Annotated in this window: 44 protein-coding genes and 1 tRNA gene; 17 read left to right on the forward strand and 28 right to left on the reverse strand. The window is 59.7% G+C overall.

Annotated elements, in window-relative coordinates:
- Positions 1 to 55 precede the first annotated feature (55 nt).
- From IAE58_RS08690 to IAE58_RS08705, 4 genes are all read right to left on the reverse strand, one after another.
- Entirely contained in the window at positions 56 to 838 is a 783-nt protein-coding gene (locus tag IAE58_RS08690; RefSeq protein ID WP_199932593.1) for a serine/threonine protein phosphatase, read from the reverse strand.
- 73 nt (positions 839 to 911) lie between these two features.
- Positions 912 to 1889: a beta-ketoacyl-ACP synthase III gene (locus IAE58_RS08695; protein WP_108748746.1), complete on the reverse strand. Its 978-nt coding sequence runs from the start codon at positions 1887 to 1889 to the stop codon at positions 912 to 914.
- A 91-nt stretch (positions 1890 to 1980) separates the two neighbouring features.
- Positions 1981 to 2175 carry a 50S ribosomal protein L32 gene (rpmF, locus tag IAE58_RS08700; protein ID WP_004154640.1) on the reverse strand — a complete coding sequence of 65 codons (195 nt, stop codon included), beginning with the start codon at positions 2173 to 2175 and terminating at the stop codon, positions 1981 to 1983.
- A 117-nt stretch (positions 2176 to 2292) separates the two neighbouring features.
- Positions 2293 to 2802 (reverse strand): YceD family protein, encoded by a 510-nt coding sequence (locus IAE58_RS08705; RefSeq protein WP_108755547.1) that lies wholly within the window; start codon positions 2800 to 2802, stop codon positions 2293 to 2295.
- 114 nt (positions 2803 to 2916) lie between these two features.
- Here IAE58_RS08705 and IAE58_RS08710 point away from each other — a divergent pair, with 114 nt between their 5' ends.
- Positions 2917 to 3489: a Maf family nucleotide pyrophosphatase gene (locus tag IAE58_RS08710; RefSeq protein WP_199932592.1), complete on the forward strand. Its 573-nt coding sequence runs from the start codon at positions 2917 to 2919 to the stop codon at positions 3487 to 3489.
- 111 nt (positions 3490 to 3600) lie between these two features.
- On the opposite strand, the gene IAE58_RS08715 is transcribed toward IAE58_RS08710, so the two are convergent.
- Positions 3601 to 5439: a glycosyltransferase family 39 protein gene (locus IAE58_RS08715; RefSeq protein WP_199932591.1), complete on the reverse strand. Its 1839-nt coding sequence runs from the start codon at positions 5437 to 5439 to the stop codon at positions 3601 to 3603.
- Positions 5440 to 5483: 44 nt separating this feature from the next.
- Here IAE58_RS08715 and IAE58_RS08720 point away from each other — a divergent pair, with 44 nt between their 5' ends.
- Genes IAE58_RS08720 through IAE58_RS08735 form a run of 4 tightly spaced genes read left to right on the forward strand, consistent with a single transcriptional unit; the run spans position 5484 to position 9847 of the window.
- Positions 5484 to 6437: a MoxR family ATPase gene (locus IAE58_RS08720; protein WP_108748742.1), complete on the forward strand. Its 954-nt coding sequence runs from the start codon at positions 5484 to 5486 to the stop codon at positions 6435 to 6437.
- Positions 6434 to 7384 carry a DUF58 domain-containing protein gene (locus IAE58_RS08725; RefSeq protein ID WP_199911414.1) on the forward strand — a complete coding sequence of 317 codons (951 nt, stop codon included), beginning with the start codon at positions 6434 to 6436 and terminating at the stop codon, positions 7382 to 7384. Before IAE58_RS08720 ends, IAE58_RS08725 begins: the two co-directional genes overlap by 4 nt.
- Positions 7377 to 9326: a DUF3488 and transglutaminase-like domain-containing protein gene (locus tag IAE58_RS08730; RefSeq protein ID WP_199932590.1), complete on the forward strand. Its 1950-nt coding sequence runs from the start codon at positions 7377 to 7379 to the stop codon at positions 9324 to 9326. The genes IAE58_RS08725 and IAE58_RS08730 overlap by 8 nt, the downstream gene beginning before the upstream one ends.
- Positions 9323 to 9847, forward strand: a complete 525-nt coding sequence (locus tag IAE58_RS08735) for a Slp family lipoprotein (protein ID WP_108748740.1) — start codon at positions 9323 to 9325, stop codon at positions 9845 to 9847. The genes IAE58_RS08730 and IAE58_RS08735 overlap by 4 nt, the downstream gene beginning before the upstream one ends.
- Positions 9848 to 9920: 73 nt before the next feature.
- On the opposite strand, the gene IAE58_RS08740 is transcribed toward IAE58_RS08735, so the two are convergent.
- From IAE58_RS08740 to dnaX, 4 genes are all read right to left on the reverse strand, one after another.
- On the reverse strand, positions 9921 to 10280 hold the full coding sequence (locus tag IAE58_RS08740; protein WP_108748739.1) for a histidine triad nucleotide-binding protein: 360 nt from the start codon (positions 10278 to 10280) through the stop codon (positions 9921 to 9923).
- A 66-nt stretch (positions 10281 to 10346) separates the two neighbouring features.
- Entirely contained in the window at positions 10347 to 10946 is a 600-nt protein-coding gene (recR, locus tag IAE58_RS08745; protein ID WP_199932589.1) for a recombination mediator RecR, read from the reverse strand.
- Positions 10947 to 11148: 202 nt separating this feature from the next.
- Positions 11149 to 11469: a YbaB/EbfC family nucleoid-associated protein gene (locus tag IAE58_RS08750; protein WP_019659509.1), complete on the reverse strand. Its 321-nt coding sequence runs from the start codon at positions 11467 to 11469 to the stop codon at positions 11149 to 11151.
- Between the two features lie 6 nt (positions 11470 to 11475).
- Positions 11476 to 13506, reverse strand: coding sequence for a DNA polymerase III subunit gamma/tau (gene dnaX, locus IAE58_RS08755; RefSeq protein ID WP_199932620.1), 2031 nt, complete (start codon positions 13504 to 13506; stop codon positions 11476 to 11478).
- 141 nt (positions 13507 to 13647) lie between these two features.
- On the opposite strand from dnaX, the gene IAE58_RS08760 reads away from it, so the two are divergent.
- Positions 13648 to 13740: transfer RNA gene (locus IAE58_RS08760), tRNA-Ser, on the forward strand.
- 82 nt (positions 13741 to 13822) lie between these two features.
- Positions 13823 to 15244, forward strand: coding sequence for a DUF6538 domain-containing protein (locus tag IAE58_RS08765; protein WP_199932588.1), 1422 nt, complete (start codon positions 13823 to 13825; stop codon positions 15242 to 15244).
- A 493-nt stretch (positions 15245 to 15737) separates the two neighbouring features.
- Here the strand turns inward: IAE58_RS08765 and IAE58_RS08770 are convergent, their stop codons facing one another.
- The 3 genes from IAE58_RS08770 to IAE58_RS08780 all read right to left on the reverse strand — a co-directional run bounded on the left by IAE58_RS08770 (position 15738) and on the right by IAE58_RS08780 (position 19125).
- Entirely contained in the window at positions 15738 to 17306 is a 1569-nt protein-coding gene (locus IAE58_RS08770) for a MobA/MobL family protein (RefSeq protein WP_199932587.1), read from the reverse strand.
- A gap of 194 nt (positions 17307 to 17500) precedes the next feature.
- Positions 17501 to 18202 (reverse strand): adenylate/guanylate cyclase domain-containing protein, encoded by a 702-nt coding sequence (locus IAE58_RS08775; protein WP_125899061.1) that lies wholly within the window; start codon positions 18200 to 18202, stop codon positions 17501 to 17503.
- A 2-nt stretch (positions 18203 to 18204) separates the two neighbouring features.
- Entirely contained in the window at positions 18205 to 19125 is a 921-nt protein-coding gene (locus IAE58_RS08780) for a TIR domain-containing protein (protein WP_199932586.1), read from the reverse strand.
- A 138-nt stretch (positions 19126 to 19263) separates the two neighbouring features.
- Between IAE58_RS08780 and IAE58_RS08785 the strand changes: the two genes are divergently transcribed.
- Positions 19264 to 20811, forward strand: coding sequence for an adenylate/guanylate cyclase domain-containing protein (locus IAE58_RS08785; protein ID WP_199932585.1), 1548 nt, complete (start codon positions 19264 to 19266; stop codon positions 20809 to 20811).
- A gap of 1367 nt (positions 20812 to 22178) precedes the next feature.
- On the opposite strand, the gene IAE58_RS08790 is transcribed toward IAE58_RS08785, so the two are convergent.
- The 3 genes from IAE58_RS08790 to IAE58_RS08800 are packed head-to-tail and all read right to left on the reverse strand — an operon-like array spanning position 22179 to position 23506.
- Positions 22179 to 22703 carry a hypothetical protein gene (locus IAE58_RS08790; RefSeq protein ID WP_199932584.1) on the reverse strand — a complete coding sequence of 175 codons (525 nt, stop codon included), beginning with the start codon at positions 22701 to 22703 and terminating at the stop codon, positions 22179 to 22181.
- Between the two features lie 34 nt (positions 22704 to 22737).
- The gene (locus tag IAE58_RS08795) at positions 22738 to 23037 is read right to left on the reverse strand and encodes a hypothetical protein (protein ID WP_199932583.1); all 300 of its coding nucleotides are present in this window, start codon (positions 23035 to 23037) and stop codon (positions 22738 to 22740) included.
- A 10-nt stretch (positions 23038 to 23047) separates the two neighbouring features.
- Positions 23048 to 23506, reverse strand: a complete 459-nt coding sequence (locus IAE58_RS08800) for a hypothetical protein (RefSeq protein ID WP_325166846.1) — start codon at positions 23504 to 23506, stop codon at positions 23048 to 23050.
- Positions 23507 to 23623: 117 nt separating this feature from the next.
- On the opposite strand from IAE58_RS08800, the gene IAE58_RS08805 reads away from it, so the two are divergent.
- Together IAE58_RS08805 and IAE58_RS08810 are read left to right on the forward strand one after the other, a co-directional pair.
- Positions 23624 to 23959 (forward strand): helix-turn-helix transcriptional regulator, encoded by a 336-nt coding sequence (locus tag IAE58_RS08805; RefSeq protein ID WP_199932619.1) that lies wholly within the window; start codon positions 23624 to 23626, stop codon positions 23957 to 23959.
- A 101-nt stretch (positions 23960 to 24060) separates the two neighbouring features.
- A complete protein-coding gene (locus IAE58_RS08810) occupies positions 24061 to 25158 on the forward strand; it encodes a hypothetical protein (protein WP_199932581.1) in 1098 nt (365 codons plus the stop codon).
- On the opposite strand, the gene IAE58_RS08815 is transcribed toward IAE58_RS08810, so the two are convergent.
- From IAE58_RS08815 to IAE58_RS08825, 3 genes are read right to left on the reverse strand one after another with little or no spacing between them, the layout of a single operon-like run.
- On the reverse strand, positions 25132 to 25650 hold the full coding sequence (locus IAE58_RS08815) for a hypothetical protein (protein ID WP_143565610.1): 519 nt from the start codon (positions 25648 to 25650) through the stop codon (positions 25132 to 25134). The two genes, IAE58_RS08810 and IAE58_RS08815, sit on opposite strands and share 27 nt — an antisense overlap.
- 10 nt (positions 25651 to 25660) lie before the next feature.
- Positions 25661 to 26788, reverse strand: a complete 1128-nt coding sequence (locus IAE58_RS08820) for an ImmA/IrrE family metallo-endopeptidase (protein ID WP_199932580.1) — start codon at positions 26786 to 26788, stop codon at positions 25661 to 25663.
- Positions 26788 to 27378 carry a hypothetical protein gene (locus IAE58_RS08825; RefSeq protein ID WP_154213997.1) on the reverse strand — a complete coding sequence of 197 codons (591 nt, stop codon included), beginning with the start codon at positions 27376 to 27378 and terminating at the stop codon, positions 26788 to 26790. The genes IAE58_RS08820 and IAE58_RS08825 overlap by 1 nt, the downstream gene beginning before the upstream one ends.
- Before the next feature lie 333 nt (positions 27379 to 27711).
- On the opposite strand from IAE58_RS08825, the gene IAE58_RS08830 reads away from it, so the two are divergent.
- Both IAE58_RS08830 and IAE58_RS08835 read left to right on the forward strand, forming a co-directional pair.
- A complete protein-coding gene (locus IAE58_RS08830; protein ID WP_199932579.1) occupies positions 27712 to 28452 on the forward strand; it encodes a hypothetical protein in 741 nt (246 codons plus the stop codon).
- Positions 28453 to 28467: 15 nt separating this feature from the next.
- Complete coding sequence (locus IAE58_RS08835; protein ID WP_154213995.1) at positions 28468 to 28881, forward strand: hypothetical protein; 414 nt, start codon at positions 28468 to 28470, stop codon at positions 28879 to 28881.
- Between the two features lie 15 nt (positions 28882 to 28896).
- Here the strand turns inward: IAE58_RS08835 and IAE58_RS08840 are convergent, their stop codons facing one another.
- The 5 genes from IAE58_RS08840 to IAE58_RS08860 all read right to left on the reverse strand — a co-directional run bounded on the left by IAE58_RS08840 (position 28897) and on the right by IAE58_RS08860 (position 32618).
- Positions 28897 to 29139, reverse strand: coding sequence for a hypothetical protein (locus IAE58_RS08840; protein ID WP_164160953.1), 243 nt, complete (start codon positions 29137 to 29139; stop codon positions 28897 to 28899).
- A 313-nt stretch (positions 29140 to 29452) separates the two neighbouring features.
- Positions 29453 to 29758, reverse strand: coding sequence for a DUF3892 domain-containing protein (locus tag IAE58_RS08845; RefSeq protein WP_164160951.1), 306 nt, complete (start codon positions 29756 to 29758; stop codon positions 29453 to 29455).
- Positions 29759 to 30222: 464 nt separating this feature from the next.
- The gene (locus tag IAE58_RS08850) at positions 30223 to 30597 is read right to left on the reverse strand and encodes a hypothetical protein (protein ID WP_199932578.1); all 375 of its coding nucleotides are present in this window, start codon (positions 30595 to 30597) and stop codon (positions 30223 to 30225) included.
- Between the two features lie 383 nt (positions 30598 to 30980).
- Positions 30981 to 32099, reverse strand: coding sequence for a DUF4062 domain-containing protein (locus tag IAE58_RS08855; protein WP_199932577.1), 1119 nt, complete (start codon positions 32097 to 32099; stop codon positions 30981 to 30983).
- A gap of 129 nt (positions 32100 to 32228) precedes the next feature.
- Positions 32229 to 32618 (reverse strand): H-NS family nucleoid-associated regulatory protein, encoded by a 390-nt coding sequence (locus IAE58_RS08860; protein ID WP_197613389.1) that lies wholly within the window; start codon positions 32616 to 32618, stop codon positions 32229 to 32231.
- 216 nt (positions 32619 to 32834) lie between these two features.
- Here IAE58_RS08860 and IAE58_RS08865 point away from each other — a divergent pair, with 216 nt between their 5' ends.
- The gene (locus IAE58_RS08865; protein WP_199932576.1) at positions 32835 to 33875 is read left to right on the forward strand and encodes an ankyrin repeat domain-containing protein; all 1041 of its coding nucleotides are present in this window, start codon (positions 32835 to 32837) and stop codon (positions 33873 to 33875) included.
- A gap of 379 nt (positions 33876 to 34254) precedes the next feature.
- Complete coding sequence (locus IAE58_RS08870) at positions 34255 to 35652, forward strand: site-specific integrase (protein WP_199932575.1); 1398 nt, start codon at positions 34255 to 34257, stop codon at positions 35650 to 35652.
- A gap of 112 nt (positions 35653 to 35764) precedes the next feature.
- On the opposite strand, the gene IAE58_RS08875 is transcribed toward IAE58_RS08870, so the two are convergent.
- The 3 genes from IAE58_RS08875 to IAE58_RS08885 form a co-directional block, all read right to left on the reverse strand.
- Entirely contained in the window at positions 35765 to 36562 is a 798-nt protein-coding gene (locus tag IAE58_RS08875; protein WP_199932574.1) for a hypothetical protein, read from the reverse strand.
- Positions 36559 to 37896, reverse strand: a complete 1338-nt coding sequence (locus IAE58_RS08880) for a hypothetical protein (RefSeq protein WP_199932573.1) — start codon at positions 37894 to 37896, stop codon at positions 36559 to 36561. Before IAE58_RS08880 ends, IAE58_RS08875 begins: the two co-directional genes overlap by 4 nt.
- 250 nt (positions 37897 to 38146) lie before the next feature.
- On the reverse strand, positions 38147 to 38446 hold the full coding sequence (locus IAE58_RS08885) for a hypothetical protein (RefSeq protein ID WP_199932572.1): 300 nt from the start codon (positions 38444 to 38446) through the stop codon (positions 38147 to 38149).
- A gap of 553 nt (positions 38447 to 38999) precedes the next feature.
- Here IAE58_RS08885 and IAE58_RS08890 point away from each other — a divergent pair.
- Entirely contained in the window at positions 39000 to 39827 is an 828-nt protein-coding gene (locus IAE58_RS08890) for an HNH endonuclease (protein WP_267908063.1), read from the forward strand.
- A gap of 257 nt (positions 39828 to 40084) precedes the next feature.
- Here IAE58_RS08890 and IAE58_RS08895 read toward each other — a convergent pair whose 3' ends face one another.
- Positions 40085 to 40687, reverse strand: coding sequence for a TetR/AcrR family transcriptional regulator (locus IAE58_RS08895; RefSeq protein WP_199932570.1), 603 nt, complete (start codon positions 40685 to 40687; stop codon positions 40085 to 40087).
- Positions 40688 to 40780: 93 nt separating this feature from the next.
- Between IAE58_RS08895 and IAE58_RS08900 the strand changes: the two genes are divergently transcribed.
- The gene (locus IAE58_RS08900) at positions 40781 to 41182 is read left to right on the forward strand and encodes a nuclear transport factor 2 family protein (RefSeq protein ID WP_199932569.1); all 402 of its coding nucleotides are present in this window, start codon (positions 40781 to 40783) and stop codon (positions 41180 to 41182) included.
- 306 nt (positions 41183 to 41488) lie between these two features.
- Here IAE58_RS08900 and IAE58_RS08905 read toward each other — a convergent pair whose 3' ends face one another.
- On the reverse strand, positions 41489 to 42778 hold the full coding sequence (locus IAE58_RS08905) for a PAS domain-containing sensor histidine kinase (protein WP_233614596.1): 1290 nt from the start codon (positions 42776 to 42778) through the stop codon (positions 41489 to 41491).
- Positions 42779 to 44207: 1429 nt separating this feature from the next.
- Here IAE58_RS08905 and IAE58_RS08910 point away from each other — a divergent pair.
- Entirely contained in the window at positions 44208 to 45236 is a 1029-nt protein-coding gene (locus IAE58_RS08910; RefSeq protein WP_199932568.1) for a hypothetical protein, read from the forward strand.
- Positions 45237 to 45602: the final 366 nt, after the last annotated feature.

Raw genomic sequence — 45602 nt, forward strand, 5'->3', positions numbered from 1 at the left:
GGGGCCGCCCCCCCCCCCCCGCGGCCCGCCGGCCCCCCCCCCGGCGGAGAGCGGATCAGCAGAACAGCTGCAGGATATCCAGTTCGCCGTCGGCGAAGAAGTCCATGCACAGCCCCACCACCATGATCAGGCCCAGCGTGGTGGCGCCATGGGTGATGAAGATCGAATGCGCCAACGCGCGCGCCGAGCGCCCCATCTTCATGCAGACCCGGGCCAGCCCCTGCAGGCGCCCGCTGACCGAATGCACATGGGCGCGCACCGGCTCCTGCACGCTGTTCATGGCCTCGGCCATCATCGCCTGCAGGCGTTCGGGCCGCTCGCCGTAGTACTTGGCCACGCCGTAGCCGAACATCAGCCAGTCGCGGGCCTGTGCCTCGGCCAGGTCCATCACTTCCAGCGGGTCTTCTTCGAAATCGATGAAGCCCACCTTCTGCCCGTCCCAGGTGAGATTGCGCGGCAGCGGTTGGCCGAAATAGGCCCCGCGCGCATGTGCCTCGGCCAGCGCCTGCATGGCCGCGGCCACCAGGCGGTCGCGACCGGCCGCGTCGGCCTCGCGCAGGCAGGTATTGAAGGAGCTGCCGTTGTCGCCGATCACCAGCGCGGCGTGGCCGCTGCCGATCACTTCGGGCACGTTGACGCCCTGCGCATGCAGTTCGCCCAGTCGGCGCGCTTCGGTTTCGCGGGCGGCATCACCACCACGGTGCGGCGGCGGACGCAGCGCGTCCAACTGGAAACGATGGGCGACGAAGTTCAGCAGGCCCAGGGCCAGTGCGCGGCTTCCCTTGCCGTACTGCTTCAGCCAGGCGCGCTGCCCTTCAATGACGATGGGCTCAACCATGACGGTTCTCCTAAACGCGTTACGGCCCCAGAGGGGCCGTAACGACAGATTCACGTTGTCGTAACTGACGCTATCAATAGCGCAGCAGAGCCGAACCCCACGTGAAGCCGCCACCGAACGCTTCCAGCAGCAGCAGCTGGCCGCGCTCGACCTTGCCCGAACGCACGGCGGCGTCCAGCGCCAGCGGCACCGAGGCCGAGGAGGTGTTGCCGTGGCGATCGACGGTGACCACCACCTGGTCCATCGACATGTCCAGGCGCTTGGCCGTGGCTTCGATGATGCGCAGGTTGGCCTGGTGCGGGATCAGCCAATCCAGGTCGGACTTGTCCAGGCCATTGGCCTCCAGGGTTTCGTCCACGACCGAGTCCAGCGCCTTCACGGCGTACTTGAACACGTCGTTGCCCTTCATGTTGATGGTGCCGCCGCCATTGGCGCCGCCCTTGAAACCGACCGACACGCCCACCGGGTTCCACAGCAGCTCTTTCTTGCTGCCATCGGAATGCAGGTGGGTGCTGAGGATGCCGGTCTCTTCGTCGGCCTTGAGCACGACCGCGCCGGCGCCATCGCCGAACAGCACGCAGGTGGTGCGGTCTTCCCAGTCAACGATGCGGGTCAGGGTTTCCGTACCGATCACCAGCACGTGGCGGGCATCACCGGAACGGATGAATTTGTCGGCCACGCTGAGCGCGAACACGAAGCCCGAGCAGGCGGCGTTCACGTCGAAAGCGGGGCAACCCGACGCACCGAGCTTGGCCTGGATCAGGCACGCGGTGGACGGGAAAATAAGGTCAGGCGTGGTGGTACCCACCACGATCATGTCGAGCTGGCTGGCATCGATGCCGGCCGCTTCGAGCGCACGCAGCGCGGCCTGGTAGCCGAGATCGCTGGTGGTTTCGCCTTCGGCAGCAATGTGCCGTTCGCGGATACCGGTGCGCGTCTGGATCCACTCGTCCGAGGTTTCGACCATTTTTTCCAGGTCGGCGTTGGTCAGGACTTTTTCCGGCAAATAGCTACCGGTGCCCGCGATCCTCGAGTAGATCCGCTTGCTCATCATGTTTCCTGTTGCGCGGGCCGCCGATCACCGGCACACCCGGGAAGAAAGGCGAAGGCCGCTGCCCGCAGGCAGCGGCCTTCCCGGCACATCAATCTTCTTCGACGGCCGAGGTCTTGGTCTGGATGACCTTCTTGCCGCGGTAGAAACCGTCAGCAGTGATGTGGTGACGCAGGTGCACTTCGCCGGTGGTCGGGTCGGTCGACAGCTGCTTGGCGCTCAGGGCGTCATGCGCACGGCGCATACCGCGGCGGGACGGGGTGACACGGGATTTCTGGACAGCCATGGGATTGCTCCAAACTCGGTTCGTTTTTGCTTCGTCGTATCGTCGCGCAGGACGCCAGCGCCCAGCACACTTTCGCTTTCGCCGCAGCCGCCGACGACAATCCGGCTGCTAATGCTTCTATTCTTTCTTCAGGGCCGCCAACGCCGCAAACGGATTGGCTTTCTTCGTTTCTTCTTCGCTTGGTGCCCAGTCCTGGTCGACGGCTTCACCGTCGGGTGACAACGGCACCACCGGCACCGCCAGCACCAACTCGTCTTCGACCAGGTCCAGCGGCCGCAGCTGGCCATCTTCCGGCACCAGCAACGCTTCGTACTCTTCCGGCAGGGACGATTCCTCGTCCTCGTCGCGGATCAGGCCAAGCCTCTGGGTCATCTTCACCGGCAACAGGAATCGCTGCATGCTGCGCTGACAGGTCAGCGGCAACGCGGTATCGATGGTCAGTTCCACATAGGATACCCGCAAGACCTCGTCGCGACCGAATTCAAGCGAGTAACTGCACTCACCGTCGGTATCGGCGACCAAGCCCTGCAGGCGGGTCAATTCAGCCAAAGAGACCTGGCCGTCGAAGCGCCTGCGCGCTACAACCATCCGCCAAGCATCCAGCGTTTCGGGCACGTTCGCGGACATAAGCCGCTGAATACTAAGGATCAGCCCGCCCGCTGTCAAATACCCCGCCGGGCGGGGCTTGCTGCGGGCCTTCACGCCGGGCCAGACTGCCCCGCCCTGCCCCGGAATTATCGCATGTCCGCCCTGCTGCTGGCCTCCACCTCCCGCTACCGCCGTGACCTGCTGCAACGGCTGGACCTGCCCTTCGACTGCGCACGCCCGGACGTGGACGAGACCCCGGGCGCCGGCGAGGCACCGGCCGCGCTGGCGGTACGCCTGGCCGCCGCCAAGGCCGCCGAGGTGGCCGCGCGCCACCCGGGCGCCTGGGCGATCGGTTCGGACCAGGTGGCCGATCTGGACGGCCTGCCGCTGGGCAAGCCGGGCACGGTGGACGCCGCCTGCGCGCAGTTGGCCGCCATGTCCGGGAGGACCGTGCGCTTCCATACCGCCATCAGTCTCACTCGTGATGGAGACGAGCTGGCAGCCGTGGATGTGACCGAGGTCCGCTTCCGCGTTCTCAGCCAGGACGAGATCGCCCGTTACGTGGCGGCCGAACAGCCACTGGACTGCGCCGGCAGCTTCAAGTGCGAAGGACTGGGCATCAGCCTGTTCGAGGCGATCGACAACCGCGATCCCACCGCGCTGGTCGGCCTGCCCCTGATCGCCCTGTGCGGGCTGCTACGGAAGGCCGGCTTCGCCGTGCCATGACCCCGCATTGGTAGCGTCGAGCTTGCTCGACTGAATGTACCCGGCAGTACAAAGCAGTCGAGCAAGCTCGACTCTACGCACCAGGCGGTCGAGCACGCTCGACATTGCGCGTTACGGGGCAACCTCGAACGGTTGTTCCTGCCACTGCTCCACGCTGCCGTCGCGGCCATGCAGGCGCAGGCCCAGCCAATGCCGGCCGGGCGCCAGCGCGCGCGTATCCACGCTGGCATCGAAGCCTACGTGCGGGTGGCTGGGATCGGTGGTGCCCGGCCAGGCCGCGCGGATGTCGAATTCGCGGCCATAGCGGGCATCACCCAGCGATTGACCATCCAGCAGCACTTCCACCCGCGACAGGCCGACACCGTCCTTGAAGGCCCAGCCCTTCACCGCAAGCGTGCCGGAAACGACATCACCATTGGACGGCGCATCCAGCCACGCCATCGCCGGGGTCACGCATGGCGCGTCCACGCGCTGCGCCGGCAGGCGGAACAACAGGAAGCGCTGGAAGCCGTGATCGCTGCTGACCACCCGTGGCGGCGGCAACGGCCCCACCTGTTCGCACACCGCGTGGTAACGCTGCAGCAGATCGCGGTAGCGCTGGTCACTGGGCGACAGCACCAGCAGCATCGGCTGCTGCCGCGTGCCATCGTGCAGCAACTGCCACTGCGCCAGCTGCGCGCTGCGCCCATGCTTGTCGTTGAGCGGGTGCGGCAGCACCGCGATATCCCCATCGCCAAGCTGGAACCCCAGCTCGGCGCCGACCTTGAAGTTACCGGCGAGCACCCGGGTGCCTTCCGGCATCTGTGCCAGCTCTTCGCGTACCGCCGCCGCCAGCGGCTGCCAGCCGGCGAAGTTGCGCGGGTAATACTTGTTGCCCGCCAACTGTTCGCGCAGGCCCGGCGAGGACGCCATCAGGTAATAGGAAAACGCCAGCACCATGCCTGCGCCCGCCAGCCACCAGCCGGTGCGGCGCAGGCCGCGCGGCCAGCCGTTGAGCACCACCGGCACCGCCACCAGCAGGGCCAGGTAGCCCGGCAGCGGCCAGTGGAAGCTGATGCGCTCCACATCGGTGAAGAAGCCGAGCACGAAGATGCCCAGCGTGGATACGCCGCCCACCAGGCCGAAGTAGCGCCACTGCACGCGCGCACCGCCACCGCTGCGGGTACCGGCCAGCGCCACCTTCCACATAGCAATGCACAGGATGGGCGTGACCAGCATCGGCTGGATCACCAGGAACCACAGCCCGCGCCACTCGAATGCCCACGGATGGCGCTCCACCACCTGGAATTTCAGGCCGGCATCGTGGTTGTCGGCATTCCAGGCCAGCAGCGGCAGCCAGGCCAATACGCCAACCGCCAGCGCCACCCACACGCGCGGGTCGGCCAGCATGCGCCGCCCCTGCGGCAGCGCCAGCAGGGCAATGAAGCCCACGCCGATGACACCAATAAAGCGGTAGTGGCTGAGCGCGCCGATCAGCAGGCCCAGGCCCAGCTTCACCGCCGAAGAGGCATCGACGTTGCGCAGCAGGCGCGCACCGGCGTCCAGGCACAGCACTGCCGCCAGCGCCATCGGCACATCGGGCACGGCCAGCAGGCCCAGCGTGGCCGACAACGGCATCAACAAGGTCAGGCTGCCGGCCTGCCAACCGGCCACCGCGCCGAACCAGCGGGTGGCCACGCGCGAAACCAGCAACGGCAACAACGCGCCGATGGCCAGGAACGGCAGGCGCAGCGCCAGCACATGATGGCCACCGATTTCCACGCCCAGCCGCGCCAGCCACGCGGTCAGGCCGGGCAGATCGGAATAGGCGGCCGCAAGGTGCTGGCCCTCCTGCCAATAGAACGCCTCATCGACGAACAGGGGCAGCCGTGCGGCCACGACCAGCTTGGCCGCTGTGACGAGCGTCCATAACCAGACAAATATCGTGCGTGCGCGCTGTTCGCCCTGCATTGCTCTATGGATAGAATCGATGGGTTCCCGAACGTGAGACGATCATGACAGCTTCGTCCCCCATGCCCAGCATGCTAACCGATCAACTGCGACAGTCCCTGCGCAATGCGCAGGACCAGGTCAACGCGCTGGTGCTGGGCAAGGTGCAGGAGGTGCGCCTGGCCTTCGTTGCCCTGCTTTCCGGCGGCCATCTGCTGATCGAGGATCTGCCCGGCCTGGGCAAGACCACGCTGGCGCACGCATTGGCCAGCAGCCTGGGGCTGGGCTTCCAGCGCGTGCAGTTCACCTCCGACCTGCTGCCCGCCGACGTGCTGGGCGTGTCGGTGTACGACGCCGGCAGCCGCCAGTTCCAGTTTCATCCCGGCCCGGTGTTCACCCATGTGCTGCTGGCCGATGAGATCAACCGCGCGCCGCCGCGCACGCAGAGCGCCCTGCTGGAAGCCATGGCCGAACAGCAGGTCACGCTGGACGGGCAGACGCATACCCTGCCGGACCCGTTCTTCGTGATCGCCACGCAGAACCCGGTGGATCTGTCGGGCACGTTCCCGCTGCCCGATTCGCAGCTGGACCGCTTCCTGCTGCGCCTGGCCATGGGGTATCCCAGCCCGCAGGCCGAGCGCGAGCTGCTGCGCGGCACCGACCGCCGCGACCTGATTGCGCGCGCGGTGCCGCAGCTGGATGACAACCAGGTGCGGCAATTGCGCGAAGCGGTCGGCCAGATCCATGTGAGCGATGCGCTGGTGGATTACGTGCAGGCGCTGCTGACCCGCAGCCGCCAGCATGCAGGCGTGCGCGTGGGCCTGTCACCGCGCGCCGGCCTGGCCCTGCTGCGCGCGGCCAAGGCGCATGCCTTGCTGCTGGGCCGCGGCCATGTGGTGCCCGAAGACGTGCAGACCCTGTTCGTCGCGGTCGCCGGCCACCGCCTGGTGGGCGAAGCCGAATCCAGCGCCGGTCCGGCCCTGGCACGGGCGATCCTGCAGACGGTGGCGGTCGATTGAACGTCTCCTCGCGCTGGGCACGGCTGCAGTTGCTGGCGCGCCCACGCACGCCGGAGGCATTGCCGCAGCGGCTGGACCGCCGCCGCATCTACGTGCTGCCCACGCGTTTCGGCCTGTTCGTGGCCACCCTGCTGGCGGCCATGCTGCTGGGCGCACTGAACTACAACAACAACCCGGCGCTGCTGTTGGCCCTGCTGCTGGCAGCGGCCGCGGTGGCCAGCGCGATTGCCGCGCACCTGCAGCTGTCCGGCGTGCAGGTCGATGCGATCGCCGCCGAGCCGGTCGCAGCCGGGCAACCACTGCGGCTGCGCATCGATCTTTCCGTGCGCGACCCGCGTGCGCGCCACGGGTTGCACCTGCAACTGGGCGACAGCCAGGCCTGGACCGACCTGCCGGCGCAGGGCCGCGGCGAAGTGGAACTGGATGTACCCACGCAGCGGCGCGGCTGGCTGGACCTGCCGCGCGTGCGCCTGTCCAGTACCCAGCCGCTGGGCCTGGTGCGGGCCTGGTCGTGGGTCTGGCCCGAACAACCGCTGCTGGTCTACCCCCACGCCGAAGCACAGGGCCCGGCCCTGCCCGAGCGCGGCAGCGACCCGCTGCACACCCGCGCCCATGCCAGCGGCGAGGAACTGCACCAGCTGCGCCCGTACCGCGCCGGTGACCCACCGCGCAGCATCGCCTGGAAACATTCAGCGCGGCGCGACAGCCTGCTGGTACGCGAATACGAGAAGCCGGTCGGCATCGAGGTGATGCTGGACTGGCGCGCCCTGGCACCGATGGCCGGCGAAGCGCGCATTGCGCGGCTGGCGCGCTGGGTCGACCTGGCCGAACGCGAAGGCCGCCGCTATACCCTGCTGCTGCCCGGCCAGCCCGCGCTCGGCCCCGGCCAGGGCGCCAGCCACCACCATCTGTGCCTGCGCGCACTGGCCCTGTTGCCGCATGACTGACACCGCGCCCCTGATCGATCGCAACGCGCGCTACTGGACGCTGGCCAGTGCGGCGCTGGCCCTGCTGCCGCTGCTGCTGCAGTTGCCCACGCTGTTGGCCGCGCTGTTTGCCGGCGCCGCCGTGCTGACCGCCCTGCTGTCGCAGCGGCGCGTGCTGCCGATGCCGGTGCGCGTGCTGCTGGTGCTGGCCATGCTGGGCGCCATCGTCTGGCAGATGGGCGCCATGCGCCCCGGCCGCGACACCGGCTGCGCGCTGCTGGCGGCGATGCTGGCGATCAAGTCCAGCGAGCTGCGCAGCCTGCGTGATGCGCGCAGCCTGATCGGCTTCGCCCTGTTCGCACCGTTTGCCGCCTTCCTGCTCGACCAGGGGCCGCTGACCACTGCGCTGGCAGCACTGGCCGGCATCACCGGCCTGCTGGCGCTGCAGCGCCTGGCCCAGGGCGAAGGCCATAGCGCGCCGGTGCCGCTGCGCGGTCAGCTGCACGGCGTTGGCCGACTGCTGCTGATCGGCCTGCCGCTGGCGCTGGCCTGCTTCTGGCTGTTCCCGCGCCTGGCCACGCCGTTGTGGGGCATTCCCGATCGCGCCGTCGGCACGCCGGGGCTGTCCGACACGATGGAGCCGGACCAGTGGCTGGACCTGATGGCCGACGATACGCCCGCCCTGCGCGTACAGTTCTTCGGTGCAGCGCCGGCGGCGGAACAGCGCTACTGGCGCGGCCCGGTGATGACCCGCTTCGATGGCCACGTGTGGCGGCGCGATCCCGCCACACAGTTCCGCACCCCGGCGGTCGTAGAACAGACAGGATCTGGCTGGGATTACCAGATCGATTACGAGCCCACCGACCGCCGCCAGCTGGTGGCGCTGGACCTGCCGCGCAGCGCACCGGCCGGGGCCCGCCTGGATGCGGACATGAGCCTGTCCAGCGACCGCCGCCTGACCGCACTGACCCGCTGGCGCCTGCAATCGGCACCAGCACGCCGCTTCGATGCCACGCTGTCGGCCGAACAGCGCCGTGCGGCATTGCAGTTGCCGGCAGGCTTCAACCCGCGCACCGCTACGCTGGCCCGGCAGTGGCGCCAGGAAGCGGGCAATGACGATGCCGCCGTGGTACGCCGGGCGCTGGCCTGGATCACCACTGACTTCTCCTACACGCTGGAAACTCCGGTGGCCGGGCGCGATCCGGTCGATGCCTTCCTGTTCGACTACAAGGCCGGCTTCTGCCAGCACTTCAGTTCGTCCTTCGTGGTGCTGATGCGCAACGCCGGCATTCCCACGCGGGTGGTGACCGGCTTCGCCGGCGGCACCCGCAACCGCATCGGCAATTACTGGGTGGTGCGCCGCATGGACGCCCACGCCTGGGCCGAAGTGTGGCTGCCGCAGCAGGGCTGGGTGCGGGTGGACCCGACCGCCGCGGTGGCACCGGAACGGATCCTGGACACGCTGGATGACCGCCTGCAGGCCGGCGCCGACACCGACCTGCAACAGCGCTGGCTACAGATCGGCCAGGTGGGCGATTGGCTGCGCCGCGGCTGGAACGATCTGGTGCTGTCCTTCGACGCACGCCGCCAGCAGCAGATGCTGCAGCCGCTGGGGCTGGACGATCTGGGGCCAGGACAGCTGCTGGCTGGGTTCGTGACGGCCGCGTTGCTGGCACTGGCCTGGATGGCCTGGCTGCTGGCACGTGGCGAGCGCGAGCGCGATCCCCTGCTGCGCGCCTGGCACCGCCTGGGCCGGCGCTACGCGCGGCGCGGCCTGGGCCGCGAACCGCATGAGCCGCCCATGGTGTGGGCCCGCCGCGTGCATGCCCAGCAGCCTGATCCTGCCCTGCTGGCACTCAGCCAGCGTTTCGCTGACGCGCGTTACGCTGGCACTCGCACCGACCTCGCCGCATTATTGCGGGACCTGCGCAGGCATCGCCCGTCTTCCGGAGCTTCCCAATGAAAACCAAGTTCCTTCTTACTGCCGTGGCCACGCTGGCCCTGTCGGCCTGCGCAACGGCACCCAAGCCGCTGCAGGGACAGTTCAGCCTGGTGTCCCCGCGCGATTCGGTCGCCACCCAGCAGGTCGGCACGCCGGTCCGTTGGGGCGGTCGCATCATTGAAACCCTGCCCGGCCAGGGCGAGACCTGCTTCCAGATGATCTCGCGCCCGCTCAATGGCAGTGGCCGTCCGAACACCACCTCCTCCGACGCCAGCGACGGCCGCTTCATTGCCTGCCGCGCCGGCTTCTACGACCCGGCCGTGTTCGAAGCCGGGCGCGATGTGACCTTCATCGGCAAGATCGACGGCTATTCCAATACGCGCATCGGTGACTACGATTACCGCCTGCCGAAGCTGGCCGCCGATGTGATCTACCTGTGGCCGGAACAGCGCCAGGTGGATGTGGTGCCCTACCCGTACGGTCCGTATGGCCCGTGGGGCCCGGGCCCGTACTGGGGCTACGGCCGCTGGGGCTGGTGGTAAGTACGGAAAGGCCGCCCCAGGGCGGCCTTTTTTACGGGTGCCATCACCCTGGCCATGCGTGGATGCGGTGGCCTCAACGCCCCGGCGTACCGAAATGCCCCAGCGGCGCGCCGGCCAGCAGATGCATGTGGATATGGAACACGGTCTGCCCGGCATGCTCGCGGCAGTTCATCACGATGCGGTAGCCGTCTTCGGCCAAACCCTCGCTGCGCGCGTAGGCCGCGGCGGCCAGCGCCAACTTGCCGATCAGGTGCGCCTGCGACGGCTGCAGATCATCCAGCGTGGGGATGATCTCGTTCTTCGGAATGAACAGCACGTGCACCGGCGCCTGCGGTGCGATGTCCTTGAAGCCCAGCACCTCGTCGTCTTCGTAGACGATGGTGGCCGGGATCTCGCGGCGGATGATCTTGCTGAAGAGGGTTTCGCTGCTCATGGTCGGCCTCGGCGGGATATGCCCAGCATTGTAGGCCGGCGATAGCAGGCATTGCCCGGCCGCGCGTCAGTCGCGGAATTCGCTGCGGGTGCCGAAGGCGTGCGACAGCGTGCCGCGATCGACGTATTCCAGTTCGCCCCCCAGCGGCAGGCCCTGGGCCAGGCGGCTGGGCCGCACCTGGCGGGCGCGCGCCAACTGCGCCAGGTAGTGCGCGGTCGCTTCGCCTTCCACAGTGGCACTGGTGGCGATGATCAGCTCCTGCACCTCGCCCTGGGCCAGGCGCTGCTCCAGCTGTTCCAGGCCCAGCTCGCGCGGGCCCACGCCATCGAGCGGTGACAAGCGCCCCTGCAGCACGAAGTAGACACCGCGGAAGCCGGTGGCGCTTTCAATGGCCAGGCGGTCGGCCGGCGATTCCACCACGCATAGCTGGCTGCGCTCGCGGCTGCCGTTGGCGCAGGTGGGGCACACCTCGCTCTCGCTGAAATCGCGGCATTGCGCGCAGTGGCCGATGCGCTCCACCGCCAACGCCAGGGTTTCGGCCAGGCGCTGGCCGCCCTCGCGCTCGCGTTCCAGCAGGTGGTAGGCCATGCGCTGGGCCGTCTTCTGGCCCACGCCCGGCAGCACCCGCAGCGCATCGATCAGTTGTTCAAGCAGAGGTGCGGACACGGCGGCAGGCTTTGTAGAGTCGAGCTCGCTCGACTGAAGGGCTTCGTAGAGTCGAGCTTGCTCGACTGAAGGGCTTTGTAGAGTCGAGCCATGCTCGACTGATTCATGCATGCAGTCGAGCAAGCTCGACGCTACGGAACGACCAGTCGAGCAAGCTCGACTCTACGGGAGAAGCCGTCGAGCACGCTCGACGCTACGGGCATCAGAACGGCAGCTTCATGCCCGGCGGCAGCTGCATGCCGGCCGTGGCCGAGCCCATCTTCGACTTCGATTCGGCGTCGATCTTGTTGGACGCGTCGTTGAAGGCAGCAGCGATCAGGTCTTCCAGCATTTCCGGATCGCTGGTCAGCGACGGGTCGATGCGCACCTTGCGGCATTCCTTCGCACCGGTAAGGGTGACGCTGACCATGCCGCCACCGGCGCTGCCGGTCACTTCGATCCTGGCGATTTCTTCCTGGGCCTTCTGCAGGTTTTCCTGCATCTTCTGGGCCTGCTGCATCAGTTGGGCGATATTCCCGCGCATGTCGTCTTACTCGTCAAAAGTACGGATGGAATCGGAAACGACCCGGGCGCCGTGCTGCTGGATCAGCAGCTGGACTTCCGGATCGTCCATGAAGGTGGCCTCGGCGGCCTGCTGGCGCTCGCCACGCTGGCGGTCGGCACGCTGGTGCAGGGTCTCGGCCGGCACGTGTTCGGTTTCCACGGTCTCGACCACGATCCGCAGCGCCTGGCCCAGGGCCTTTTCCAGCACCTCGCCCAGCGCCGCCAGCGCGCGCTCGGAGCGCAGGTATTCAAATCCGGGCGAAAGCCCCAGTTTCAAGGTGCCCTGCTGGCAACTGATGAAGGCGGCGTTGGCGGCCAACTGGCGCGAAGGGCCGTTCAGGCCGCTGCCGGCCACCAGGTCCAGCCAGTCCTCGGCACTGGCCAGTTCGCTCACCGCTTCCTGCGGGCCACGGTCGGCAGCCGCCGGTGCGGGCGCAATGGCAATGCCTTCCGGCTGGAACGAGCGCTCTTCGGCAACCTCGGCGGGCTGTGCCGGCGACGGCGGTTCGTGCCAAGGGGCGACCATGGCCGCCTCCGGGGTGGCATGCGCGGCGGCCAACGACGCATCACGGGCGTGGGCGGCCTCGGCCTCCTCGGTGGCCCACGGCGGCAGATCGTCGCTCGCTTCGGCCGGCGGCGCGGCAATCTCGGCCCTCACCGGCGTGGGGGTTTCGGGTTCTTCCACCGGCACCGGTTCAGGTTCCGGGGTGGGTTCCGGTTCCGGTTCAGGCTCCGGTTCGCGCGGCGGCGGCTCGGGCTGCGGCGACGGGGTATGCGCTGCGGCGCTCACCTGCTCTGGCGCCGCCGGGGCCTGGGCCGAGGCAGCGGCGGCCGGAGCGGCCTCCTGGCTGCCACCGGCACCACCGCCACTGGGTGCATTGCCGGCCGGGGCAGCGCCTGCGGCCGGGTCCACCGCACGCGGGACCGGCGGCACCGCGGCGGCCGGGCGGAAGGCCAGCATGCGCAGCACGGCCATTTCAAAGCCTGCGCGCGGGCTCGGCGCCAGCGGCAGGTCGCGGCGGCCATTGAGCGCCATCTGGTACCACAGCTGCACCACTTCCGGGCGCAGGCGGGCAGCGAAGGCGGCCACGTCCAGACCTTCGGCGGCGGCAGCCGCACCCGGAACCAGCTGCTGCACCTGGATACGGTGCAGGCCCTCGGCCAGCGCTTCCAGCACGCCGCTCCAGTCGGGCGAAAACTCGGCCAGCGCCGCCACTACCTGCAGCAGGCGCGCGCCCTCGCCGTCGGCCAGGGCATCCAGCATGGCCGCCACCTGGGTGCGGTCCACGGTGCCCAGCATGGTGCGCACCACGTCGTCGCGCAGGGCACCACCGGCATAGGCAATGGCCTGGTCGAGCAGCGACAGGCCATCACGCAGGCTGCCATCGGCGGCCTTGGACAGCTGCACGATGGCGCTGGGGTCGGACTCGATCTCCTCGGCGGCCAGGATGCGGGTCATCTGGCCCTGGATCTGGTCCTCGTCCAGCCGCTTCAGGTTGAACTGCAGGCAGCGGCTGAGCACGGTAACCGGCAGCTTCTGCGGGTCGGTGGTGGCCAGCAGGAACTTCACATGCTCCGGCGGCTCTTCCAGCGTCTTCAGCAGCGCGTTGAACGCCGCCTTGGACAGCATGTGCACTTCGTCGATCAGGTAGACCTTGTACTTGCCGCGCGAGGGCATGTACTGGGCGTTTTCGATCACCTCGCGCACGTCATCCACGCCGGTGTTGGACGCGGCGTCGATTTCCAGCAGGTCGATGTAGCGGCCGGCGTCGATGTCCAGGCAGGCTGCGCACTGGCCACAGGGGTCGGCGCTGGTGCCCTGCTCGCAGTTCAGCGACTTGGCGAAGATACGCGCGATGGTGGTCTTGCCCACGCCGCGGGTACCGGTGAACAGGAACGCATGGTGGACCCGGCCACTGTCCAGCGCATTGCTGAGCGCACGGACCACGTGTTCCTGGCCCACCAGCTCGGCAAAACGCTTCGGACGCCACTTGCGGGCAAGCACGAGATAGGACATCAGGCCACCGTCTTCCATCGGATGTTCCATTGTGCCATGCCTGTCCAGCCCCCTCCCCCTGAAACACGGTGCTTGTGTCCGGGCGCGGCGCCCGCTAGAATCTGCGCCCCTGCTGAGGCGTTTGCCGATGGCAGGGAATCCGGAGAGGTGTCCGAGTGGTTGAAGGAGCACGCCTGGAAAGTGTGTAAGCGTCTAAACCGCGCTTCGGGGGTTCGAATCCCCCTCTCTCCGCCAGACTCTGCAAACCCCTGAGAAATCAGGGGTTTTGCTTTTCTGGGCCTACCTAGGGGCAGGACACAAATCGGGACACATCCCGATGAGAGTTCCCCATCACTTGATCAAGACACCTGCGGGCTTTTCGTTCCGCCAGCGCGTGCCCGTCGATCTCCAGACCCTTCTGGGCTGCCGAATTCTCAAGCGAAGCCTTCGAACGCGCGAAATGCGTAGCGCCCAGGCTTGCGCCCTAGTCCTGGCCGCCCGCTATGCTGAGGTCTTCAGCGCCATCAGGAAGAACGGCATGGGCGAGAAGACGGCAGAGCAATGGCTCCAGGAACTTCGGGGACAACAGCTCCACGACTACACTCTGGAACGAGATGCAAATGGCACCCTGCGTATCCAAGCGGAGCCAGGCGAAGACACCGAGGCACTGACTCGCGCCATTGAGAGCATTGGCCGGGTCAACCCTGCGTTCTTCGGCGCGGCAGCCGCCCCAGCAGTTCCCTCCAAGCCCCAGCCCAGCAAGATCCTGTCGCTGATGGAAGCGCGCGATCTTTGGCTCAAAGCCATTGCCCCAGACACCATCCCCAAGACCTACAGCATCAAGAAGTCGGCCATTGACGGGTTCGTGCGCACCACCGGCCCTGACTATCCCTTGCCGAGCATCAACCGGATTGACCTGTCGAACTTCTATCAGTCGCTCGCCGATGCTGGCATCTCAACTCCAACCCGGGTGAACAAGCAGTCCTACCTGGGGGGCTTCTTCGATTGGTTGATTGCCGCTGGCTATTACACGGACAGCAATCCGGCCCGAAGCCATGTCTCCTACGGCAATAGCGCCAAGCGAAAGCGGCGCAAGCTGGGCTTCAAGGCGTTCGACCTGAAGCAGATCAGCCTCCTCTTTGCTCCCTCGGCCTTTGCCACCTTGTCACCTGCCGCCCGCTGGGCAGCCTTGTTGGGCCTGTATACGGGTGCCCGGGCCTCCGAAGTTGGGCAGCTGCTGGTGAGCGATGTGCAAACAGAGGGAGGCGTGGCCTACATCCATATTAATGACGACGGCGAGCACCAGCGCCTCAAGAGCGAGGCCAGTATTCGTACTGTCCCGATCCACGCTGACCTAATGGCCCTGGGCTTCGGCGACTATGTTGCCAGCCTGCCTACCTCAAGCCGTCTCTTCCCCCAAGCGAAGGCCAATGCCGTCAATGGCGCGGGGAACTGGATCTCCAAGGCATTTACCCGCCACCTCGCAGAGCACGGGAAGACCTGGCCCAAGGCAAAGCGAGGTTTCCATTCTCTGCGCAAGACCGTCATTCAGCAGATGCAGGGCTTCGGTGTCGCGTCAGAAATGCGCGCACAGATCGTCGGCCACGAGCTTGATGATGAGCACCATCCCGTCTACAGCCGGGAGTTCACCCCTGCAGAAAAGCTCAATGGACTGGTCACCCCTGAATTCAAGACAGCAGGACTCTCATCCTTGAGCTTCAATCTTGAGCTCGCTGCACTGAAGGAGCTGCTGGGATAGCGGATCTCCGCGCGGGGCAAATTACATGGAACGTCTAGGAGTATCTCTAACGGGCCAACATTAGCACTGACAAACGTCGCTACTATTGCGATCAACGCAAATGATGGTTTTATGAAAGCTCCCCCACGTTAGGAGCTTCATATGCCATTAGAAAGAAAGCTGGCTATCGCTAGTCGAGTGCTGTGCCCTTTGATTGCCCAAGACCGGACACGAGACACACAAGAGCGGATCGAGGACATCATCCATGCCCTCGAAATCGCCGACGAATTGATCAACCGATGCATGCACCCTAAGCCTCCTGCTGACGACCACACTTTGAAACCTACAGTGAGAGTTAAGGAGAGCCTAGTAGAGCGCGATCAGGTGCAGCTCAGCGACATGATCTCAGAGCGTCGTGGCGCGGTGTCCAAGCCCACTCGCGGACCTACCTACCACTGAGTTTTCGAAACGAGGCTGGCTAAAGCCCCGGCTCGCCGGGGCCTTCGCTTGTCTATCAGTGCAACCGTGCTCCAGGATCTCTGACAGGATTCATTACGATCAAGGGGTCCGCTGGTATGGAGGCTTCAGGAGCGTCAATGAGCGCATCCTCCACCGGATATCTACGCAGCAGCACTTCACTCCAATTCTCCAGCTGCGACAACGACTCGCCTGTTCGACGGTTGTAGCCTTCCTGGGCCTTAGGTCCGGTGGCTTCGTGAGCGCGTTGGTACTCCTCGCGTCCCAACTCAACAGCCCTGACACGGCGCGCCCGACGCCGCGACCAGTCTGAGCGATTCAGGATCCCTGGACGTGGGTTCTGGCTTTCGAAGCTCTCCAGAGCAAACTCCGCCTGTGCTAGCCCGTGCTGAGCACGATCTTCAGCTTTCAGCCTACGCTTGAAGCGCAGTGCGTCCCGCTTCAACTTCTTCATTCTTACGAGCAGCTCTTCCAAGTCGCCACGGAGCCTGGGCGCTGCGACATGAGCGGATATCAAGGTGGCACTGTTGCGCAGCAACCTGCGCGTAAATCTAAGTCGATCTCTCAACGCTTCTATCCACGCCTCGGCCCAAATTTCTAACACAGCCTTCAACGCCTGCTTGGATGCGGTGGCCTGCGGCTGCCGCGTCCCGTCATCGGCCACCGCCCCAACCGGAATGACTTCCTTGGCCCCGTTAACCAAAGGAGTCGCTCCCCCAGGAGACAGCATTAGTTGGATAGCGGGATGCGAAGCAACTTCACGCGGGCCGACCGGCATGGCTTGATCGAATGCGGGCTCCATCAACCTGCCCTGCTCTGCCAGGTCAGCGACGGCGCGATCCCAAGCAGCGCTGTTGGCCTGGTAGATCCCGTCATTGCCCTGCTTAAGGACTGTATCGGCGCCTCGGCGATGCAGCGCCGTCGCGTCTTTGCCCATGTGAAGTCCTGGAGCACGGGAAAGCTCCGCTGCTGTGAGCTCATCTCCTTGCTCTGCGGCTTCAGCCGCCTGCTCTTTCAAGCTTCGGTGATCGACACGGGCCGAGATACCTGCAGCAGCAAGGTGGGCATTTATGGCCCCCCCTACCATCTGGCGAATCCATTCCACTTCGCCTCGACCTGAAGGACCACCATCCAGCTCCCTGGTCTTGTCCTTCAGGCCCTCTGCGTCCACCCGCCGAGTCGTGGCTAGGATGTGCACGTGGTAGTTGAGCCCGTCAGCGGTCTGAGGCTCATGGATGCTTGCCTGGACTGCGAATCTGTAACGCTGGACTAGACAGCGGGAAATCTCAGCCGCCAGGTCGGAACGCTGCTCGTTGCTCAGTTCGTGTGGCAGAGCAACCTCGAACTCCCTGGCGACCGTGGCGTCTTTGCGCCGCTCTGAAGCCTCTGCTGCTGGCCAGAGCTGCCGAGGATCGAAAGCCCAGTCAGGCGCTTCATCCGGCGCCAGACACCGGGTTTCGACAACGCCTCCTCGCCTTCGGTAATCGTGCCGGAGTCCGGTGCGTTCATCGATGATGAGCAGCCCGGCCCTGTAAGCGGCGGCGGCGGTAGATGCGTGCCCCTGGGCACGGCTGAAGGTCTTTACTCTGGTGTGATAAATGGCCATTGATGCTCCCTATTCTTGGCCCCCGCCCTTGCCTTTATGCCTACGATTTAAGCTTTGGCAAGCGCTTTTTTAGGGGGTCAAGGGGCACAGCCTCTTGCGCACGCATTGCCCGCAGGGCAATGCCTAAGTGCGCTCTTGCTTGGCTTATTGATCTCGCTAAGCGACGGATTTTTTCACCACAGAGACGGCGGCCACTAGACCTTCCATTGCCACGTCGAACCATGGATGGCGATGCCCCCCTGCTCGGTCCAGCTGAACTCCTTCCACATCAACTGCTTGGGTTGGCCACCGAACTTCGCCTCATCAAGCAAATACAGGAACGCATCAGCGGTTATCCAGGTCTTGGGTTCGAGATCCAACTCAGTCAGCTTTGCCGCATAGTTCGCGGCCCGCCCCACCCAAACAATGTCATTTCCACCTCGAACTCCAGTGCGGGCAGCACGAAGAGCGCTAGAGTCAATGCCGACACTCTGCTTGATGGTACGGTTCAATGCCGGGTATTGCTTCTTAAGGGCAGGATTGATGATTTCGTTCACAGCGTAATTGATCTTCAGACCTGCAATCGCTGCCGGTGTCGTTTGACGATCCCCTACCCAGATTCCCATCACACGGTCACCGTCGTAAGAAGTGATCGCGCCACCCTCAGCCCTGATGATGCTGGCAGCACAATGCAGAAATGCCTTGTAGACCTCCGCACTAAACCACCATTCCTCAGTGTCGACCATGTTTGTAGAGCCGTGGAGATCCGCATACAGCACAGTAGCCCGCGAAAATTCAACAGCGTCATTGCCGAGTCGCAGATCCTCCGGATCCGGAACCACGCGTCCCTCTCGCTTGTCCCAGGCACTGCTGAAGATCGTCGCAACAGCACCCTCCATGTCTTCGAGCAAAGCCATGATTAGTCTCTTGGTCCCATAGCAAGAATGATGTCGCGAATTTGGTTGCAAGCCGGAGCTAGCCTCGCTCTGGCATCCTCCCCAGGCACATAACGGTAGGAAACCGTAGTCAGACCCGCAAGATCACTCGGAAGCTTCAACTTATCTTCCCTAGGCTCCATCAAGAAAGCGCGCTTCCTACCCAAGAACCCAATAAACATACCCAACTCGAACACGACGTTGTCTCGCATCGCAGGCCATTCGTCTCCACGACTAATCACAAGATCATCTGCGTGCGCGATTGCGATTGCAAAGTCAGCCAGTTCGAGCTGCTTTTCCAACTCATCTAACGTGTAGTTTGACGCGCGAAACACGCCATGGTCCCAGACCACAGTCAAGAAGGGATCATGTTCAAAGTGTTGGACCAATAGACGGGTGACTGGAAGCGCCTCCACCGAAGACATGACGAACACCCGAACTTGGTTGCGAGGCTTGGCCAGAAGGCTATTCCTCTGCAGAAGTCTCCTCGAAAGTGTGGCGGCCAGTCGCCTCCAGATGATCGGGTGACCATCTGCCATTTCAATGAAATCGCTTTCAGCGACCTTCAGCAGAACACTGAGCTCCCGTGCTACCAGCGTAGCTGCGCGCCTCTGAGCTGGCTCAATCGCAGCCATCTCGCCGACATGATCTCCTGTATGGCGGATGTTGACGGTCTTTCCATTGATCACTACATCAACAGATCCAGCAATGATAAAGAACACTTCGGTGTCCATCCCGTCCTGCTCGACAAAGGACTCGCCCGCCTGGACTTCTAGCAGCTCCCCCCGGTCAATGAGCCACTCTGGCAAGCCGCCGATCCCGCCAAGCAGTCGAGCCTCAGATAATGCAGCGAGCAGCCTCCGCCCTCCGTCTGAGCGGAACCGATCAATAAGTCCAGTGGCCACTTCGCCCCCTTGAAAGTGTGAACCAAGACACAATATACAGGTTCAACGAGCCGCCGCCAGTGCATGGGGCGACACCTGGGCCTCAGCGAAGCGCCCCCCCGCCTTGGCTTTACCTTTACTGGACGAGAGGATATTGAGATGGGCCACAGCTGGAAGGAAGACCGCGCGAAGAAGCGAATCAAGTCTCGCTACGAGGAAGTGCGGGATGTGGAAATTTACGACTACAAGCGCGATACCTCACTGGAAAGCATCCCAGCAAAGCGGGCTTATCGCATTCATGCGACCCACGTCTACATCGATATCGTCAACATTGACGAAATCCTGGCCTGTACGAAGGACGAGGGCACTACCTGCCACAAGCGCACCCTAAAATTCCTCAACCAGCACTATCGCGCAGTCCATCGCATTCTTGAAGAGAGCAATGCCAAGCGCGTCGACTTCCATAACCAGCGCCTGCATGCCTTGGTCGCTAAGCCTTACGGGGAAGATGAAGAGCGCCAACGCGTGGCCAAAGCCGTCGCCATCGCAAAACTAGTTGATGAAGTCCTGGCAGAAACAGGAGATACCGACGAGCACATTCCAAATGCACGTGTCCGCGTAGGTATTGATACCGGCTTGGCTCTGGCGGTCAACAACGGTCGGCGCGGAGGCCGCGAGCCCCTTTTCCTGGGAAGTCCTGCCAATCACGCTGCCAAGTGCGCTGGACATGCCAGCACAGAAGGCATCTACCTCACAAACTCAGCGCGATCCGTCATGGGCTTCCCCGCACTGGACGGTGACAAGGACCGCTCTACCCGTCTTACTGACGAGCAGATAGCCACCTGCGTTGATGAAGCCAAGCTCGAAACGTCGAAAGACAAGATCATCAAGCTTTGGAAGGAAGAGCAGGAAGAGACCCCCATTGGCAGCATTGAGTTCAGCAGGCCAACGCCACCTTTGTCAGACCTGGACTTTGATGCTCTCACCCCAGGGAATTCAAAGAACTTCGAGGGCGTTTCTGTATATGCTGATATCGATGGCTTCTCTGCGTTTGTGGACCAACACCTTGAAGAGAATCCAGAGAATTTGGTCCGCACGTTACACGTCGTTCGCTCCGAACTGGACTCGGTCACGCACAGCGACTTTGGCGGACGCCGCGTAAGGTTCATCGGCGACTGCCTTCATGGAATGATGATTGAGGGGACGGCCTATACAACGGATGCAGAGGCGACTGTAAGCACCGCCGTCCAATGCGTCGGCGCCCTCCGCAGCAGTTTTCTGTCCGCTATTGAACATCTGAAGTCTGAAGGTGGAGACACTGGGGAGTTGGGTCTCGCGATTGGCTTTGAGTACGGCCCGCTTAGTTTGAGCAGACTGGGCATGAAGGGGGAGCGCGTCCGATGCGCAACGGGGCGGGCCGTAATTGCCTCCGAGGCAGAGCAGCGCATATGCAAGGGAACCGAGAGCAGGATCGGCCCTGCTGCATACAAGGCTGGATCGGACGCAGTTCGCACTCTCTTTGGCAACTCCAGGACGGCTGACAACCTTGACTATGACGCGGCTGTAGAAGAACTTTCGGCCTCTGGCGATAAGGTGGCAAAGGCGGCTCTTGAAGATGCATATGCCTCTTCGCGTCCTGCGGTGGTCCCGTCCTTGTCGCAACCACTTCGCCCACATTCGAAGCTCGCCCACGATGAGCGAAGTTGAGTCATTGCTAAGGAGCGCGGCCCCCGAGTTCGGGGCTACGCTCTCCAATGGAGCCGGTGCAGTAGATGCCACGATTGAGATCTCTCTCCCCAGCGGGAAGACTCGATCTTTTGCTCTATTGCTAACTATCCATGGCTATTACGTCTTTGTCCAAGAGCAAAAAGCCTCACCCCAACTACCCCAGTGCTGCCCGGATCGCCACATCAATCCGGGCGGAACATTCTGCTTGGGCTGGAAAGATGACAGCCCGAGCGAAGTCCGCGACGAAGCGGCCGCACGCAGATGGTGGTCTGCTGTTGTGCGATTTCTTTCTCGCCAGATCAACGCAAGCTACCGACGCAAATGGGCAGGTCAAGAATACGACAGGGCCCATGGTGATGCAGCTGTCCATCAGGCCGCCGCTGAGGCTGCAGCAGAGAAGTTGGGGCCTGATTTCTCGGGTCGCGCGAGGCGGGGAAACTTTACCGTACGCCTCGATGAGCACCTCAGAGGGCCACGCATTGAACTATGGGGAGATGGCAGACGCCTCGCACGGATCACGAAGCGTGGCGGATCATTGGTGGGAGGGCACACCTACTGCCCATGCGATCCGTCAGGAAAGATCGAGATTTCGAGATGCCAGGATCACGCCGAGCATCTGGAAAACTACATATCCAGCTACTACCTTTGGCGCGTTTCCGAAGACAAGTTCATGGATGATCTTGCAAATCAGGGCGTTGCTTGCTGCGGAACGCTGATCTCCTGTGGGCTGAGGGATGCGCATTCGCGCGTAAACCATCTAACCAAACCTACTGCTAAGCCATATGTCCGACGATCAAAATTCTACCAACCTCCCAAGCCCTCCAAACGCCCAAGGCGGGCGCGTTAGCACTGGTTGGCAACAGCTGAACCTTGTTCTTGGGTTCTTCTCACGAATCGATACGAAGCTATCGGTGGTGCTGGGCATTGATCTGGGCATGCTGGCACTGGTTGCTACTCGGCTTCCTACGCCGAGCGAGATGACCGCCGCAGCTGCGGTCTTCACGACTCTATTTTTTACCGCGCTGGGGTTCAGCTTCCGACACCTCTGGAACGGCTCGTTCCCACATCTAGAGGGCGGCACGGCATCCTTGCTCTACTTTCGAAGCATCGCTCAGATGCGAGAGAGTGAATTTCGGCAGGCATGCAAGAGTCGGAGTCCTGAGGAGCTAGCAGATGATCTTTTTAATCAATGCTGGCGAAATTCGAAGATTCTCACCTGTAAATTTCACTCTCTCCGGCAGGCCTACATAGCAACACTACTCGCTGTTGTGCCATGGGTCGCTTTAATAATTCTCCTGCCATCCCCGCAGCGACCGGGATGAACACTTGGTAGAACGTCGAGCAGCTCACTGCTCAATCCATGCCTTCATCCTAACGAACCACTCATCCCGCTCTGATTCATTGACTGCTGTGCTCTTAAGCCAACGATCAGAGTGGCGCACGAACGGAACAAGCCAGAGGGGGTGAACAACGTCACGCACCTGGACTTCCAGGCGATGGGTGATCACTCCCTTGTAGTTGTATTCCCCAGTGCGGATTGCGAGCACTTCAGATCGCCGCAGATAGCGCTCGCCCTTCCCAGGGTCCCGGACCCAGATAGCATCCCTGCCCAGGTCCAAGGCAATGTGATCATGGGATACCGTGGGCTCAAACTCTTCAGGGCTATGCTTCTTCAGTTGGGGCGCTCGGCGCCGGAACAGCCACGGCAAGCCCCAAAGCAGAGCTAGGGGCCAGAAGACCAGCTGGCCGAACAGCATCAGTCCGAAGACTGCCCCATCAGCCGTCGTGCCGTCTTCGAACACGACACCGCACAGCCACCAAAGCGCAAGACCTGTGATGATCCAGCGGATTACCTTGAACAAGGTCCACATACGAGCTTCCTAGCTTTGGTTGGCGGGCTTCAATTCAGCGACGGTCTACGACGGTCCAAGTGCCGCCAACTTTGTCGATGACGAACGTGCCGACAAGCTGTTGTTGCTCGGTGCGGGTGCCGATCTGGTAGCGGGCGGTTCCAGTGACACTGCAGGCGTAGCCCGGACTGTCACCACGCACGCACTCGCCCACTTTCAACCTCTCGAAGGTCATCGTCGTTCCCGTTGCTTCTTTGAAATATGCCGTCAGCGCTTTCTCAACATCGCCACTACCAGGCCCGCCCGAGCAAGCAACCAGCAGCGCAGCGACGGAGACCATCCAGAGCTTCTTCATGTGTGTTCCTTCAGTCGATGAGTAGGCAGTGACTGCCCGGATTGGTTGCAGTGCCAGGCAGTACTTCGCTATCGATCACTGACCCGGCCTTGTTGATGACGATGACGATCTGGCTAGGCCGGGCGGACGAGTCTTCTTCGCGCTCTCCCAGATAGGCCAAGGCAACGGTTCCCCCGAAGTCGTAGACCTTGCCGAAGCCGACCACGCTATGCGCTTCGGCAGGCAGCAGCACCGGCTTGCCATCGAGCTTGATAGCGCGCTTGTAGTCCCTGCCTTCTACGGGATCGATGCGGCCGATCCTGGTTCGGATGGGCCCAGTGGGCGTTGCGGAGCCATGACCCGAGGCCCAGATAAACTCGGAGACTTTAGGACGCCCTTCGCCATCCACCCGAAACTGGCCGCTCTGCAGTTGGCACGACAGGCTGTTCTCTGCCTCGGCAGAAGCGGCGAACGCCAGGAGACCCACCACTGCCCAGCACCTCATATCCATACAACAGCCTCCAGGTTCACTTTTGCGTTGAACGCAAATGACCAGCTAAGCTTATGCGGTCAAACTCTGGAGAGTCAACGTGTTTGTTTCTGCCGGATGCCCGCTCCTCAGCCCACGCCCACAGCCCTTGGTCATCGCCTACGCGCAGCACGCGTCGCCAAAGGCTGGACCCAGGCCCAGCTAGGCGAAATGCTCATGGGCGTGGATGACTCAAATACGACGGCCCCTCGGATCAGCCGATATGAACGCGGGATGCACAAGCCGGATTTGGAGACAATCGAGAAGCTAGCAGAGCTTCTAGACCTACCTGCGGCCTACTTCCTGGCGGCATCGGATGTTGTGGCTGAGGCCATCCTGGTGCTTTCCCAGCTTGACGCCAAAAAGCAGAAGCAAGCACTTGGGCTGATCAAGAGCCTGATGGACGCCTCATAGCAGCCGCAACCTACTTATGAAATAGCTTCAACGATTACTAAGCTACAGATGCACCGTTAGACCTTCACCTGCGATGGGCATGAAGCCCAAGGAGTGATCGTATGACCTGCGAGATAGTGAACGTCGGAAAGAGGCGAGACGGGGGAAGCCGGTACTGGTGCCTATCCCATCATGCGAACGCCACCGCAAAGTATGGCGTGGCGGCAGAAGAATGCGTGGCCGCACATGACGAACCCATTTCGGAGAGTGAGTCTCTCGATCTAGGGGTTGACCGTTACAAGGGAGGGATAGCTCTTTGGGGGTCAGTGCCCGCGTCATACGACACCACCACCCTACCCACCGACAGAGGCATACATGTCCACGCCAGGCGCTTGGACCGAGACTCAGTCAAGGACATCGACAAGACATATCGAAGGCTGAGGATCCCATTCACCACAGACCTGCTGTCCTCGGAATGGTTCGTAGTGGATGAGATCGACGCAATCAATTACATGGTGTCTGGCGTCTTCGGCTTCGGAACCATCAGTGTCAAATGCAGCCACTGTGGCTTCCCCCATCTCGACCGCGACTGGTTCGCAGTCCATCCTCACAAGAAGCATCAGTGCCATGGATGCGGGAGACAGTTCTCCGACTCGGAAATCGCAATAGGAAACCCTCTCTCGCAGTTGAGGAACCACCTTGAGCCAGGCAATCGATCCCAGATAGCTGCGCCAAGAAGCATAGAGATACGCCAACAGGACTACCCAGGAGGGATACAGATCTGGGGATCAAATCCTGCCATCCTCTGGACCTCCACAGCGCCTGAAGAAACCGGAATCCATCTGCACGCTCTGAGCGAGGAAGGCCAAGAGTGGCCCAAGATAGACGACACGTATGAGTCCGTCGTGATAGATGGCATCAAACTTGATGCCGAACAAGTACGCTACTACATGGCGCAAACAGCACTGCCTCACATCGAAGGACGCGTCGTGGCTCTGTCATGTCCGCGCTGCAAAGAGCCTCACTTCGATAAGGGACAGTGGGCATATACGCCCCACATTGACCACGAATGCCACTTCTGCGGAGCGATCTTCCAGAATCCATCGCAGATCAAGAAGACGATATCGAACCCGTTTGTCGAGACGAGAGCACGCCTTTCCAAGCATACGAATCGAATTCTTCGTGAAGACAAGCTAGGGTTGCGCCCCGAAACCATCTAGCAGGGTCACTTCTTTGGCGAAGAAGTCCACATCGATCTGTGGAAGATAGCCACCGAGCTTGCGCATCTCTTGATAGGCGAGCTGCGCAGCTTCAGTTGTGATCAGTCCATGGCTACAGGCTCGTTGCATCAACCCCAAAGAGCCGGTCACCAGCGACTCATGCCCGAGCCGCTTGATAGCCGCCTTCCGGGCCCGGCCGTCATCACAAGCAATCTGGCACTGGAGAGCGGATGCAATGAGAATGCACTCGGTCTCGCCATCACCGAGCCCCATATCATTCTTCGCGGCCAGAAATGCCGAATATGGGACCAATCCTTCGTCAGCAAGGGTCAAAGATCCCTTGGCAAGCTCCAAGTCCAACACTTCGGAGGCGGATGAAGCCTCATCTCTCACCAAGCTTCCGACTTGGAACTGTACACCCTCGATACCCAAGACCGCATCAAAGACCCCGCCATTCACGAGGTTGATGACTGTCGAAGCGTCTAGAAGCACTATCACGCTGCTACTTCGAGTTAGCGGCGAAGACATGGGAGATGGGAACGTTCAGAAGCTCAGCGGCTTTACCGGCAGAGAGTTCCTCACGTTCCACAAGCTTCGCAGCAGTCTCAAGTAGCCTGGGCGAAGTTGAAATCTGTATCTCCTCTCGCTCTCGAAGCCCCAGCTCTCTCGCTCTCCTCTCAGGATTTCCATGTTCGTCTGAGATCTTCTGATACAGCGCCCTAGCGCCTCTAGGCTCCAGCAACCCCAAGCCTTCGCAACGGCGCGCGGCAACCTCAAAGCTCACCCCGAAGAAGATTGCAGCAGTCAGTATCTCCACGTCCCCGAGCGGCCCCTTTGCTCGGTAGTGAGTGCGAACGGCATCAAGCACCTTCAAGAACCCTTTTCGGGGCATTAGCAAAGAAGCCGCGAAAGCATCCGCAAAACGCTCTTCGTTCCGATGTTCAGCCGAGCCAGCCGTCTCTCTGTCTCCACCCACCTCTTCGTCCAATCTTGCGAAGTCAATCTTTAGCAAGTCATGGCGGGCTACGAGGTGTCCCACTTCATGAGCAAGAGTGAACAGCATCCGTGCCTTGAAGGTTCGAGGAGCAAGCAGGATCAGGGCGTGGCCTTCGACAATCGCCGAAACACCCTCGACCTTAGGATCCCTTCCATAGCAGACAATGACCCCCAACTCCTCCAAGGTAGTTCCAAGACTAAGAAAAGGAACTTGGTCATCAAGCTGTGCGAACGCCCGTCTAAAAATGGCAGCAAAGTTCTCTGCGTTTTCGAGGTCGGGAGCCAGGCCCCTAAACAGCTCCAGCCAATTGAGATTGGAAGGCAGAAGTCTTGCTACTGAGAGTATGTCGTTTAGCTGATCACCAATGATGCTCAGAGATGAAGACATGCCCCTTGCACGCTGATCAATGGTCTGCCTCAGCAGGAGCTTGGAAGTGCTCTGATCCTCAGTTGATTCCGGCCGCCCAATCGAGCTCAGCGGAACACGGATTGCCTTTGATATTTTTCTTATTTCCGACAGTGATGCCTCATCACCCGAGACGATCTCGCTAACACGGGAAACGGGCAGGTTCGCCCGTCGGGCCACATCACTGACCGTGAGACTGCGATCTGCGATGTGCTGCGCAATATCCATTACTTCCTAGCTTCCCTCTTCAAGGCCTGGAGCTCTTCTCTCAGACGAATAGCTTGCTCTTCAGTCAACTTTCTCATGCGCCCGATCACTTGTTGGATTCGCGTAGAGCCTGGACGATCAAACAGACTAGCGAGGATGTCTACTGATCGCTCCCTGCCAAGCTGGATCTCCCGAGGCGTCTGAAGGATGACAGAGGTCCGACCAACCAGATAGTTCTGGATTCGCCTCTCAAAGTTGTCGTGATGGTCTTCGGGATGATGTCGTCCGTCTGCAGTCACAATGATGTTGCCCAGCCTCTGGCCGGACTCGTCAAATCTGAGCCGATTCTCTGGGAACTGATCGAAAGCTGCGATCTGACTGGACAGCTTATCCTGGACCTCAAGCCCTCCAATCACATATTGCTGAACGTTCTTCCCCATGCTGCCGCTTATCACGAAGATCTGATCGCCTAACTTCACCCTGCGGCGCAGGTCAGGCCGACAGGTTCCCATGGTCGATTTCGCTTTCTTGTCCGGTTGCAAGATCGGGTCTACTAGCGCTTTACCCATACCAGGGTCAGAACCAGGGGAAACGAATATGTAACTCGACACGCCACACCTCCAATCCATGTGAAGACGAAGCCCAGAACCAGACCCGCCGTGGCGGCCTGTTTTGCGATTTGTACCGCATGCCGAGCCACCTTACTAGTGCCCCTCCCTACACCCCATGCGGAAGGAAATCCCCGGTCGCCCCCCTAGAGAGGCGATGGCCTGATCTCAAGTTGTGAGATAGCGTCGCTATAGTCTCGCGCTCGACCACATCCTGAGCAGACAGGCATGACATCGATTAGCGCGCTTTCACTTTCTTCGATCCCGAGAAATATGGCGGGCTGGTGGCTTGAACACCCTCCGACTGTACGCCTATACCTCGGAGGAGTCGCATGTATGCTCCTGAGCATCGCGCTCTTCCTCCATGACCCCAGATCGCTGGCTTCCGATGTCGCGACGTATGCAGGATGCGCACTGCTCGCATCTGCTTTCCTAACGGAGTGCTATTACTGGACCGTCAAAAGGCTCAACTACCCCCTGATGAAAGTGGCCATCACCGTATTGGGTGTTGTGACCCTTGCGGCTGCAACAGGGGTAAGCAAGATCACGGTCAACGATGCTACGGGTCAAGATCCGTCCTATTTCACCAGCGCAGTCGCGCTTCTGGTTCCGCTTTCGTTTGTTCCAGTTGCCGCTGCCCTCGTCATCATCTTAGGCACTTTCGGCGTGATCATCGGCCTTATATGGGGACTAGCAAAGCTCGGCACGGCCTCATCCAAGGTCCGCGATCTGGATTTGGTTATCACTCTGACCAGGATCTTCTCTGGCTTTGTAATCGTGACAATCGCCAGCGCAGTTCTAAATAGCTCATCCTTCATCTACCCATCAATGCGGTGGGTGGCCAGCCACAGCGCACTCTTTTTCGACATGTATGAAGGATCCGGATGCTCTGCTGACGTGCGAGACCGTGTGGGGCGTGTAAATGACGACCTTGTAGTCATCGGTCGAATGACAAATTCGGGTCCGCAATTCATGAGGGCGAGCTGCCCCTTGGGTCCACAAAACACGGTCCTTGCGCCCTATCCACCAGAGGCAGAGAAGCGCGTCGAGAGTGAACCAAGACAGGACCGGCAATGATTAATAATCTTGCGGATGATTGCCGCTTATCCGATAGTGCTGCCATTCATTGTGTCACAACAAGATCAAACCTTGACAGCCCGCGCTGCTCTGCTATTACCAGAAAGACAGGAAATCGGAGCGGTGATGAAGATCGAGAAATTTTGGAATAGTGCTTTTATTGCGGCCTTGAATCGGCTGCCAGTAGACGACGCAAAGAAGGAAGCAGACTTGGCCACCCAAGTCTGCATTGAGCACTGGCAAGCCAACCGAGGAAATCTAGCGATTCCTGGCTATAAACTTTGGCAAAACCAAGGCATTGCCGATGTGCCGCTTAGCGGATTCAATGAAGACGGGACACCAGTAAAAATCCCTCCTTCACCGAATAAAATTCTAGCAAGGGAGCGCGCGGCCCAGAAAGGCACGCAAGGAAGAACTGATGAACAATGACCTGACTAGCGCACTCTAGATACTCATTCCAATCCGCACATCTTCTGGATCCCCGGCGAAGTAGCAGCCACATTCTTCGCGCGCCACTCTCATGGCCTCTTCGGCGGTATCTCCGCTGCAAACGAACTGAAATGGATACACGTCATGCACGACCCAATAGATCTGAGTCTGTTGCTCCAAAGGCAGCATGATTCCATCATTGCACTGAAAAGCCACGATCAACCTGACCTTATTTTTACTGGCCGAAGTGGAAGACATCATCAATTCCCTCTGATCTATTTAAATGAAGTTATGGCCTGGCGCGAATCGCTTCCTTAGGAAATCCTCACATCTAGAATCTCGCCCTGTGAAAAGGGTGGAATGCCCACATCCACCGCTGCGAATCAACCAAACGGTTCGGGATGGGTGAAGCAAGTAGATGCCGAGTCCTGGACTTTGAGAACGGTTCCTGCACGCAAAGAGTCAGATCACACTAGCGATGCTAGGCAGCTGTCTGCGCCATCAGTCTAATAGCTAAGAGTGAGTGGCATGGCCCCGACTGATCGCCGAGACCATGCACTCTAACTGCGATCTAGAAAGAAGGCAGATTTTCCAAGTTGTCCTTCGTAGTCTGATCACTCTTCGTCTTCAGATATTTCGTCGTAACAGGAGCGATCTGAAGCGGTGCGCCGATAGCCCAATTTCCATCTGACTTCCTGAAAATTGTGGTGAATTTCTTCCCTTTCTCGATAAGCTCGATGACCTTAGGACGCGTCATCTCCTGAGCAGGCTGCAAGGTATCCGACCCGACCTTAACCTCATGAACTTTCAGCTTAGCGATATGGGTTTCATCGCTATTGTAGTTGACGGCAGAAACGTAAAAATCCGAAGTAGCCATTGAAAAATCCTTTTAGGTCAATTGTACGCACACAAACTATATTAGATCTTAGCCATCGAAAAACACGAAGGAGATGGCTTCGCACTTCATGCCAACAGGAAGCATAAGCACCTGCAAACTGTATTCGAACTTGAGGCTCGAAGACCATCCAATATTCGAATGCCCTTCACCCATTCGCAATCGACGAGACCAGCCTCGACCCATCATACTTTTCGGATGAGGTTCTGCGTAGCTGGACAAAAGTCGAACCTTCCTGACGCCTACCCATCAATACCGCCCTCAGCACCGCACCACTCCCAAGCCTTGCATGCAGCCTCCCCCCTCTCGAAGTCCTGTGCCCGCAGCAGAGAATTGGTAGCAACCCTCGAACTTAGAACCTACAAGCGATGAAAGGGGGCTGCTCTATCCACTACATATAGTTCAGAGGCGCAGATAAGGAAAGATTAAGCATGGTGCGCGGCGGCTCATACCGTCGGATGCTCGTCATTGGGGTCAGGTATCTGCTTAATGGTAAACCATACTTTTCGCACATGTTTGTAAACTTGATAGAGAATTGCCATTCCCCCGAGGGCCATATACAAAGCCTCGTCACCCTGGACTTGCTTGCCATATGTGCCCATTGCAAGCTTGTAGAAAATCTTTGAAACAATCCCAAAACTGGCGCCATCCACAACCAACAAGAGCACGGTCCCAGTAGCCAGCGTTACCCCATTCCGATTGGATATACAAACCATCACCAAGGACAGGAGCGCGCCCGCCAAGACAGGATAAAGCATCGCCATGCATGCAACCCCGATAATTGTCGAGAATGAACCGATGCGCCGATCAATTAGCGCCATTTAAAATTTTCATAAACCGAAATATTTTGCAAAATTAAATATTATTGCAAAAAAACCGACGGCCGATAAGATCGCATGGAGGATCGCATCCTCTTTCGATGCAAGCGTGCTCCTATCGCGACCGCCCCCCACTTCGGTCTTACTATTTTTACGCCAGAATGACTCAGACTTAGCCCGCAGATTCATAACACCCCTTTTTCCTCAGTTAAAGCACTAGGAGGGGCAATGTCAAGCGCTGGCACGCCGCCACCTTGCTGCACAAACAGCCAGAACCATAACCGAAGCTGGAATGCTGCCCGGCTTGAGCTCACTGACGGCCTTCTCCGTAAACACTTGCGCTGCTATGACCATTGAGCCTACTCCTCCGTAGTGAGCTAACCTGATCAATCCTGATTCCAGCGTCGCCTCAGCAGAACGACAAAGTCCTCGATCACACGACGCGCATCCATCGACAGCACCTGCCTGACTTGGTGCGCGGGAGCCAGGAATACAGGCGCCTCGTGCTCACCCTGTCGCCATGGGAACTGTCCCGAATTGGGGCTCGCATCATGCTCCGCCCTGGTGCGCCACGCGCCGCCACCATCCCCACTGAGCCTGACGGCTGGCACGATGTGGGTGATTCTCTCAGTTGGATCGATTCGCGAGAGCAGCCATGCCGCATATCCCACAGCGCTGGCCAGTTTGCCAGCTACGTCTTCTTCCAAGACCACTGGCAGCCCCATCCCCCGCGCCGGAGGTGGCACGGGAAGACTGATCAACAGATCACCATTTGGCCAAAGGCGCACCGATGCCCCAGACCTGTGGCCGTCATCCTGGTCGACAACGAGCGCCTCACCCTCCAACCGAGATCGGCTACCAGCCGCTCGATCAAAAATCGGGTGAACGCCAAAGAGAGCGCTCTGCTGAATCTCCGCAATCAGGGAGGGGGCTTCCATCTCTGCAGGCCGAAGAATGGCTGAGACGGGGCCGCTGGCTATTGCCAGCTGAAGCGTGTTCGCCCCATACCCCCTCTCCAGCGCAGGAAGGAGCCTAGTCGCCCTAGCCAACTCTTCAGGATTCAGTGGCGCTACGGCATGCGCTAACTCGTGCCGATGAATGGCGCGGGTCACCTTGTCCTCCAAGTCCTCTGGGGACGCAAATTCCTGTCGGAAAAGGCCTCCCTCCCAACCTCCGACTTCATTGATCAGAGCAACCTGGCTGTCTTCCGGCTCAGCACCTGCCTGCAGGAAGACAAGGATGGGCTTACGGTTTCGCGCTTCCAGAATCTCTTCGTGAGTGGCCGAAACCCCGCCCGCTTGGGGCACACCGTAGCGAGGCCCCAAGATCAGGATCACAAGATCGGACTCTCGCACCCCGCCAAGGCAAGCAACTTGCGGAGAGCTAGGCCTAGCGCCGAAGTCCTCCGCCATGATGGGAGCGTGCCCTAGCCTCTCGACGGCACGCTTCACTGCGGCTCGCTCGGCTTCCATCCCGTAAATCAACGAACTAATGAAAACCTTCATCTCGACACCCCAGATACGACGGTTGAGCGCCAGCGTTAAGCCGGACCAAGAGCCAAGGCCCCATTAGACGATCAGGCGGTCTCCCAAGATGAGACAGCAGGGGCGCTAAGCTGCCCCTGCTTGGATGAATTATCCAGGGAAAGCCGGGAATTTCTCGTTGGGATGGGAGGCCTTCCACGTCGTGTAAGCGGAAGTCCCTTCCCAAGCAGCGAAAGCACGAGGGGTCCTGCCCCGACCGGTCCAAGTCTCGCCGGTGTGGGGAAGCCAATACTTGGGCGCAACTTCCTTCTTCGCCGCAGCTCCCCTCTTGGGCGCATCAGCCCCGAGCATGCTGACGATCTCGGCGCGCTGCTTCGTAGAGAAGCTCTTGCCGTATTGGGAAACGAGGTTGGCAACCTCCGCGAAGGCATCAGCGGCTTGCTCTTGCAGAAGCTGAACTTCCTGCTCCTCAAGCTTGCGCAGCTCTTCAGCAAGCTTGGCTTTAGCGGAGGCAATGGAATCGAGTGACGGCTTGGTCATTCTTAAAAAACCCGAGATAAGTGCGATGAGATGAAAAAATGGCCTATAGCGATATATGGGAACGCTAATAGCACCATGCCCTATACGCTATCGCCTCCCGCAGCCGGGCACAAGCCAGTTGCCATCCCCCTTTTCACAGCGCAGAAGCGAAGAGAGGCAACATCTCCGTTTGACAAGCTAGCGCCCGCCTTTAGCCTTTGCGGCGGAGCGTATGAAATGAAAACATTGAACGAGCTAAGCACAGCGGTACAAACAGGCGACATCTCACTGGTGCTTTCACTAATTGAGATGTCCAACATGCCATCAGAGTTCGCCTGGGAAGCAGTTTCCTATGCCATCTCATCGGAACGCGAACACGTTATAGACTCGCTCCTTCCCAAGCTAGTTCCCAGGAAGACACCCTACCCTTTGGCTTTCGCTGCCAAGAGAGGCATGGCTTCGGTCGTGCAAAAGCTGATACCCCTATCCGATCCCGCTCCCGCAGGCGAGCAATCTCTAGTGCTGGCCAATGCCGCGAGAAGTGGCAGCGTTGAAACTGTGTTAGCTCTGTTACCGGTGACCGATCCACTGGCCGACGACTCAAAGGCGCTAGGGGAGGCAGCAAAGGCAGGGCATGCTGACGTTGTCCGCCTTCTCATTCCTGTCAGCGATCCTAAGGCACGCGAAAGCAGCGCACTGAGCGCAGCAGCGCGGGGCGGCCATGCGCGCATAGTCAAGCTGCTACTACCGGCATCCTCATCCATCATCTGTGCAACTCAAGTCTTCCCCGCCGTGGCGGCGCTTGGGCATATACCCGTTCTAAAGGTCCTCCTAAAAGCGAGGCTGCCAGATGCAGGCGACACCTACACCCTTGGCTTGGATCTGGCCGCCAGGAACGGGCATGCATCAGTAGTTGACCTGCTTATCCCGGCAATCGAACGCGCGGGACGGCCCAGGGGATGTGGTTCGAACGCGATATGTGAAGCAGCCAAAGCGGGACACCCTGACGTGGTCAAGCGGCTGATCTCGTTCGTCTCGCGGGCTGATTGCGCTGCTGCAATGGCGGTCGCATTCACCGAAGGAAAGGACGCCGTTGTTGTCGCGCTTCTTCCACATGCTGACGCAATGGAGGCGGAGTCCCACATCTACGGCATGGAAAGCAAAGCAGCCTTTAGGCGAGAGCTAGATCGGATAGCAGCTGAAGCGCAGTGCAGTGCGCTTGATATGACCACCCCCAGGGCAATCAGTAAAGAAATTAAAAGAAGCCAGAGACTCTGATCCCCAATCCCAGAGAGGAGGGGGCGATTAGCATTTCCTCGAAGAGTATCCAAGCCTGGCGACAGGAATGATCTGGAAGATTTTTTTGAGAGCACAATCACAATTTCGAAATGCCTATTCTGTAAGAAAGCACGCTTAGGCGTAAGCACACTCAAAATCGTACAGTACAGAAATGACTGCAAGATAGAAGCGGTCACCCAAGGCAAACCCTTGCGCCACAGCGCCTCGCAACGCACATCCCACTAATTTCCTCTAAACTTTTTCGCGCTAATTCCAACTTTTCGGCGAATGCCTAAGCAACGCGGCAACACTCTAGATCTCGTTTGACGAATCAAAGCCGGGCCTTAGCACTGCTCCCATTATCCACGGAGACAGCGCAATGCCAAAAACAGTAAAAAACTTCCTTCAAGACTTCCCTTTCAATCCCGACGCCGATGACACGCTGCACCTTAAGGGCATCAGGATCGGACGCTTCCGAATTGATGAGCTTGTCATCACTGGACGCGAAGCAGCCATCCACGCGCAAGAAATCCTCAACGCGGCTATGGAGCGCTCTCGACGCTCTCGCATCAATGCCGCAGGCACGCGCTACCTTGAGCCACTAACCGCAGGTCACCCTGCCCGGCTTCTGTCCGTAGAGATCAAGGACTACCTAGGGGACCGGGAACGCCGCTGCCTCGCTCAGGAGACCATCGACTCGACAGCACGCACGCTGCGCCTTCTCCAGATGACTTGCGGCGACATCCCCGTCTCTCGCATTGATCACCCTCACATCTACCGCCTCTGGGACCTGATGCGATGGTCGCCCCCAGGCCTCTTCTCTGACCCCGCCTATCAACGTATCAGCTATGACGAAGCCATTGCCTGCGGCAAGAAGCTAGATGTTCCTCAGCTCGCCCCTGCAACGCTTGAACGTCATCGACGCTTCCTGGTCTCCTTCTTCAATCAGCTGGTCAAGACGAAAGCCATTGAAGCGTCCCCCATGGCTGCGTTCGCGGAGATCAAGAAAGACCTGGTCACCAATCCCAACAAGCCAGAGCGCCTCTTTGATGAGGAAGACCTAAGGCGCATCTTCGACCCGATGACGTTTATTCCCTGGGCGAGCAAGTATCCGCATCGATGGTGGCTTCCCATGATCGGTCTGTATACAGGTGCCCGCATCAACGAAGTCGCTCAGCTGAAGGTCGCCGACATCGTCCAGGAGAGCGATGTCTGGTGTATCCGCATCCAGAAAACTGTGGATCCTGACCTAGCGCACCGGACCCGGCTCAGGAGCCGGCAAAGCCTGAAAGGCAAGGCATCTATCCGGACCATCCCTATCCCGAAACCACTGCTAGACGCAGGCTTCCTGGACTTCATTGATGACATCAGAGAATGCGGTCACCCTCGCCTGTTCCCGCACCTATCCGCTGGTGTGAACCGTAAGACGGGTGAGACGAATGCTCGCTACAGCCTGGCAGCGCTTAGCCAGTTCAGCCGCTACATGAAGGACCTTGGATTCCCTAGAGGTGTTGGGTTCCATGCCTTCCGCCACACCATCGCCACAGAGCTCCACCATCAGAACGTCCCTGACGAAGACATTGCTCTGATCACCGGCCACTCCGTCAGCAAGCGCGTGCCGGTGCTTCACGAAGCTTACTTCCACAAGAAGCCCGTCGTAATGCGGAGGAAGCAGATAGAGACCTTGGAGAAATACAGGCCTGCGGTAGTGCTTCCGGTCTATGCCAAGGGGCAGTTCAAGCGCTGCTTGAAGGACAAGAGGAGGTTCTATCCATGATGGCAAGGCCACGGGCAAAACTCTCATGTAGCTTGGCTTGGCTGCGCTCCGCTCTGCTGCTGCCTCTCGCGCGGCACCAGAATATTCGCACGCGCCATACCAAGAGATAACTCTACTTCAGTAGAAGTCTGCGGGGGCGTTTCGCTGTCGCGACGAAGACACCGTCTGAATGCATGACCGCGAACATACTTCCTTGAACATACTCGGGCCAGAGCTGGCCCGGCAACCCAACAAAATCAACGGGAAGATCAACCTCATCTTCGGGTGCCGCATCAGCGAAAGAGTCGAAGCTTCTTGGCTGCCAATTTTCAAAGGAGAAGCCCCGGTCCCATACCATCGCGAAGGCCAGCGGATAGCTTTTGATGATGTAGATCGCCGCGCTCTTGCTGAGAGCTATGTTGCAAAGGGCGAAATCCCGCAGCACCGTTCGCCCGCCATAGGGATAGACCCAGTAGTGCAATCGAACTTGGCGAAGCAGATCAGAAGCGCTATCGAATAGATGACTGCTGTGTGTTTCGTCATAGCGGTTTAAGCCGACTGAGCACATGTGGCCGAGGATGCCACGGGCAACAAGCTGCGGCTTGATCCTAATGGAATGATAGAAAGTCACCTTTCCAGGATCTGTCAACAACGCAGCCACTTGGTTACACATCGAAATGAGCGCCTTGTCATAAGGCGACATCAGCGCACCATTACAACGCCTGCAAAGCGTTCGAAAATGGACGCCATTAGGCATCTTATAGGAGGGCGGATGCTTGTCACCACTGATGGTATCCGCGATGCTCGCCACCCGAAGCGCTATTCCCTTGGCCCAACCTTGCGGGGGCACGTGGTTCGCAGTGAGCTTGCCCTGCTCGCCGCAAATGTTGCAGCGACCGTAAGAAGGTCCAACCGGAAACCGGAACGTCATGATCTAGATCCATCACCAGTAGAGGGAGATAGCCTTTTCTCGATCACTGGCCAGCCTGGCTTCTGATAGTCAACAGTAGTCCCGGCATAGCCAACGACATCAAACACCAATCTCTTGAAGGTCTCTATGCATATAAAGAATCGGTCGTACATTTTCTGATGCTCTTGGTCTGTGGTTCCAAGCAGCTCACCATGCGCAGCCTTGTGACGAATCTTGTTCCACGCCTCGAAGAGCTTTGGATTCAGAAGCCCGCGACGAATCAGGCTCTGGAAAACGCTCTTTATGCTAGGGCGCTCCGCGTTCTCCTTATTTTTCTTCAAGAGCCTTACAATCCTCTCATCCAGATTAAGACCAGCGCTTGAAGCCGAACCAAGCGTCACTCCGATAAGCCGAGCGAACTCCAGATCCCTATGATCGTTCGTCATAAACAAGCTTGCGAGCATGCCCTCAATAGAGGAGGAAAGAACCTGCGCTCCGTTCTCGATACCTTCTTGCTGGGCGTAGCAGATGCGGGCAAAGTGATGGAAGATGAATGTCTGCACTCTACGGTCGCCTACTTGACGCTCGACGGAAATCCACGCCTCCAAAAACTCGTTCCAAGATGCGGCATATGGCCACGCACGTGGAACAAAAGGGACCATCACGTTGCGATGAGGGTCGCGTCGCCGCCCGAAGATCTCTACTACTTGCCGGTCGCCAAAGAAACGATACGCGCACATCGGCGACAATGGACGCCCACACAGCATCGCTACACCACGCAAGAAGTCCTCTGATCGTTGCCTGAAGCCCTCCTGGGACGCATGAAACGAGAGTTCTGAATTTCCATGATGATCGACCATTCCCTTCCAGGAAGTCGAGCCACGCTCATGCTCCCACTTCTTCGAATGCGGTCGAGTCGGCATCTTCAGATCACCTGAAAAGTACCAGCCTTGGTATTCCTTCTCCAGTTCCTTTCGGGATGACTTCTGCTCTGCAACCAGGTTTGTGAGATTTGAAGTGAGCCTTAATTCTTGCCCTTGGTCTACGCCCAACATCTGACGCTCACACCGCCACCGTATTCCAAGCGAGTCGTGCCCCGAAATGTTATAGCGACTCCTGTCTTCCACCAATTTGCCGGGTTCCAAGTCGCTGAAAAGCTCTATGAATGGATCGAAGCGAGCGTCAACCTTCTGGCACAGGAGCGTGAATCCAATGCTTCCATCCTTCGCCTGGCTGACGACGCCAATCCCCTCGTAGACCAAGGGCTCGTTCTCGACGCATTGCACCGCCTTGCAATCAAATAGTTCTACTCGAAATTCACCAGCGACAAGCTGATCTCTGATGTTCTCGAACATCCTACTATTGACTGCTACAAGCTCACCGTGCGAAGACGCGGTGCTCGATGTTTCTCCCATCCCTTCTGCCTCTCATAGGTTCATGGTGATTGCGTTCGAGTTCAGTCCTATAGCGAACGCTGCTAACGCGGCGACTGGACTAGAAGAGGCGCCATGCTAGACAAGCACCGCAAGACGAAGCGTACAACCGGCCGGATTAGCTAGCGAGAGGCTATCAAAAAGAAGCCCCGCATCTGCGGGGCCCTAGACTTCAGTAGCCGTAACCAGATCGACGCTGTTGCGTCCTCGGCTGGTTGTAGGGGCTACCGTATGGATTGCTCTGCGTTGGCTTGTAAGGATCTACAGTCCCGGACTTCCCGTTGTAGGGATTGTAATTTCCTTGGGTACTGTAGTTATCCAGCTTGGTGGAGTTCGCATTGCTACGGTAGTGAGGCTGGACGTAGGTACCGTCTGAGCGATAGTGCCCCTTCACCGAATGGCTCTGAGCCGAAACTGCGAAAGAGGCAGTCAGAGCGACACCAGTGGCCAGGGTGAGCAAAAGCTTCTTCATTTCCTTCTCCTTGGATGGGGCATCAGTCCCCACAGCCTCGTGCCCCCTGCATAGGCTGCAGTCCCCTGCCATCCCCAGCTCTCCGAAGAGGCCTAAATCGGGATAGCGAGAAAACGTGACCATTGTCGCACTTCCATGTCCGCGAAGTGCAATCCAACAAGGGATTTCCGACGAGCGGCATTTCCCCGCATTGGCCCTTGCTCCCTGACCAAATGCGCGACCTGTGCGTGTCTCGTGGATGACTCCCGATCTCTGCACCGCTTAGGATAAGAAGCCCGCCCTGATGCGCTGGAAGCAGGTAGAGACCTTGAAGAAATACCGACCTGCGCTAGTGCTCCCGGTCTATGCCGAGGGGCAGTTCAAGCGATGCTTGAAGGACGAGAAGAGGTTCTATCCTTAAGCATCGAAGCAGCATCAGCCTAGCCGGAAGGTAGTCCAGCCTCAACACTGACTAGGCTTGCTACATGGGATACATTCGAGGCCTATGGGCAAGGCTAGGACGCCGCCGAACCGTGCCCTGACATTTCTGGTCCCAGAAGGAGCTGGTAGCTAAATGGATTCAACTCGATTGCGGGCACCTGTTACCCTTCGTTTCAAGCCAGTTGGCGCGTGTATCTATTGTGGCGCTACACAAGGGCGCTTGACCGAAGAGCACATCGTGCCGAAAGGCCTTGGTGGAACTCTCGTACTGCCAGATTCAAGCTGCGATCCGTGTGCAAAGCTTACGTCCCAGTTCGAAATGAGAGTACTTCGCGGATTCTTGGATCGCGGCCGCCAATCTTTGGGAATAAAGGGTCGAAAATCTCATCGACGGCCCGCCACGGAATCGATCAAACAGACCTTCATACGCGCCGACAATTCCTTGGTTGAGCACGATCTGCCCTGGGATCAAAGCGTCAAAGTCATGCACCTCCCCGTCCTTGCTCTGCCCGGCTTCCTCAACCCTAAATTTCCGCCCGATCCCTCTGCAGAGGGGATAGAGGTTTCCGCCATGGATACGCTGACCATGGGACTTGGCGAGGGGGAGACAGTTCGCGAGCATGCCTCTGTAGGCATGCAGTTTCAGGACAGGATGGACATCTGGTCGTTCGTCCGGATGCTTGCCAAGATTGCACACGGCTACCAGGTCGCGGTGAACGGTGTTTTTCCGATTGAGCAGAGCCCACTGGTGCCCATCATTCTTGGGAAGCGCTGGGATGCCCGAAACTGGATAGGTTGCACAGAGCAGGATCCGCTTCCATCTGATCGTCAGTGCTTGCACCTTCTCCACGACGTTTCATTGGCGGGCGGTAATGGCTCCAGCGCGTCGATGATCCGCATCAAGCTGTTCGCCGACTATCCGAGCCCGACCTACGCCTTAGCGGCCAGACTTCAACCCTGACAAGAGAGCGTTGCCTTCCGACCAGGAGGCGCTGCGCCTGGGCTTCGAACTAGACCAGCGTAAAGACACAGGACACTTTTATGGCTCAACCGCAGGAATCGACCGTCGCAGTAATGATTGACTGCGACAACGTTGCTGCCGAGATCGTGGACTTCGCGCTCCTCATGGCTGCACAGGCGGGCCTAAACTGCATCTCCCGTACGTACGGATCAAAGCGTGATAGCCCGACGGCACATCGTGCCACCACCCGCCTTGGTTCATCCTTCGACGTTAAAGCACAATGCCCGCAATGCGGGGGCGATCAGCGCTTCGAGTTCGGCGCGGTTCGCGCCGTCCCTGGCGTGGAACGAGATCATCTGTGTGACGCCGTGAAGAAACGCGGCACATTGCGAGGTGTCGAACCCGAAAGGCAACTCACCGTCAGTACGGGCGCGTTCGAGACGCGAACGAATCAGCTCGCGTGTCTTATCGCGTGCTGCTTTGAGGTGCGCCCGCGCCGCCTCGTTCCCCGGCAGGCAGTTCACCACGCCAAGAATCAACAGGCAGCCCCCGGGCCGTGCCGATAGGGCCACTTCGATGCTGGCGCGAAGCATGCCCTCAACGCCATCGCGCAAGGTAACGCTGTTGTCTAGCGCCTGCCGTGGCTTTGCCCCGACCGTTGCGATGTAGTGGTCCACCGCTTCGCAAAAGGCCGCCTCCTTAGAGCCGAAGGCCGCATAGAAGCTCGGCGGCGCGATGCCCGCCGCCGTCGTCAGATCGACAAGTTGCGCGCCTTCGTAGCCGCGCGCCCAAAAGACTTTCATCATCGCCTGAAGGGCGACATCACGGTCGAAGCGGCGTGGGCGGCCACGTTGGGCCATGACCTCTCCATTTATTTAATTTCTACTACACTATTCTACGAGTCCTGCCCATCAAGGGCAACCTGAGCATCAACTTAAAGAGAGGATCGAGACATGTCTGCATCTCCCCGCGCCATCGTCGAAGACTTTTTTCACCGCGCCGGGACGGGCGAGCCCGTCCAGAAGATCGCCGAACTGGTCAGCGAACAAGTCGATTGGTTTGTGGCGGGCGACACGAACGTCGTACCATGGATCGGCCGCAAGGTTGGCAAGGCAGGGGCGGCGGAATTCTACGCCCAAATCCGGGAGCAGATCGCATCCGAAGCATTCGAGGTGAGCGAGATCCTTTCGCAAGGCAATCGGGTGATCGCGCTTGGGAAGCTCGCTTCACGCGTCGTGCGGACCGGAAAGCTGATCAAATCAGAATTCTGCTTCGATTTCACCGTCGAGAATGGCGAGATCACCCGGTTCCGTCTGTTCGAGGACAGTTTTGCCGTGGCGCAAGCCGCAGCCTGATGCAGTTCACACGTCCTCTCATTGGGCACTGATTGCCGTAGTGCGCGCAAGACCATTGCGCGCCGCTGCCTGGCGCGCAGTATCTAGCAGTTCTAGGGTGCCGCCATGGATCCCGGTATACCCAGGCGACAAGGCAGCGGGTTTCCGCGTTTGCATACCTCGGTCAACCACTCCTGCGCCATTACGCGGGGCCGCTCGACGGTCAGTTCCCCGTACTGGTCCAGGGCGGGCTTGCGGCGCTCGTCCGCATTGGGTTCTACCCCGATACCACTGACCTATTTTCAGCAGCGCAGCCCTGTTCACCAGTCAACTCAGCTTCGGCAAAGCGAGCTCGAAGCACGCCCCTTCCCCAAGCGCAGAAGTGACGGTAACGAACCCTCCGGCTTGACGGACGGCGCTGTGGACTTGGGCAAGACCTAGTCCAGAGCCCTGCCCGACAGGCTTGGTGGTGAAGTAGACCTCGAACAGCCGCTCCTTGACCTCTTCGCTTATCCCCTCCCCCGTATCGATGACGCTGAGCGTCACATAGTCACCTTCGACACGGTCGTCCGATGGATCGAGGCCCTGGAGCCTCAGGGTCCCAGTCCTGACCACTATCTGGTCTTCTGGTCGGCATGCATCACGCGCGTTGATCACCAAGTTCAGCAGCGCACGCTCAATCGTGTTTCGATCCACCATAGCGCAGCACGCCTGCTCAGTGGTGTCTGCCACCAGCTCGGCTTTGTCACCCACCGCCTGCAGCAGAAGAGGCGTCATGCTCCGAACAAGCTCGGAAAGATTCAACTTCTCCGGCTCATACGGATGACGGCGCGCAAACCCGATAAGGCGCTTGGACAACGCGCCGCCTTGCTCTAGTGACGCCTCAGCTACCTTTAGATAGCGTGCGTTTACTTCGCTTAGCTCGCCACTGCCAAGCACCAGATCCACCGCAGAGACAGCAGACTGCAGAATGTTGTTCAGATCGTGCACCACACCGGCGAGCAATTGCCCAACAGCCTCACCCTTTTGAGCCTGCTCGGCTATCATTTCGGCAGCTTGTTGGGCAGCTCGGGCGAACTTACGCTCCTCAGCTGCTTGGTGATGCATCACTTCGAGCTCTTGATAGGCCAAGTTGGTAGCCAAGAGCCTAGACTCTAAGTCTCTGATTGTACCGGCGTCAGAGTCACTGCCAAATGCGTCCCTTTTACGCAGCAATTCCGTCCTATTCGCCAGCGCAAGCTGCAACAGTTCAGCAGCCTTCATCGCACGGTTTCGCGCCGTGACGTCTGAGCTAACGGCTAAAATTCCAACGACCGCTCCGTTTTCCACGAGCGGACTGACGCGCACCCACCAATCACGAAGCTCACCGTCGAAAACAGGGCATGAAGCTTCGAAGGTAGAGCTCTCACCGTTTCTCGCGCACTCAAGCGCTCCTAGCACCCGGTCGTGCGCTGCAACAGGCCACAACTCGACCCAGGATTTGTCCAAAACGTCAGAGGAAGTAGACGCTCTCAGCAGATTCAAACCCTTTCCGTTGACCGCGCGCACGACGCCATGGAGATCGATCTCTTTGATGCAGTCGTCGGATAGCTCAACAATTTGCTGGTAACGGTTCATCAGCTCTCTAGCTGAACAGGTCGGCGCCCATAAATTATCGCAAACGGGCTGCAAGTAAGCGACGCGTGAAATAGCGACACCTCGATCAATAACATGAATCATTCATAAAATCGCAACCTCTATCATGAGCGAAAAGCAGCCATCTTTGCGAGGGCGATCCGTTAGGAGCCTATCCATTTGATGTCTTGATGGCAGCCTATGACGGCCCCATCGTCGAGATATCTGTAATCAGCCACCAGCCGCCAGCATGTCGCCTGACGCAGGGTTCACCGCTGAGCTGGCTTGCCATCGCGACTAGCGCTTGGTCACCTGCGCCGTGCCAGGGTTGCTCCACTGGTTCAACGCCTTGGCCTACCGGCGCCAAGAGGATGCCCAACGGCAAACGTACGCCTCACCCTCGCCCAAGCGGGGTGGGTTCTGGGAAGGCGTCTTCGTAACGTAGGTGATCGTGGTGGCTGCCCACATGGCAGTTTTCGTGGGGACGGGTTTTGCCGACCTGCTGCCTCAGTATGAGCAAGCCCGGGCGATCTTCAGTCTACTCAACCTTCCGTTGGTCCCGGCGCCCCTGGTCGTTCCCATCCCTGGGGGATTGAGCTACAGCATGGTCCGGTCAACGGGGGTAGAGGTAGGCCCTCCAAAATCAGCTTAAGGTGTTCCTCGGACCTTCCGGATTCGTCGTCGGGCCGCTTGTGGCCCGACACGCAAGCCGGAGGGTGCTCGCCCCTACCCAGCAGAGCCCCAGCCCAAGCGAGGGATTCGGGTTTCTCATGGTGGCAGTGGTGGGCCATGACCCCCCTCACGCTGACGGGCGCTACTGGAGCCTTCGCACTGCTGAGCGTGCTGCCCATGTTCATCTTCGTAATGTGTGCGAGATTTTCCCAATAGCCGGATTTCCAAGTAGAGAAAACGGGTTATCTGGTGCCGCCCTTCTTGCCCCCCGAACTTCACCACTTAGCGAGCCTTGACGAAAATAACCTATTGGTTAAATTCAGTTTTTAACTACCAAAGAATGTGATGAAAGAAGCTACGGTCAGAAAACACTTATTCTCACTTGGAATAGAGCTTTATCATCCAGGCAATGGAAGAAAATGGGCCACTAGACCATTGGGCGGCGGCAAGCCCATTCATGATTTTGATTCACTCGATAGCATATGGTACTACTGGCGCGCTCGATGCATGGAAAGGCTGAATGATCAATATCGCGCGCTGCATGAGAGCTTAGCGCTCCACACGGCTGAGCCTCTTGGCAAAGACATGACGACAAAGTTCAAGCTGCCGCGCAGATGGCTTTGGGAAACGACAAAGCTTGCGCAGAGATACGGCCCCATAAGCAACGAATGGATAGAAGAAATGCGTACTGAGGCCGCAAAAGATCGACGCCTAGGAACGTGCGACACTACAGTTGACCTCCACGAAAGGGAATCTAGTAGTGCACGATCTAACAATCCACGATTGGATCATCGATGAGCTCAGATCCTATGATCTTGGCCATCCAGCAAACTTCCTTAGCGCGTCATTGCAACTAGCCGTTCTTCAACTCGTAACAGCGGGCTTGTCGCGTAACGCGGATGAAGAAACCTATACAGGAGCCCTTCTAGGCGCCTTTTGCTCAACATCCTTTTTCTGTGCGTCTGGATTTCCAAGGAAGGCTGGGCCGGATATGTGCTGGCAGAGGCATAGCAAGAACAGTAGATACCGTGACGGTGAAAAGCACACCGGAGCTGACTTCACTTTGATCATCCGGACAAAGGAGAACTTCGCGCGTGCAGCAGTATTCCAAGCTAAGAATGCGAAGTCTGAAGCAGGCAGCTTCGAGGTTGATCACGCTTCACCTGCAACAGACAAGAGACCACCTGAGCAACAGATCGTCAGACTGGTTGACCACTGCATCAGTATAATGGCTGAAATTGCCAAAGTCAGAGCCGAAGAACAAAGCCAATCTGCACCAATTGTCCCTTCATTTGAAGGCCTTGAGTGGGCCCACTACCTGGTTTACCACGACTACTCCAACGCCTGCTGCCAGGTGAGTAACCTACGCAACTCTTATGAAACTGCTAGAGCGAATAGAGTCCCGGGCAGGGTGCGGCTAAAGGAAGAAAATGCAATACCGTTAGTCGACTTACTCGCAGCGGGCTGCAACGAAGATACAGGCGAGGTGCAAGGCTGGATAAGCTTAGAAAGCCTCGCGGAAATCAGGGCTTTCACCGAGCACGCCAAGCAATTTTTCGACGTATATGAATCCCGGACGGATCCCGATGCCGATTGGAAGCCCGTTTCATCATTAGCCATTACTAGTAGCCGCAATGAAAGAAAAGCTATGGTACGAAAAGGCTTCATGGTTCCAGAGTGTCAGGAATCACGACTTGCATCAGTAGATGTTCAGCCAGACCGTACGGCGGAGAATCAAGCCCCCTCCAATAGGCAAAGGAACCCAGGAATGACAAACGGGCGGCGATAAGAGGGATCTATCTGGTTAGGATGCGCAGGCCTCGCACTGCTATGCTCTTGGGACACACCACAGGACACAAATCCGGTTTGTGGATGCCTCCGGAGCTAGGCGGGACGGTCAAGGTACTGTTTCCCCCTCTCTCCGCCAGACAAACGCAGAAGGGCCGCCCACAGGGTGGCCCTTCTGCGTTTGTGCGGCGGATGGGATGGCGGGTGAGAAGCCCCGCTGGGGTTCGACGGTTCTGCAGGAGCAGAACCGGACAGCCGCAGGCTGGTCCCGATGTGCAACGCGCATCGGGATCGGGTGCAGGGATGCACCCGACAATCCCCCTCTCTCCGCCAGACAAACGCAGAAGGGCCGCCCACAGGGTGGCCC

The organism is Stenotrophomonas sp. S49 (genome assembly GCF_016624905.1).
GTDB lineage: Bacteria > Pseudomonadota > Gammaproteobacteria > Xanthomonadales > Xanthomonadaceae > Stenotrophomonas.

Bases quoted from the DNA above. Each gene is read 5' to 3' on its own strand.
- IAE58_RS08880 (WP_199932573.1), bottom strand. From the start codon at position 37,896: ATGTTCGAGAACATCAGAGATCAGCTTGTCGCTGGTGAATTTCGAGTA.
- IAE58_RS08785 (WP_199932585.1), top strand. From the start codon at position 19,264: ATGGGCCACAGCTGGAAGGAAGACCGCGCGAAGAAGCGAATCAAGTCT.
- IAE58_RS08900 (WP_199932569.1), top strand. From the start codon at position 40,781: ATGTCTGCATCTCCCCGCGCCATCGTCGAAGACTTTTTTCACCGCGCC.
- IAE58_RS08695 (WP_108748746.1), bottom strand. From the start codon at position 1,889: ATGAGCAAGCGGATCTACTCGAGGATCGCGGGCACCGGTAGCTATTTG.
- IAE58_RS08810 (WP_199932581.1), top strand. From the start codon at position 24,061: ATGACCTGCGAGATAGTGAACGTCGGAAAGAGGCGAGACGGGGGAAGC.
- IAE58_RS08885 (WP_199932572.1), bottom strand. From the start codon at position 38,446: ATGAAGAAGCTTTTGCTCACCCTGGCCACTGGTGTCGCTCTGACTGCC.
- IAE58_RS08845 (WP_164160951.1), bottom strand. From the start codon at position 29,758: ATGGCTACTTCGGATTTTTACGTTTCTGCCGTCAACTACAATAGCGAT.
- IAE58_RS08795 (WP_199932583.1), bottom strand. From the start codon at position 23,037: ATGAAGAAGCTCTGGATGGTCTCCGTCGCTGCGCTGCTGGTTGCTTGC.
- IAE58_RS08730 (WP_199932590.1), top strand. From the start codon at position 7,377: ATGACTGACACCGCGCCCCTGATCGATCGCAACGCGCGCTACTGGACG.
- dnaX (WP_199932620.1), bottom strand. From the start codon at position 13,506: ATGTCCTATCTCGTGCTTGCCCGCAAGTGGCGTCCGAAGCGTTTTGCC.
- IAE58_RS08830 (WP_199932579.1), top strand. From the start codon at position 27,712: ATGCTCCTGAGCATCGCGCTCTTCCTCCATGACCCCAGATCGCTGGCT.
- IAE58_RS08720 (WP_108748742.1), top strand. From the start codon at position 5,484: ATGACAGCTTCGTCCCCCATGCCCAGCATGCTAACCGATCAACTGCGA.
- IAE58_RS08740 (WP_108748739.1), bottom strand. From the start codon at position 10,280: ATGAGCAGCGAAACCCTCTTCAGCAAGATCATCCGCCGCGAGATCCCG.
- IAE58_RS08860 (WP_197613389.1), bottom strand. From the start codon at position 32,618: ATGACCAAGCCGTCACTCGATTCCATTGCCTCCGCTAAAGCCAAGCTT.
- IAE58_RS08835 (WP_154213995.1), top strand. From the start codon at position 28,468: ATGATTGCCGCTTATCCGATAGTGCTGCCATTCATTGTGTCACAACAA.
- IAE58_RS08750 (WP_019659509.1), bottom strand. From the start codon at position 11,469: ATGCGCGGGAATATCGCCCAACTGATGCAGCAGGCCCAGAAGATGCAG.
- IAE58_RS08875 (WP_199932574.1), bottom strand. From the start codon at position 36,562: ATGACGTTCCGGTTTCCGGTTGGACCTTCTTACGGTCGCTGCAACATT.
- IAE58_RS08765 (WP_199932588.1), top strand. From the start codon at position 13,823: ATGAGAGTTCCCCATCACTTGATCAAGACACCTGCGGGCTTTTCGTTC.
- IAE58_RS08770 (WP_199932587.1), bottom strand. From the start codon at position 17,306: ATGGCCATTTATCACACCAGAGTAAAGACCTTCAGCCGTGCCCAGGGG.
- IAE58_RS08870 (WP_199932575.1), top strand. From the start codon at position 34,255: ATGCCAAAAACAGTAAAAAACTTCCTTCAAGACTTCCCTTTCAATCCC.
- rpmF (WP_004154640.1), bottom strand. From the start codon at position 2,175: ATGGCTGTCCAGAAATCCCGTGTCACCCCGTCCCGCCGCGGTATGCGC.
- IAE58_RS08790 (WP_199932584.1), bottom strand. From the start codon at position 22,703: ATGTGGACCTTGTTCAAGGTAATCCGCTGGATCATCACAGGTCTTGCG.
- IAE58_RS08895 (WP_199932570.1), bottom strand. From the start codon at position 40,687: ATGGCCCAACGTGGCCGCCCACGCCGCTTCGACCGTGATGTCGCCCTT.
- IAE58_RS08850 (WP_199932578.1), bottom strand. From the start codon at position 30,597: ATGGCGCTAATTGATCGGCGCATCGGTTCATTCTCGACAATTATCGGG.
- IAE58_RS08905 (WP_233614596.1), bottom strand. From the start codon at position 42,778: ATGAACCGTTACCAGCAAATTGTTGAGCTATCCGACGACTGCATCAAA.
- IAE58_RS08690 (WP_199932593.1), bottom strand. From the start codon at position 838: ATGGTTGAGCCCATCGTCATTGAAGGGCAGCGCGCCTGGCTGAAGCAG.
- IAE58_RS08805 (WP_199932619.1), top strand. From the start codon at position 23,624: ATGCCCGCTCCTCAGCCCACGCCCACAGCCCTTGGTCATCGCCTACGC.
- IAE58_RS08890 (WP_267908063.1), top strand. From the start codon at position 39,000: ATGGATTCAACTCGATTGCGGGCACCTGTTACCCTTCGTTTCAAGCCA.
- IAE58_RS08865 (WP_199932576.1), top strand. From the start codon at position 32,835: ATGAAAACATTGAACGAGCTAAGCACAGCGGTACAAACAGGCGACATC.
- IAE58_RS08710 (WP_199932592.1), top strand. From the start codon at position 2,917: ATGTCCGCCCTGCTGCTGGCCTCCACCTCCCGCTACCGCCGTGACCTG.
- IAE58_RS08775 (WP_125899061.1), bottom strand. From the start codon at position 18,202: ATGGCTTTGCTCGAAGACATGGAGGGTGCTGTTGCGACGATCTTCAGC.
- IAE58_RS08735 (WP_108748740.1), top strand. From the start codon at position 9,323: ATGAAAACCAAGTTCCTTCTTACTGCCGTGGCCACGCTGGCCCTGTCG.
- IAE58_RS08820 (WP_199932580.1), bottom strand. From the start codon at position 26,788: ATGGATATTGCGCAGCACATCGCAGATCGCAGTCTCACGGTCAGTGAT.
- IAE58_RS08840 (WP_164160953.1), bottom strand. From the start codon at position 29,139: ATGTCTTCCACTTCGGCCAGTAAAAATAAGGTCAGGTTGATCGTGGCT.
- IAE58_RS08705 (WP_108755547.1), bottom strand. From the start codon at position 2,802: ATGTCCGCGAACGTGCCCGAAACGCTGGATGCTTGGCGGATGGTTGTA.
- IAE58_RS08715 (WP_199932591.1), bottom strand. From the start codon at position 5,439: ATGCAGGGCGAACAGCGCGCACGCACGATATTTGTCTGGTTATGGACG.
- IAE58_RS08855 (WP_199932577.1), bottom strand. From the start codon at position 32,099: ATGAAGGTTTTCATTAGTTCGTTGATTTACGGGATGGAAGCCGAGCGA.